Here is a 55,999-nt window from a genome sequence, read left to right on the forward strand (position 1 = left end):
GTCATTCCCTCAGGCGCCGGCGGGGCATCCGCCCCTTGGCTATCCTCAGTTTCCAGTCCGCTACGCTCCCCGGAAACTTCCGGCGGACGCGGTCGCGTCCTATGGCGAAAAGGTCACTTTCGGCCGCTGAGCGCATTCACTCGGCCGGGGCCAGCGTCGCGGTGTTACGGCGACGGTTGATGAACAGCACCATGATGGCGGTCAGCACGCAGGCTAGGCCCGCGACCTGGAACGCCGGGAAGTAGCTGCCCCATTCGGTGCGGATGATGCCGGTGCCATAGGCCGCCAGGGCCGCGCCCATCTGATGGCCCGCCCCCACCCAGCCGAAGACCACGGGCGCGTCGCGCCGGCCGAAACGGTCGGTGACCAGGCGCACCGTGGGTGGCACCGTGGCGATCCAGTCCAGGCCATAGAAGGCCGCGAAGACCGACAGGCCATACAAGCTGAAACCCGACAGGGGCAGGTAGAATAGGGACAGGCCGCGCAGGCCGTAATACCAGAACAGCAGCTTGCGGCTATCCACCCGGTCGGACAGCCAGCCGGATCCGGTGGTGCCCACCAGGTCGAACAGGCCCATGAGCGCCAGCAGGCTGGCGGCCATCACCTCGGGAATGCCCTGGTCGAAACAGGCGGAGATGAGGTGGGTGCCGATCAGGCCGTTGGTCGACAGGCCGCAGACGAAGAAACTGCCGAACAGCAGCCAGAAATCCACCGATTTCGACGCCCGGCCCAGCGTGGTGAAGGCGATGACGATGGGGTTGCCGCTGCCTTGCGGCAATTCATCCTCCGGCGTTCCGCCCAGGGGCGCCAGGCCCACGGCGCGGGGGCTGTCGGGCAGCAGCAGGCCCACCAGGGGCGCCAGCACAAGGGCGGCGGCGCCCACGGTCAGGCCCACCGCCTGCCAGCCGAAATGGGTGGCCAGGGCGGCCATGCCCGGCAGGAACACCAGCTGGCCGGTGGCCGAGCTGGCGGTCAGCAGACCCATGACCAGGCCGCGCTGCTTGATGAACCAGCGGTTCACCACTGTGGCCGCCAGGGTCATGGAGGTAAGGCCGGTGCCCAGGCCCACCAGCAGGCCCCAGGACAGCATCATCTGCCAGGGTTGGGTCATCAGGGTACTGGTGATGGTCGTCACCGCCAGCAGGCCCAGGCCTGTCAGGATCGTGCGCCGGACGCCGACCGCCTGCATCAGGGCGGCCGCGAATGGGCCCATGAAGCCATAGAGGAAGATGTTCAGCGACACCGCCGCCGCGATGGTGGCGCGGTCCCAGCCCAGCGCCTGTTCCAGGGGCACGAACAACACGCCCGGGGCCGCCCGCACCCCCGCCCCCACCAGCAGGGTGGTGAAGGCGAGGGCCGCCGCCACCCACCCATAATGCATGCGCCCGTCCACCTGCCGGGCCAAGCGCCGGGCCAAAGGTGGCGCGGAGCCAAAGGAATTCTTGGGGGCGGTCACATCGGTCATGGCGGCGCTTATCCGATCGGGGTACAGGGCGGCCCTTATAATACGGGCAATTACCCATATTTCAAGAAGCCTTGAAACCCAGAGCTTTCCGGGTGTCATATGGCTGTCACGACGCTGTCATAGGCGGCTGGACAAAGGCTTAACGCGCCCCTGCCCTTCGTCTAGCACTATCCTATTTTGTTGAAGACTTCGGCCTATGAGGGGCGTAAGCTTTTGAAACGCGGCATGACCGCATCAAGGCACCGATTGTCGCCCGATGACGGATGCGTCAATAAAAGAAAATATACGCTGGCGCCAGTCTTGTTGCGCTGGCGGTCAACGGGATGGAACTACTACCAGAACCGGACCATCGTCTAAGGCACTCAAGGCGATCTCGCCTTTATCCCTTGAACAGATAGCTGGAGGGAACTATGGCCACTGACAATTTCGTCGAAAGCCTGCGCCAGAAGCATGCCAGTCTGGAAGACCGTATCCACAGCGAACTGGCACGCCCCTATCATGACAGCGCCCTCGTGCAGCGCATGAAATTCGAAAAGCTCAGGCTGAAAGAGAAGATCGACGAACACACGCGGCACTGATCCGCCGCGGGCCACTGGCCATGTGGGGCCGCCGTCCACCCGAACCGGGTGCCGGGGGCCTGAAAAAATCAAAGACCGGGTGGGCCTCCCCATCCGGTCTTTTTTCATGCCGATTTCAACGCGCGGCGGACGAGGGGCTATTTCCTGTAAAGCCCCTGGTATTCCTGGCGCAGCAGGTTCTTCTGCACCTTGCCCATGGTGTTGCGCGGCAGGTCGTCCACGAACAGCACGCGCTTGGGCTGCTTGAACTTGGCCAGGCGGCCATCCAGAGCGGCCAGCACGGCGGCCTCATCCACAGCCGCGCCCTTCTGGCGCACCACCACGGCCGTCACCCCTTCACCGAAATCCGGATGCGGAACGCCGATGACGGCGCTTTCCACCACGCCGGGCAGGCCGTCGATCTCCGTCTCGATCTCCTTGGGGTAGACGTTGTAGCCGCCGGAGATGACCAGGTCCTTGCCCCGGCCGACGATGTGGACATAGCCCCGGGCGTCGATCTTGCCCAGGTCGCCGGTGATGAAGAAGCCGTCGGGGCGGAATTCGGCCGCTGTCTTCTCCGGCATCTGCCAATAGCCTTTGAAGACGTTGGGGCCGCGCACCTCGATCATGCCGATCTCCCCCTGCGGAACGGCAGCGCCCGTCTCCGGATCCACCACGCGCAGCGCCACGCCCGGCAGGGGAAAGCCCACGGTGCCAGCCACCCGGTCGCCGTCATAGGGGTTGGAGGTGTTCATATTGGTCTCGGTCATGCCGTACCGTTCCAGGATCGCCAGGCCGGTACGGGCCCGCCAGCTGTCATGGGTTTCGGCCAGCAGCGGGGCGGAGCCGGAGATGAACAGCCGCATGTGGGCCGTCGCCTCCTTGGTCAGACCGGGATGCTGCAGCAGGCGGACGTAGAAGGTCGGCACACCCATCATGGTGGTGGCGCGCGGCAACTGGCGCATGACCTCGTCGGCATCGAACTTGGCGAGGAAGATCATGGTGCCGCCGGCCAGCAGCAGGGTGTTGGTGGCCACGAACAGGCCATGGGTGTGGAAGATGGGCAAGGCATGCAGCAGCACGTCGCGGCCCGTGAACCGCCAATAGTCCACCAGGGTCAGGGCGTTGGAGGCCAGGTTGTCATGGCTGAGCATGGCGCCCTTGGACCGGCCGGTGGTGCCTGAGGTGTAGAGGATGGCGGCCAGGTCGTCGGCGCCACGGTCGATGTCCGCAAAGGTGCTGGACTGCTCCAGCGCCGCCGCCAGCAGGGTGCCGGCATCGGCCGCCCCCTGGCCTCCCAGCGTTTCCACGGCGGCCACGCCCTTGGCCTGGGCCAGTTCCGTCATCGGGCCCGCCTTGGCGGGATCGCACACCACCAGGTGGGGGGTGGCGTCGCCGATGAAATAGTCCAGTTCCGCCAGGGTGTAGCCGGTGTTCAGCGGCAGGTAGATGGCGCCCGCCCGCACGCAGGCGAGATAGAGCATGATGGCTTCGGCGCTTTTCTCCACCTGCACCGCCACACGGTCGCCCGGCTTCACCCCCCGGGCCACCAGCAGGTTGGCCATGCGGGCCGACAGCGCCGTCATCTCGCCATAGGTCAGTGTCCGCTCGGGCTGGCCCTTGGTTTCCGGAATGATGATGAACGGCGTCTCCGGTGCCGGCATGCGGCTTAGGATCAGGGAAAAAAGATGGTTGGCCATGGCGGTCACACTCCGGCGTCTTCTTGGGGCGTTGTTATTATTGAGGCTCAAACAACGGGGGGCGGGGCGGTATCGGTGGCGGGGCGGGCGCGTTTGGACACCCCGGTCTTGTCAGGCTTGGGCGGTTTGGGTTCGTCCGTGCCGCTCTCGGCCTTCAAGTGACGGCGGACGGCCGCTGCGGCCACCACCTCGCCCTTGTCGGCGTAGCGCTCGTGGTTGGTTTCGATGTCGTCCAACTTATAGAGGTAATTGACCATCAGGCCATGCGATTGGGTCAGGCCCTTGGGCGACAAATCGCCCAGGAAGTTCAGGCGTTCCAGCCGGGCGCCATTGCCCAGGTGGAAGCGGGCGACCGGGTCCACCGGCTTGTTGCCACGGGACTTGGCCTTCAGGAAATAATGCGCCGCCGCCTGCAGCAGCACGGGCGACACGGTGGCGGCGGTGCCCGGATCGCGCTGCCAATCCGGCTGATCCAGCGCCGCCAGGATGGCCTTGTCCGCCGCCGCCAGCACGGCGGACGCCTCGTCCCCACGTTCCCGCGCCAGCCATTTGGCGAAAGCCGGCACGGGCGACAGGGTGACGAAGGTGCGCAGGTTGGGCAGCTCTGCCCGCAAATCCTCCACCACCTGCTTGATCAGGAAGTTGCCGAAGGAAACACCGCGCAGCCCCTCCTGGCAGTTGGAGATGGAATAGAACACGGCCGTGGTCGCGTCTTCCTCTGCCATGGGCGCGCGGCCCTCCGCCAGCAGGGCGTCGATGCTGGCCGGGATGTCCGGCGCCAGCGCGACCTCCACGAAGATCAGCGGGTCGTCGGGCAGCTGGGGATGAAAGAAGGCGAAGCAGCGGCGGTCGGCCGGCGCCAGGCGGCGGCGCAGATCGTCCCAATCGCGGATGGTGTGCACCGCCTCATACTGGATGATCTTTTCCAGGATATTGGCCGGGGTCGTCCAGTCGATGTGGCGCAGCACCAGGAAACCGCGGTTGAACCAGCTGGCCAGCAGGTGGCTGAAGTCCGCGTCCACCGCCTCCAGCGCCTGCTTTTCCACCCCCTGCGCGTCGGCCATAACCCGGAACAGGGCCTCGCGCATGCGCACCACCGCCTCGGTCCCGCCGGGGGCCAGGTTCAGGCGGCGGAACAGTTCCTGCCGCCGCGCCTCGGCCGCGTTGTGCAGGGCCAGCGCCGTCCCGGCGCCCGGCGCCGCGCGATAGGCGTTAATGGCTTTGTCCAGCTTGATCGGGTCGGGACCGAAACGATAGGCCAGGTCCAGCAGGAAGGCCCGCTGGCCTGCGGTGTCGAGCCGCGCCCACTGGTCCAGGATCTGCCCGGCCAGCGCCACGCCGGAGGCCTCGCCCCGGCCGGATAGCAGGGTGTCGCACAGGGTGGGCAGGTCGCGCTTGGGCTGCCCCTTGGCGGACAGCGGCATCAGCTTGGCCGCATCCTCCAGCAAATCCTCCACCATGGGACCGTGACGGCGCACCAGGGCGCGGCCGCGGTCGGCGATGGTCGTCAACATGGACCGGAAGAAGGTGCTGCTGCTCATGGGCTGGACCTCATGGCCTTGCAAACTTGAATGGGCGAACCTGGGTGGCGAACCATGGATAGCGGCGAACGTCACCGCACAATGGTAGGCCGGCCGAGCGTACCCGCCAAGGCCGGCGGAGGACTGGACACGGCCTGGGGTGTCGACATGTTGGACACGAAGTCGGACAGGCCGTCGCCCTGGATGCCGATGTGGCGACGCATCAGGTTTTCCGCCCGATCGGGGTCGCCCTCAAGCAGGGCGCGCACCACGTCGTCATGCTCCTGTACCGACTTCGCGACACGCCCCAGTTGGTGCAACTGGTTGCGGCGGTAAGGGGATAACCGGTTGCGCACCCGCCGCGTCTCTTCCTCCAGCTGGCGGTTGTGGCTGCCGGCGTAGATCACCTCATGAAAGCGGGTGTTCATGGCGTAGTAGACGTCGGGGTCGCCGGCCGCCGCCAAGCGCTGACATTCGCCATGGACGGCCATCAGATCCGCCCGTTCCGCCGGCGTCATGCGACGGGCCGCCAGGCGCGCGCACAGGCCTTCCAGCACGGCCATGATCTCGAACAGTTCAAGCACCTGGCGCACGTCCAGGCCGACCACCACAGCACCTTGCCGCGGGCGTATTTCCACGAAGCCCTGGGCGGCCAGCATCTTCAACGCCTCCCGCACCGGGGTGCGCGAGGTGCCGAAACGCTGGGCCAACACCTGTTCGTCCAGGCGCATGCCGGGCAGGGCGCGGCCGGCGCAGATGTCGTCTTCCAGCGCACGGGCCAGTTGCTCGGAACGGGTTTCGGGAAGGGCCATGGGTCACCTCATCCGGGTGGGGCAGGCGTTATTGGCGGCCGCCGGGCCCACACTTCACTGCCTGGTTTTACGCATACACCAGTCGTCTTCATGCATGCAAGATAGACGATCTTGCGTTTCAGCGATTGACGGCCCCGAGCCGCTCTGACATGCTTCGATCACCCAAGCATCTGCAAATAAAGACATATTTCGCGATTGCAGCATTTACTGAGCAATTGCGGAAGCCGGGAGGATCAGCGCGCCGGAGTTGGCGCCCAAGTGCTTGAGCGGGCCGCCACATCCAGCCCCGCCTTTCTCTATTTCCTTGTCAGAACCGACGCTTCAGGCCCAACCCCAACGCCGGACCAGAAGAAGACCGGCGCCTGCCCACGGTGAGGAACACGCCCCCATGTCGACCGATCAGACGCCCAACACCGCCTTGTCGCGCCGCGCCCTGCTGGGGGGCATGGCGGCCAGCCCCATCGCCCTGACCCTGGGTGGCACGGTGCTGAGCGCCGGCGGCCTGCTCCCCACCCGGGCCCAGGCCCAGACCACCCTCAAAATCTCCCACCAGTTCCCCGGCGGCACGCTGACCGAGGGCGACTTCCGCGACCGGCTGTGCCGCAAGTTCGCGGCGCAGGTGGAGGCGGAGACCAAGGGTGCGTTGAAGTTCGAGGTCTACCCCGCCTCCTCCCTCATGAAGACGGTGGCGCAGCTGCAGGCCCTGCGGAAGGGCGCCTTGGACTTCACCCTCTATCCCATGCCCTACGGCGGTGGTGAGATACCGGAGATGAACCTGGGCCTGATGCCCTGCCTGGTGACCAGCTATGAGCAGGGCCTGGCCTGGAAGAAGAAGCCCATCGGTGAGGCGCTGACCAAGGCGCTGGAGGCCAAGGGCGTGAAGATCCTGACCTGGGTGTGGCAGGCGGGCGGCGTCGCCGCGCGCGGCACCCCGGTGCTGCATCCCGCCGACGTGAAGGGCATCAAGATCCGGGGCGGGTCGCGCGAGATGGACATGATGTTCAAGGCGGCCGGCGCCGCCGTCTCCTCCATTCCATCCAACGAGATTTATGCCGGCATGCAGACCGGCAACCTGGACGCCGCCGTGACCAGTTCCACCAGCCTGATCTCCTTCAAGCTGGAAGAGCAGAGCAAGAGCCTGACCGCCGCCCGGCAGAAAAGCTTCTGGTACATGCTCGAACCCTTGATGATGTCCAAGACCGTGTTCGACGGCCTGCCCGCCGCCCAGCAGAAGGCCTTGCTGACGGTGGGTGAGTCGCTGGAGCCCTTCGGCATGGAAGAGGCCAGGAAGGACGACCAGCGCGTGGCCGAAATCTATGCCAAGGCGGGCGTGAAGGTCGTCGACATGGACGACAAGGTGATGGACGAATGGCGCGCCATCGCCCGCGACACCGCCTGGAAGGATTTCGCCGATCGTTCCGCCGAGGCCGCGGCCCTGCTGAAGCTGGCCGAGGATGTGGCATGAGGGCTGCCGAGCTCGATAAGGGGCCAGGGGCTGCGCGTCTGCCCCGGGGAACGGCGGCTCCCATCCGCTGGGCGGGCATGGCCTTGGCCTGGACCAACCGCGTCATCGCCACGGTGGCGGCGGTGGCGGTGGTGGCCGCTGGCATCGTCATGACCGAAGAGGCCTTGGCCCGGTACTTCCTGCACCAATCGTCCGACTGGCAGGATGAGACCGCCATTTTCCTGCTGGTTGGCGCCACCTTCCTGTCCGCGGCCTACGTCCAATCCCGCCGGGGTCATGTCGCCATCGAGGCGGTGGGCGGGCTGCTGCCCACAGGCGTGGAGCGCGTGCGCCGCTGGGTGGCGGACCTCATCTCCTTCCTGTTCTGCGGCTTTTTCTCCTGGAAGTCCTGGGTGCTGTGCCATGAGGCCTGGGTGGAGGGCTACGCCACCTTCTCATCCTGGGCGCCGCCCTTGTGGATCCCCTACCTCGCCATGTCGGCGGGCATGACCCTGCTGACCCTGCAGATCGCCCTGCAACTGCTAGCACCCCAGGCGGTGGATGCCCCTATGGAAGGACGCGCCCATGGGCACGGTTGAGATCGGCCTGCTCTACGGCGGCGCCACCCTGGTGGCCCTGTTCGCCGGCCTGCCCATCGCCTTCGCGCTGGGCGCCGTCGCCGTGGTCTTCATGTACTTCTTCATGCCGGCGGCCTCGCTGGATACCGTCACCCAGAATGTGTACGAGGAGATGGCCAGCATCACCATGCTGACCATCCCCCTGTTCATCCTGAAGGGTGCAGCCATCGGCCGGTCACGCGCCGGGTCCGACCTCTATTCCGCGCTGCATGTATGGATGGGCCGGGTGCCGGGCGGCTTGGGCGTGGCCAACGTCTTCGCCTGCGCCCTGTTCGCCGCCATGGCCGGCAGCAGCCCCGCCACCTGTTCCGCCATCGGCAGCGCCGGCATTCCCGAGATGCGCCGCCGCGGCTATTCCCCCGGCTTCGCCGCCGGCATCATCGCCGCCGGCGGCACCCTGGGCATCCTGCTGCCGCCCTCGATCACCCTGATCCTCTATGCCGTCGCGGCGGAACAGTCGCTGGGCCGCCTGTTCCTGGCCGGCATCGGGCCGGGCGTGCTGATGGTCGTGCTGTTCGCGATCTACGCCGTGGCGCGCTATCGCCAGGAGAAGGCGGCGGCCACGGCGGCTTACGCCCAGGGCGGGACATGGTCGGAGCTTCTGCGCACCGACACCTTCACGGCGCGCGAGCGCTTCGCCGCTATTCCCCGCGTGCTGCCCTTCGTCATCCTGCTGATCGGCGTCATGTTCGCGCTGTACGGCGGCATCGCCACCCCGTCGGAAACGGCGGGCTTGGGTGCTGTCCTCGCGTTGGTCATGGTGGCCGGCATCTACCGTATCTGGCGACCGGGGCAGATGGGTCCCATCCTGATGTCCACCCTGCGGGAGTCCACCATGCTGATGATGATCATCGGCATGTCGCTGCTGTATTCCTACGTGATGAGCTACCTGCACATCAGCCAGGGCGCGGCGGAGTGGATCGTGGGCATGCACCTGTCGAAATGGGTGCTGCTGGCCGCCATCCTGGCTCTGGTGGTGGTGCTGGGCTTTTTCCTGCCGCCCGTCAGCATCATCCTGATGACCGCACCCGTCATCCTGCCGCCACTGAAGGCCGCCGGCTTCGACCTGATCTGGTTCGGCATCATCATGTCCATCGTCATGGAGATGGGCCTGATCCACCCGCCGGTGGGCCTGAACATCTTCGTCATCAAGAACATTGCGCCGGACATCCCCCTGCGCGACGTGGTGATGGGGGTGCTGCCCTTCGTGGGCCTGATGCTGGCGTCCATCCTGGCGCTGTGCCTGGTGCCGGGCCTCGCCACCTGGCTGCCCGGCGCCGTTTACGCCGGGTGAACCAGCCGCCAAGAGGAAGGGGCGGTCCCGCCGGGGGCCGCCCCTTTCTTTTTTTCGGATTTGGCCCTCGCGTCAGGCCGCGTCGGTACGAATCTCGGCGACCACGCCATCGACCACGGTCTGCAACTTCTCCACGCGGCCGGACAGCAGCTTGGACAGGTCGGCGATGCCGTCGGCGGAGCCGTTGGTGTCGGTCCACGCCGACAACGTCTCCTCACACCCCCGGGCGGCGGCACCGGCGCTCTGCACCGCCTCCGCGGCGCTGCGGGCGATCTCCTTCGTGGCGGCATCCTGTTCCTCCACCGCCGCCGCGATGGCGGAGGTGGCGGCGTCCACGTCGAAGATGACGGTGGCGATGGATTCGATAGCGTCGGCCGCCTCTTGCGTGCTGTCGCGGATGGCGGCCACCTTCTGGGCCACCTCCGACGTCGCCAGGCCCGTCTGGCCGGCCAGGTTCTTCACCTCCGACGCCACGACGGCGAAGCCCTTGCCCGCCACGCCGGCGCGCGCCGCCTCGATGGTGGCGTTCAGCGCCAGCAGGTTGGTGCGTTCCGCGATCTCGCTGATGGTGGCCAGCACGCTGCCGATGCTGGAGGCCGCTTCCGACAAGCCGTTGATGATGGCCTGGGCGGAGCGCGCCCGCTCCGCCGCCTCGCGCGTCACGCCGGAGGAGCGGGCGACCTGGCTGCTGATCTCGGCGATGGCCTCGGACAGTTGCGAGGCCGCGTCCGCCACCTGCGACGCGCTGTCCAGCGCGTCCCCGCCCGAAGCGGCGATGGCGCCGGCGTTGTCCGACCCGCGCCGCACCAGGGCGCGCAGATCGTCGGCACAGCCGCGGGCGTCGGTGGCCGCCCCCGCCACCTCGCCCGCCAGGCCGCCGACGTCGCTTTCCAGGCGCCGCGCCAGGGCCAGCATCAGGCGATTGCGTTCGTCCCGCGCCTGGGCGGCCATGGCCTCGCGCGCGGATGTCGCCTGGGCCAGTTCCTCATGCGCCTGGCGGGCGTCGGCCAGGGCCTCGTCCGACCGCTGGAAGGACCGGGCCATGGTCTGGGCCAGCCAGGCCAGCAGGGCGCCTTCGAACACCACCAGCCAGACGTACATCAGGATGCGCAGGTATTCCCCACCGCGGACGCCCGCCGACTCCGGAACCGCCAGCCCGCCGACGATGAAGAACATCGCCACGGCCGCCGCGGACGCCGCCAGCGTGCGCCCGTCGCAAAAGCCGGCGGACACGGCGACCAGGATGTAGACATAGACCTGCATGCCCGTCTGCCACGGGTTGCCGGCGAAGGCCCAAATGGACAGGGCGCCGGCCAGGGGCAGGCAGGCGGCCAGCACCAGGCGGCTGGCCGGGGGCGGCAGGGTCGCCCAGGCGCCCGCCGCCGCCAGCACGACCAGCAGCGTCGCCGCCGGCTGGCGCCAGTCGAACCCGCCCAGAACCACCAGTTGGGCAGCCAGAAGAACGAAGATCTGCGCCACCAGCAGCGTCAGCACCAACAGCGTGGTGGTGCGGCGGACACGGTCCAAGGGCGACAGATTTGCAGCAGAGGCAAGCGATGCGGCAGGCATGGGGCCAATCTCCCGGAAAAGGTTTTCCCAGATAACCGTTCCCGGTACGCCTCGCCTTGACTTGGATCACTAATGTGCAATGAAGCCGGGCCCCAGTGGGAGCCCCATTTGGGTCCCGAGAATGGCGCGGGAAGCGGCGATCAAAAGAACGCCTGGCTCAGGTTCTGCTGCGGCGCCTGCACGGGGGTCGCCAAGGTCTCCACCGACGCCAGCCACTGGAAATAGCTGACCACGACCACGCGTACGGCGCTGGACAGGCTGGTCTCGTCATCACGCGAGCGGTCGATCACGTCCAGCAACTCGGCGATCTGGCAGCCTTCCTGGCGGGCCAGCAGGTCCAGGCCGGTCCAGAACTGTGGCTCCAGCCGCATGGAGGTGCGGCGGGTGCCCACGCGGACGCTACGCGGCACCAGGGACCGCGGCGCCGTGGCCTGATGCACGGCGGCCAGAACCGGAAACGGAAGGCGATGGCTGGTCAGTACGGTCATATCCGTGCTCCGAGACAAGGATCCGGACGCGCTACCGGAGCGCATTATCCGGGGGTGTGATGGCGGTCCTTATCAAAGCGGGGGAAATGTAGTTACATAACTGTAGACTCATACAGGGTTAGGCGCTTTTGACGCGAAAGAGGTGCCCCAACCCGTCAATCGCGCGCCCCTCCCCGGGCCTCTCGGACGCTTTCCCATGATCCTGGACGAAGCCCTAAGCCGGTTGGGCCAGCCTGACAATCCCGAAGATTTATTCAATACATTCAGCGAGTTGGCGCGGGACCTCGGCTACGCCGCCGTCAGTTACATCGACAGCCGCCCAGGCCCGGCGCCGGGCGAACCGGACCTTTTCGTGCGCACGACGGTGCGGGAGGATTTTCTCCACACCTACCTGTCCGAAGGGTATATGAGCCATGACCCGCTGATGGTGATGGCGAAACGGCAGGCCGCCCCCCTGACCTGGGCCGACGTGCCGGAGTTCCATGCCAGCCTGCAGGCGCCCTCCAAGCTGGATCTGCCGGCGCGCGGCCGGGCCAAGCAGGATGCCCAGCGCGCCATCGCCGTCATGACCTCGGCCGCCGATCACGGCTACACCCAGGGCTACGTCATTCCCACCCACACGGTGGACCCGCAGGGCCGCCTGGCCTCGGCGGTGGTCAGCCTGTTCTGGACGCAAAAGCCGGAGGGGCTGATCAGCCCGGATTCGGCGCCGGCGTGGCTGCGCCTCAGTGCCCTTTATTTCCATGAACGGGTGGTCAGCATGCGCCTGACACCCGTTACCCCGCCGCCGGCACTGACCCAGCGTGAGCAGGAGGCCCTGGTATGGGCCAGCCGGGGCAAGACGGTGGAGGAAACGGGCGAGATCATCGGCGTCTCCGGCCGCACCGTGACCTTCCACCTGCAGAATGCGCTGGAAAAGCTGGGCTGCTACTCCAAGATCCACGCCGTGGCCAAGGCCATCCAGATGGGCCTGATTTATCCTTAAGTGTGCTTCAGGCGCCAGCGGCCGCATCCGCGGCCTCGGCTATCCTCGCTCCGCCCTACGGTGCTCGCTGCGGGGCTCGCGGTCGCGAGCCTGGAAGAGGGACGCAGAAAAGGGGCGCCGGGGGTCAGCCGGCACCCTGCTCATCGAGGGAGCCTTAATACTGCGACGCGCGGCGGCGGCTGACCAGGCGCTGCAGGTACTGGCCGTAGGGGCTGTTCTTGTAGGCCCGGGCCTGGGACAGTACCGCCTCTTCATCCACGAAGCCCAGTTCGAGGGCGATTTCCTCGGGGCAGCCGATCTTCAGTCCCTGGCGATGCTCGATGGTGCGCACGAACTCCGCCGCCTCCAGCAATGAATCGTGGGTGCCGGTGTCCAGCCAGGCGGTGCCGCGGCCCAGGCGCTCCACCAGCAGGTTGCCTTGCTGCAGATAGACGTTGTTGACGTCAGTGATTTCCAGCTCGCCACGGGGCGAGGGCTTGATCTCGCGGGCAACGTCCACCACCCGGTTGTCATAGAAGTACAGGCCGGTCACCGCCCAGTTGGACCTGGGCTCCTTGGGCTTTTCCACGATGCTGATGGCGCGGCCCTGCTCGTCGAATTCCACGACGCCATAGCGGTGCGGATCCTCAACCCAATAGGCGAAGACTGTGGCGCCATCCTTCACCGAGGCGGCCTTCTGGGCCTGGGCGCTCAAGCCCTGGCCGTAGAAGATGTTGTCGCCTAGCACCAGGGCGCAGGGGTCGTTGCCAATGAAGTCCCGGCCGATGATGAAGGCCTCGGCCAGGCCGTTGGGCGCCGCCTGCTCGGCGTAGGACAGGTTGATGCCCCACGGCGCGCCATCGCCCAGCAGGTCCTGGAACAGGGGCAGGTGGTGCGGCGTGCTGATCAGCAGGATGTCGCGGATGCCGGCCAGCATCAGGACCGACAGCGGGTAATAGACCATCGGCTTGTCATAGATGGGCAGCAGCTGCTTGCTGACACTCTTGGTCAGGGGATGCAAACGGGTGCCGGAACCGCCCGCGAGGATAATGCCCTTCATTTGAACAAGCCTTGTATTTTATAAGGTTAAAGGAAAATCTCAAATTGCTGCGTCAGGATTGGGCCGGCAGCAGGACATCCAGGCTGCGGGCCAAGCTGTCGGGCCAGGCCGGCGCCCGCCAGCCGAAGACTTGCTCCAACAGCGCGCAGTCCAACACCGAATTGGCCGGTCGCTTGGCCGGGGTGGGATAGTCCGCCGTGCCGATCGCCACCAGGCGCGGCACCTTGGCGCCCCGCGCCTGGGCTTGGGCGAATATCTCCGCCGCGAAGCCGTGCCACGTTGTGGCGCCGGTGCCGCACAGGTGATAGGTGCCGAAGCCGTCGCGCTGCCCGTCCAGGATGCGGTTGCCCACCGCCACCAGGGCGTCGGCGATATCCGCCGCCGCCGTAGGACAGCCGTGCTGATCCGCCACCACGCGCAGTTCTTCCCGCTCCGCGCCCAGGCGCAACATGGTCCTCAGGAAATTGGCGCGGTCGGGGCCATAAACCCAGGCCGTGCGCAGGATGACGTGCGCCGGCAGCGCCGCGCGCACCGCCTGCTCGCCTGCCTCTTTCGAGGCGCCGTAGACGCTGACGGGGCCGACGGGGTCGGTTTCCACGTACGGGCCTACCTTGGTGCCGTCGAAGACATAATCAGTCGACAGATGCAGAAGGGGCGTATTGCGCACGGCACAGGCGTGAGCCAGCGCCGCCGGGCCGTCACGGTTGGCGGCATAGGCCGCGTCGGGCTCGCCCTCGGCCTTGTCCACGGCCGTGTAGGCGGCGCAGTTCACCACCAGATCGGCGGCCGACACTGCCCCCAGGACGGCATCGGCGTTGGCGATGTCCAACGCCTCGCGGCCCGGGGCCGAGACTTGCCAGTTGGCCGGCGCCACCCGCTGGAAGGCCAAGCCCACCTGCCCGGCCCCGCCCAGCAGCAATACCCGAACGCTCCCCACGCTCTCCCCCGTCATAAGCGGCCCCCTCAGCCGACGGCGGCGGCGGTGGGGGCGGTCACGCCCAGGCGCTGGCCGGAATACTTGGCCTCACGGATGGGCTCCCACCACCAGCGATTCGCCAGGTACCAATCGACCGTGCGGCGGATGCCTTCCTCGAATGTCACCGACGGCTCCCACCCCAGCTCGCGCCTAATCTTGGAGGCATCAATGGCATAGCGCTGGTCGTGTCCCGGACGATCAGTCACGAAGGTGATCAGATCGCGGCGCTTGGTGCTGCTGGGCAGGCGCTCGTCCAGCAGGTCGCAGATGGTTTCCACCACGTACAGGTTGCGCTGCTCGGCGTTGCCGCCGACGTTGTAGCGCTCACCCGGCACGCCCTTGCGCACGATCAGCACCAGGGCACGGGCATGGTCTTCCACGAACAGCCAGTCGCGGACGTTGTCGCCCCTGCCATAGACCGGCAGCTTCTTGCCCTCCATCCCGTTCAGGATCATCAGCGGGATGAGCTTTTCCGGAAAGTGGAACGGGCCGTAGTTGTTGGAGCAGTTGCTGAGCAGCGTCGGCAGGCCGTAGGTGTGGTACCAGGCGTTGACCAGATGGTCCGACGCCGCCTTGCTGGCGGAATAGGGCGAGTTGGGCGAATAGGCGGTGTCCTCACGGAACAGCCCCTCCTCACCCAGCGAGCCATAGACCTCGTCGGTGGAGATGTGGTGGAAGCGGAAGGCGGCCTTGCGCTCCTCCGGCAGGGCCTGCCAGTACTCACGCGCCGTTTCCAGCATCACGTGGGTGCCGTTGATGTTGGTGCGGATGAAGATGCCCGACCCCTCGATCGAGCGGTCGACATGGCTTTCCGCCGCCAGGTGCATCACGGCGTCCGGTTGGTGGCGCTTGAAGATGTCGCGCATGGCCTCGACATCGGCGACATCGGCCTTTTCCAGGACGGCACGGCCGCCGGCCAGAACCTCACCGATGGCTTCCAGGCTGGCCGCGTAGGTCAGCTTGTCCACGCACACCAGGTCGTCCTGCCCTTCGGACGCCAACAGGCGGCACACCGCGGACCCAATAAAACCGGCCGCACCCGTCACCATTATCTTCACGCGCCAAACTCCTTGAAGACCCTCGTCCTGCCATCCCGGGCGGCAGGTCTGACAATGCGCCCGAAAATACAACTCCGCCCCGGCCAAAAGCAAACCCGGTGATGTACGTCCTTATCGTTCCGACACGGCGAGCCGACAGAGCATCCGCAATGTCCCGCCAAAAGTAGGGTTGCCCGGCCGCTGGTGGTACACCCTGTCGCCATCAACCTAGGGCAACGCGAATAAACAACTGCTCGCGAGCCTACGCTATAGGTCTGCGTCATAAATCACGGAGGACCGCGGCCGGGATATTGACGTACGACCAAAGCAACCGTGACGAATGCGCCGAATACGATACTGTTGAAGACGAAAAAACGCCCGTCAATACAGGGCACCATATGATCAAGCGGACCTGAGAACGGAGAGAGAAATGGCTGGCAAGAGCGGACTATTGATCACCGGCGCCGTTATCGTGGTTCTGGGTGTGCTGGCCCTGGCCGTACCCATGTTTACCACCAAGGACACCAAGGAACTGGCCAAGATCGGCGACCTGAAGGTCACCGCGAAGGAAGAGAACACCCACGTCGTCCCCCCCTTCGTCGGTCCCGCCGCCCTGATCCTGGGCGTCGTGTTGATGGGTGCGGCCCTGGTGCGCCGCTAGGCCAATGCGCTGTCAGGCGGACTGGCGCAACGCGTCGGCGAACTGACCCACGTGGCTTTTCAGATCGCTGGAGCGGGCGGCGATTCCGCCGGCCACGTCGCGCACGGTATCCGCTGCCCGCCCAGTGTCGCGGGCGGTGCGCGCAAGGCCGACGACGTCGGCGGTGATGGCATCGGTGCCGTTGGCCGCCTCCTGAACGTTGCGGGTGATTTCCGCCGTGGCGGAGGCCTGTTCCTCCACCGCGGACGCAATGGATCCAACCATGGCGCTGATGGCGGTGATCATCTCCACGATGTGCCCAATGGAGGTCACCGCAGCCCCGGTCGCCCCCTGAACGGCAGCCACCTGGGTGCGGATCTCGTCCGTGGCTTTGGCCGTCTGCATCGCCAGCGCCTTGACCTCGTGCGCCACGACGGCGAAGCCTTTGCCGGCCTCTCCCGCCCGCGCCGCCTCAATGGTGGCATTTAGGGCCAGCAGGTTGGTTTGCCCGGCAATGCCGTTGATCAAGTCCACGACATGGCCAATCTGGCCCGTCGCCTCCTGCAGGGTAGACACTTGGCTGGCGGCGCGGCGCGCCTCGTCGGCACCGGTGCTGGAGGTGCCGGCCGTCTCCGCCGCGCGAGCGCTGATTTCCCGGATGGAGGCGGACAATTCCTCGGTCGCGGCCGCCACCGTCTGCACGTTGGCCGCCGTCCGGTTGGTGGCCGTGGAGGCCTGGTCGGTGCGCACACTGGTCTCCTGCGCCGCCTGTGACAGGTGCTGGGAACTGGTGCGGAGGTGGCCGGCTTCTTCGTTCAAATCCCCCGACATGCCATTCATCCGCGCGACGAAGGACTCCACCAGGGCCAGCCGTTGGGCCTGCTTGGCCTCCCGCTCCGCGCGGTCGCGCGCCTGCTGCGCTTCCAATTCGTCGGCCCGCCGCATTTCATCCCGGCAGACGGTGATGGCCCGCACCATATCCCCAACCTCATCCGCGCGGTTGGCCCCGGCGAGGTCGAAGGCGAAGTCCTTGCTAGCCAGACGAGCCATTGCGTGCGTGACCCGGATGATGGGCTCTGTCACGGCACGCCGGGCGATCAACAGCGACAGCGCGACACCCACCACGATCCCCAGCAACGCCGTTGCGACCATGATTCCAAGGGTCGTCGACTGCGTGGCCGACAGGTCGGTCACCTCCTCGGCGATGCGGGCGATCCCGCGCTCGATCAAGGGGTCGGTCAGCGCGGACGCCGCCCTCTCCGCCGTTCGCACCTGGGTCCGGAAGGTGGCCTGCGCCTCCCCCGCCTTGCCCGCCGCGACCTGGGCGCGTACCAGTTCCAGCGCCGTCATAACGTCGCGTTCCAGGGGCCCCAGGCGGCCTGCCTCCGGCGCCTTGGCCGCCACCAGCAGGGGCTCCAGCCTATCGTTCAGGTCCGCCATTTCTTTCAAACGGCTGTTGAAGCGCTGCAGGATTTCGCCGCGGCCGGCCGCTTCCTCGGCGATGAGGTTCAAGGCGTCGCGTTGCAGGGCCCGACTGGTGGCCCGAAGCTCGGCGGCGGTCAGAATCCGGGTGTTGGACTGGACCACGGCGTTGGCACCCTGATTGACCCTGGACAATCCTACCACACCCGACAAGAAGACCAGGAAAGCAACAACGGCAAGAATGATGACCGGTAACAGAATCTTCGTGCCCAGCTTCATCGTCTTCTCCCATGAAACACGGCAATGATGACTTGTGACCTGCTTTCCCCCGGCTCCACCGGCGCGACAGGATATTCAATCCTCCCGTCAACGGGCTTAACAAACTATGAATATGCTAACCATAGACTTATGGGCGCGCGGCTTTTCCCCTCACCTCCACACGCTGGCCGGTGAACGGGTTCCAGCCCGTCTCCGCCAGGGCGGCCCAGGCCGTGGCCCCCAGATGGGGCTGGTGGTAATAGCGGAAGTCGTCCGTGGTTGAGCTTGGGCCCACCGCCAGGCCGGTGCTGACCGTGCCGGCGGCGGTGGCGTAGAGCAGGCCGCCCGGTTCCCTGGCCGCCTGGACGGTGGCCAGAGCCGCCGCCGCCTTCTCAGCCTGCCCCAGCATCTTATAGGTGAGGGCCGCCTGCGCCGTGCCTTCGATCCAGACGCCGTCGCGGTCGTCGTTAAAGTCGAAGCCGCCGGCGGTGGCATGGTGCGTCTCGACCCAGGCCAGCGACCGGCGCCAATCGGCCGGCGCGTCCCCGATGCCGAGATGCGCCCACAACTGAATGTCCAGCGCCGCCCCGGGCGCCCAGTTGCGGCCATCCGGCTTGGTACCGATGCGGAAACGCCCCTCCGTCCCGTCCCAGGCCGCCGCCACGAAGCCGCGCGCCAAGGCGGCGTGGCGGGTCCAGGCGGCGTCACCCGTCAAGCGCGCCAGCCAGGTGAAGGCCGCCACGGCATCGATGTTGTGTTCCGTCGCCTTGTAATTCAGGCGCTGTTGGGCGGGATCGAAACCGTCCAGCCCGCCGATGAAACCGCCCGGCTGGGCCGGGTCCGCCATCAAGTCCGCCACCCAGAGCATCAGGCCGGCGGCGCGGTCACGATAGGCCGCCTCGCCCGTCGCCTCGTGCAATGTCAGCAGGGCCAACGCCGCCCAAATCACGTTTCCCGTGGCGCTGCCGTCCTGATAGCCGTCCTCCGCCCACTGGCCGGCCTTGTCATCCCACCAGCCCGGCGGCAGGGGCGGGCTGGCGGCGGCACCGGCGCGGTAGGCGTTACGCACCCGCCCGTCCTTGAAGGTCCGGTCCGTCGTGGCCGCCCGCGCCAAGGCGTCGCCGACAAGGCGGGCATCCTCGACATGGCCGCATGCCACCAAGGCGATGATGGTCAGGGCGTTGTCATAGGTGAACGCGCTGTGCGCCAGGGCCGGATGGGTGTCGCCGGGGTAGCTGGCCACGAAACGGGGGCCCGATCCGGGTGCAGCGCCCCGTACCGCATGCTGCAATGCAACACAGGTCTGCGCCGCTGCCGGCCCCAAGGGGCTTGCCAGGCAAAAATAGATCATCGCCAAGGCAACTTTGCTAAAATGCATGGTAATTTCCCAAAACAAACGACAAATGTATTCTCATAATTTGTCGGAATGATGGTGGCGGGGCAGTAGCCGGCCCAAATATACACCTCAACGGTTCCACCACCCCGCGTGCAACGCAGCCCAACGATGCATGCGGGACTTGTTTTCATCTTGGTAAGGTTTTGCTAATAAACCGCCCGTAAACAATTGGCCGCCGTCGCAGGTGCAGCATAAGGCTTTGGGTCCAACACCCCCTTGTGCTGCGCGGCAAAGAATGGCGGACCACCGGGGCAGCAGAGAAGAGAGATCAGCGATGAACACGAAGTTCCTGGGCATTTTGGCCACCGTTTCCCTTTTTGTCGCCGGCCCCGCGCTGGCCGAGTGCAGCACGCACGCCAACCCGCCGTCCATCCCCGATGGCGCCGGCGCCACCACCGAGCAGATGACCAGCGCCAGCGCCTCGGTGAAGGGCTACATGGCGGACATGCAGGACTTCCTGAAGTGCCTGGAGAACGACAAGGCCGCCGGTTCCGCCAAGTACAACGCCGCCGTCGACCAGATGCAGAGCATCGCCAACGAGTTCAACAAGCAGCTGCGCGCTTTCAAGGCCAAGGGCTGATTGCACGCGCGCTGAGCGCTCGATTTTAAAAAGGAAGGAAGGGCCCGCCGCCCGACCTTCCTTTTTTATTGGCTTTTTTGATAAGCCCTCCGTCAGGTGGCGGCGGACCAGTCCAGCTTGTCCGCCCGCCGCAGGGCCGGGAACAGCAGGCACCACAGCGCCACCACGGCCACCGTGCCGATGCCGCCCACCACCACCGCCAATTCCGTTCCCAGCCAGGACGCCGTCAGGCCGGACTCGAATTCGCCCAGCTGGTTGGACGCGCCGATGAACAGGCCACTGACGGCACTGACCCGGCCGCGCATCTCATCGGGCGTTCCCAGCTGCACCAGGGTCTGGCGCACGAAGACGCTGACCATGTCGACCGCCCCCATGACCAGCAGGCTGAGCAAGGCGATGGCGGGGGAATGGGTCAGGCCGAAGACGATGGTGGCCAGGCCGAACACGCCCACGCAGGCCAGCATGATGGGCCCCACCCGGCGCTTCAGCGGCCAGGCGGCCAAGGTCAGGCCCACCAGGATGGCGCCCGCTCCCGGCGCGCCGCGCATGACGCCCAGCAGCATGGGCCCGGTAAGGCCCAGAAGACCGGCATCGGCGGAGAACTGGTCGCGCGCCAGGGCCGGCAGCAGGGCGGTGGCGCCGCCCAGCAGCACCGCGAACAGGTCCAGCGAGATGGCGCCCAGCACGATGGGCTGCTGGCGGATATAGCGGATGCCGCCCAGGATCCCGTCCCAGCTGACCGGGGCACGGGTCACGGCGCGCGAGGGCGCGGATATCCCGATCACGATCAGGCCGGCCAGCGCAAGGAAGCCGGCGCCCACGCCGAAAACCCAGTCGTGCAGGCCGGCGTAGAGCACGCCGCCCAGCGCCGGCCCCAGCACGCCCGCCACCTGCATGGCGGATGAGCTGATGGCCACCGCGTTGGGGAAGTCGGCCTTGGGCACCAGGTTGGGCAGCAGGGCGGAGGACGCCGGCGCCTCGAACGCGCGGGCGGCGCCGAACAGCATGACGGCGGCATAGACCAGCCACACCGGCAGGTCGGGCGATGCCAGCACCACCCCGGTCAGGGCCATGGCTGCGGCCTCCACGCCCACGCAGACGGTGATGATCAGGCGGCGGTCCAGCCGGTCGGCGGCATGGCCGGTGACCAGTACCAGGCCTACGGAGGGCAGGAACTGCGCCAGGCCGATCAGGCCCAGGTTCATGGTGCTGCCGGTGCGGTCGTAGATGGCCCAGCCGGCGGCCACCGCCTGCACCTGCAGGGCCCCCATGGACAGGATGCGCGCCAGCCAATAGCGCAGGAAGGCCGGGTGGCGCAACGCCCCGCCCCAGCGCTTGCGGGCCGGCCCGTCATGGGGCGCGGGGTCGGGGGCGGCGTTGGAAGGGGCGCTGCTCATCACGTCTCTGCTGCTCACGGGCCAGCGGGATCGGGCACGGCGACAAAGGATCCGGCGGGGCCCGGATAGACCACCGGGCTGGCATAGCCGTCCTTGGAAACGGCCGCGACGCCAAAGAACCAGTCGTCAATGACGACATTGGGCAGGGTCACGGTGGTGGCGTCGCCGGCCCAGCGGTCGTGCTGCCAGGTGGGCGCCAGGGTGTCGCGCCACCAGGCGCGGTAGCCCACGGCGCCCGGCACCTTGGCCCAGCTCAGCGTGGTGTCATGCTTCAAGGCACCCTCGACCTTCACGTCGGCGGGCGGGGCCGGAGCCCAGGCCAGGCTGGCCATGGTCAGGGCGTTCAGGCGGGTCACCTGGGCCAGGTAGGGGAAGTCGACACCGTCAATGGTGTCGCCATACCGCACCCCGCCCTCGGTGCGCAGGTCCTGGTGCTGGCGGGTGTAGTTCTCATGCGCCTCGGTCACCCGCACGGCGGGGAAGCCCGCCTCCAGGAAGGGGACCTGGTCGCCACCGCGACCGAAGCGGTCGGTGCGATAGACCATGCGCACACTGAAATTATCCAGGTAGCGGGTGGCGATGCCGTCCATGTAACGGGCTAGGTTGCGCGAGGGACTGTCGACCTCGCCCCCGGAATAGCGGCGCTGGTTGGCCTGCTTCACCGTCTCCACCGCCTTGGTGCCTTCGGAGAAGACGCGGATGTGGGTGTTGTCCACCACGCCGTCCTCGCCCTGGGTGTTGCCGACGATGTCGTTGTTGAGGTCGGCCTCCACCTGCCAGCCCTGTTCCTTGGCATAGTCGGCCAGCACCTTGCCGCCCAGCAGGCCCTGCTCCTCTCCCGATAGGGCCGCGAACACCAGGGTGGCACGGAACTTGTGGTGGGACAGCACCCGCGCCGCCTCGATGGCCGCCGCGACGCCGGAGGCGTCGTCATTGGCGCCGGGCGCGTCGGCCGTGGCGTTCATCACGTCCGTCACGCGACTGTCCAGGTGGCCGGCGATGACGATCACCCGCTGCGGCTCCTCCGTGCCCTTCAGCACGGCCACCACGTCCATGACCTCCGTCGGGGTGGGCACGCGCTTGCCCGACACGGTCTGCGCCGGCGTCACCACGGTCAGGCAACCGCCGCAGTCCTTGGAGATGGCCTCGAACCGGCTTTTGACCCAGGCGCGGGCGGCGCCGATGCCCCGGTCGGGGGAGGTGGTGTCGGACAGGGTGTGGCGGGTGCCGAAGGATACCAGCTTTTCGATCGTGGCATGCAGCTGCGCCGGGTCCACCTGGGCGGCGATGTCACGCAGCACCGGATGGTCGTCGACGGGCCCTACGGCGGACGCCTCGGCCACGGGAGCCTCGGGTTTGGCGGGCTTGGCCCAAGCGTTCACGCCATGGAGCATGGCTCCACTCAGCAGGAGGACGGACAGCGTACGCACAGACCGATGGCGCTGAGGCATGGGGTTTCCCTGTGGTTTGGTGACTGAACTGCCGGATTATTATGGCGCCACGATGCGTTAGCGCTGACATGCAGGCAAGTGCCACCGCGCGGGGCGCATGGTCGCAATCCACAGCCCTGCCATGCCCCGCGCGACACAATTGTGTTAGGATCACGAAGGGCAATTCTCGCCCGAGGGGGTTCCGTGGGAGCGAAAATACGCAGGACCGTCCTGTTCGTCGTCATGGCGTTGATGATCGGCGGCGGCGGTTACATCATTGAGCGGCAACTTCTGTCCCACCATGCCATTTTCTGGCGCGGCCTGTTCATGGGTGGCTTCCTGCTGGCCTTCGGCATCTATTTGCTGATCGACGACTTCATCAATCCGGCGCTACGTCGCCTGCGAGCCAACCCTTAATAGTCCCCAGCCAAATGGGCCGCCGCCGCCCGCGCTATGGCTAGCAAGTGGGCATCGGCGCCGCGCGGGGCCAGCAACTGCAGGCCCACGGGACAACCGGCAGCGTCCCTGCCCACCGGCAGGGTGACCGCCGCCATGTCCCCCAGATTGGCGACGCAGCAGTTGCGCAGCGCCATCAGGTTGGCGCGGCCATAGGCCGACGGCTCCGCCAGATCGGCCAGCAGCGGCGGGGTGATGGCCACCGTGGGCAGCGCGACAACGTCGACATCGTGGAACAGGGCCTGCACGCCGTTGGCGAAGCGGTCGAGGAAGGCGACGCGCGCGTCATAGTCCAGCACATCGGCCGAGGCGCGGATACGGGGGCCGACATAGGCGTCCAAACTGGGCAGCCAGGCCGGCAGTTCCTGGCTGAGGAAGCCATAAATCTCCGCCCCCGCCAGGCCGCCCCGGCGGAACAGGGCCAAGGCCTCGTCCAATTCCGGAATGGTCACGCTGTCCACCGGGCGGAACAGACCGGTCAGGCGGTCCAGCGCGGTGTCCACTGCCGCGACCACGCCGGGGCTGCAGTCCTGCCACAACGCCTCCGGCGCGCGACCGATACGGATGACGCCGGGGTCCGTCAGCGGATCGATGACGGTGCCGGTCAGCAGGCGATAGCCTTGGGCCAGGTCATCCGCCGTCAGCGCCAGGATACCCACGGTGTCCAGGCGGGGCGACAGCGGCACGATGCCGTCGGTCGCCAGGTGCCCCCGCGCGCTTTTGTAGCCATAAAGACCATTCCAGGCCGCCGGGATGCGCACCGACCCCGCCGTGTCGGTGCCCAGCGCCAGCAGGGCGGACCCCTCATGCAGGCTGAGCGGCGCACCGGTGCTGGACCCGCCGGGCACACGGTGGTGATCACGGTCCCAGGGGTTGCGCGGCGTGCCCCAATGGCCGTTGGCTCCCAGGCCGCCGAAGGCGAATTCCACCATGCGGGTCTTGCCGGTCACGACCGCGCCCTGGGCCAGCAGGCGGCTGACCACGCCGCCCGGCTGGTTCCACAGGGGCGGCAGGCGACGGGGGGAACCGGCGAATACCGGCCATGTGCCGCCACAAACCGTTCCGGTTCCGTAATTGTCCTTAAGCGACAGGGGGATGCCGTCGAAATCGCTGAGCGGCCGGCCTGCTGCACGCCGGATATCGGCGGCGTCTGCCTGGGCGCGCAGCAGGCCGGCGCTGAAGGCGACATAGGGATTGTCGCGGGCGTCGGGCCGCTCCGCCCGGGCGGCGATGCAGGCCTCGGCCAGGTCACGGGCGGTCAGGGTGCCGTCCTTCAGGGCGGCGAGGGCGGTGGTGAGATCCATGGGACGGCGCCTTCGGATGGGGCGTTTTGCGGGGCCGGTGGAACCCTGGCATGGGGACCGTCCCGCCCGCAACCCGGCAAGAGGTGCGACAACCGGACGCCATATCCGGCCGCTATCGAATTCATATCCCCCCTGCATTTCACAGACCGGGGGGTACGGGGTTAGCGTCAGCCCATCGCAACCACCCACCAAACCTGAGGGGATTTCAAAATGCAGACCACCACTGTTTCCCGCCGCCTGGGCCTGGGCCTGATCGTCGCCACCGCCGTCGCCGGCGCCACCCTGGCCGCCGCCCCGGCCAAGGCCGCGGACATGGAGAAGTGCTACGGCGTCGTGAAGGCCGGCCACAACGACTGCAAGACCGACAGCAACTCCTGCGCCGGCCATGCCACGAAGGACCGCGACCCCGGCGCCTTCATCGCCGTGCCGGCCGGCACCTGCGCCAAGATCTCGGGCGGCAGCACCGAACCCGCCAAGAAGTAAGCCGTCGCGGCAGCGGCATGGGCCTCTGGCCCATGCCGCTGTGGGCCGCAAGCGCGGCCGCCGGACCTTTTCGGGAAGCGTCAGCGGGCTGAAAAGGGAGGAAGCCAAGCCAGCGGATGCTGGCGCCCGGCACTTGAGGGCACACTTGAAACAAGGGACGCCGTCATGGGCATCACCGGTATCGGCCTGAAGGCCCGCCATACGGCCGAGCTGTTGGCCCACCGCCCCTCCCTACGCTTTCTGGAAGTACACGCCGAGAACTACATGGGGGCCGGTGGCCCGTCACACCGCTGGCTGACCGCGCTGCGTGAGTCGTATCCCCTGTCCATCCACGGCGTCGGCCTGTCCCTGGGCGGGGCGGAGCCGCTGGATGCCGATCACCTGGCCGATTTGGCGGCCCTGGTGGATCGCTACCAACCGGAATTGGTATCGGAGCATCTCGCCTGGTGCCGCATCGACGGCACCTACCTCAACGACCTGCTGCCCATTCCCTATACCGATGCCAGCCTGTCCCTGGTGGCCGATCACATCGACCAGACGCAGACGGCCCTGCGCCGCCGCATCCTGGTCGAGAACCCGTCCAGCTACATGGCTTTCCCGGAAAGCGATTGGGACGAGGCCGCCTTCCTGGCGGAACTGGCCCGCCGTACCGGCTGCGGCATCCTGCTGGATGTGAACAACATCCATGTCAGCGCCCACAATGTCGGGCTGGACGCCAGGGCCTACCTGGCCGCGCTGCCGACCGGCGCCGTGGGCGAAATCCATGTGGCGGGGCACGAGCCCGTCGAGCATGACGGCCGCGCCGTGCTGCTGGATACCCATGGCGCCCCCGTCACGGCCGCCGTGTGGGACCTGTACCGCCAGGCGCTGACCCGCTTCGGCCCCGTCCCCACCCTGGTGGAGCGGGACGCCAACATCCCGCCCTTGGCCGAATTGCTGGCCGAGGCCGCCACCGCGGACGGCATCGCCGAGGTCCTGCCCGGAAAGGACGCGGCCCATGCCCACGCTGCTTGAGCGCCAGCGCGACATGCGCGACTGGGTGCTGGCCACCGCCGGCCCGCCACCCCTGCCCAATGCCGGCCTGCACCGTGACAACACCCTGGGCGGCCTGGCGGCTGTCCTGGCCACCGGCTTCCCCGTCACCCACCGCCTGGTGGGCGAGGCCTGCTTCACCGGCCTGGCCCAGGCCTACGTCCGCCACGAACCGCCCCACGAGGCGCCGTTGCTGCGGTACGGCACAGGCTTCCCCGCGTGGCTGATCGGGCAGGAGGTGGCGCGGCAGCTGCCCTATCTGGCCGACGTAGCCCGGCTGGAAGCGGCATGGACCCATGCCTACCACGCGATGGAGGCAGCCACCCTGGACGCGAGCGTCCTGGCCACCCTGGGCGACGCGGTGGAGGATGCCGTCTGGCGCCTGCACCCCAGCCATCGCTTCGTTACCAGCCCCTGGCCAGTGGACAGCATCTGGCAAGCCAACCAGCCGGACGCCGGCGACGCGACGGTGGACCTGGACACCGACGGCGACACCCATCTGCTGGTGGTGCGACCAGCAGCCGAGGTGCTGCTGATCCGCCTCTGTCCCGGTGCCTTCGCCCTGTTGATGGCCCTGGGCGCCGGTTTGCCCCTGGGCAGCGCCTGGGACAACGCACTAGCCCTGGACGCGGGCTTCAATCTGGAACACGAATTAACCGGCCTGCTGGCGGCGCAGGTCTTCACCGGAGTGGAATTGCCATGACCCTGCCCCTGACGCCCACCACCGCGACGGCCAAGCCCGCGCCCATCGCCCTGGCGCTGGCCATCATCCACCGGCTGGAGCGGTTTCCCCGGGGGCTGGACGCCTTGCTGTGGCGCCTGGCGGCCGCCACCGTCTTCTGGCGGTCCGGCCAGACCAAGGTGACGGGCTTCCACATCAACGACACCACGTTCGACCTGTTCCGGGACGAGTACAAGGTGCCCCTGGTTCCGCCGGAGGTGGCGGCCGTGCTGGCCAGCATCACGGAAAACCTGTGCGCCGTGCTGCTGGTCGTCGGCCTGGCGTCCCGCCTGTCGGCCGGCGCCCTGTTCGGCATGACCCTGGTGATCGAGATCTTCGTCTATCCCGAAAGCTGGCCCGACCATCTGCTGTGGTCGGCGGTGCTGGTCCCCATCATCCTGCGCGGCCCCGGCGTCCTGTCGCTGGACCATCTGGTCCGCCGGCGGCTGGATCCGGTGGTGGGTCACAACTTGTAAGATCATAACGGTTGGAACAAACCCGCCGCGCGGACATTCTCAGGCCGGCCCCATCCTGCCTGAGGAGCGACACCATGAGCATCCAGTACGGCACCCGCACCATCACCTTCCAGCCCACCATCGACATGGCGGGCGACCTGCCCGGCCTGTTCTCCACCACCCTGTTCTTCCCCAATCAGGCCAGCCACGGCGTCAACATCGACACCGGCTCGGTCGGCATCGTCGTGCCCATCGCCACGCTGCAGGACGGCGAGGGCAACTTCCAACCCTGGGCCCAGCCCACGGGGGAAACGCTGACCTTCACCTATGAGCCCAGCGGCAATACCCGCACGGGCCCCATCGTGGTCGTCACCGGCCTGCAGGTGGGCGACGGCACACCCCAGGGCACCGCCGTCCTGGGCCCGGTGCGCGTCATGGCCTGCACCAATGACGACACGGTCTACATGCTGGGCGTGGGCATCGGGCTGGAGGCCAAGGCCACCCTCAGTCCTTCGGGCAACGCGGCCACGGCGCTGGACAACCCCTTCCTGAGCCTGCGCGATATGCTGGAGCCCAACCCCGCCGTGCTGCCGGCCTATGCCCTGACGGCGGCCTTGCAGGCGGACGGCCGGCACGGCCTGGTGACCCTGGGACAGACCATCGACAGCCTGCAGGGCTATCGCTTCCTGCCCCTGGTGGCCGATTCCAGCAGCCCCAGCGGCCTGCAACTGCCCTGGGTGCAGCTGACAGTGACGCCGCAGGGCGGAACGCCCATCCAAACCCAGGCGCAGATGCTGATGGATGCGGGCATCACCAACATGTTCATCGGGGTCATACCCGAGCCCCAGCCCCCCATCCCCTGGCTGAACACCGCCGTCACCATACAGGCGGAGGATGAGTCCGGCGCCACCGCGCTGAACTACAGCTTCGTCAATTCCCAACCGGCCGACGGCCCAGGCCCCAACGTCAATTGCGACCCCAGCCAGCCGGCGTCGCCCAGCCGCATCCTGAACGGCGGCCCCAGCCCGCAGGATGGCAGCTTCCTCAACACCGGCGTCCACCTGCTGGCCGCCTATGACTATGTGGTCGATGCCGTCAACACCCGGCTGGGCCTGCGCCCGCGTTCGTGAGCCCCCGTGCGGCGACGTTTCCCCGCGACAGGCGGCGTCCGGCATGGTTCAACAAGGCCGGACGCCGCCGCTTCTAGGGAAATGCCCCTCATGGAAATGAATCCGCCATGGAAATGAACCAGGTGCGCTACTTCGTGGCGCTGTGCGAAACCCTGAACTTCACCAAGGCGGCGGAGGCCTGCGGCGTGGCCCAGCCCTCGCTGACCAAGGCCATCCAGAAGCTGGAGGAGGAACTGGGCGGGCCGCTGTTCGTGCGCGAACGCACCCTGACCCATCTGTCCGACCTGGGCCGCCTGATGCGCCCGCACCTGGAGGCGGTGTTCCATGCCAGCGAGTCCGCCAAGCTGGAGGCGCGCAGCTTCAACACGCTGGAAAAGGGCCGGGTGCGCCTGGGCGTCATGTGCACCATCGGCCCCACCCGCCTGGTGGGCTTCCTGAAGCGTTTCCGCACGGCCCTGCCCTCGGTGGAGGTCGCCTTGCGTGACGCGCCGGGACGCGAGGTGCTGGCCCTGCTGATGGAGGGAGAGCTGGACTGCGCCCTGCTGGGCCTGCCCGACCTGCCGGAACGGGTGGAGGCGCGGCCCCTGTACCAGGAGCGTTATACCGTCGCCTTCGCCCCCGGCCACCGCTTCGAAGCCATGGACGTGGTGCCCCTGGCCGAACTGGACCAGGAAGACTACCTGAACCGGGTGAACTGCGAATATCCGCAGCATTTCGACGCCCTGGGCATCCCCGACCCCGCCGATGTCCGCGTCTGTTACGAGAGCGAGCGGGAGGACTGGATCCAGGCCATGATCCTGGCCGGCCTGGGCTGCGCCGTGATGCCGGAATTCCTGCCCATGCTGCCCGGCATCGCCACCCGCCCCCTGATCGAGCCGGAACTGTCGCGCACCGTCAGCCTGGCCAGCGTCGCCGGCCGCCGCCATTCCCCCGCCCTGCGCGAATTCATGGCCCTGGCCCGCCGTTACGATTGGGGTGGCACAGCACAGACGGCCGCCGCTTAAGCCCCTTCCCGGCCCCGATCAATCTGTATATTGTATCCAAAATTGGCCCCACCAAAGAGGGCTGAAGGAACGGATTGGCAAGGGGTCCTGCGATCATGAAGCGTGAGAACAAGCCGGCCGGGGGGCCGCGCCGCCGTGATGTCATGCTGGCCGCCGGTGGCGTTGCGGCCGGGGCCGTGCTGGCGAGCCGTGCCCCGGCGATGGCCGGTGCGGCCAAGCCGGCCATGCACGCCTTCGCCCTCACCTTCGACGGTCCCGGCCTGACAAGCCTGCGGGCATCCGGCGACGCCTTCGACACCGATTACCTGGAGCCTGGGCAGGCGCTGGGCCACGTGGCCCTGGCCTATCGCCGTGACGGCAGCGCCCCCTGGCACGCGGTCGACACGGCCAGCCTGACGCCCGCCCGCTTGGACCAGCAAAACGCCCAAAGCCGCTTGGCCGAGTACGAGATCAATGATGAGTCCGGGCCCGCCCTGGGCCTGACCCTACGGCTGGGCGTGGCCGACGGCGATCTCGCCTGGCGGATCAGCCTGGTCAATCGTACCGGCGCGGCGCTGGAGGTCGGCGACCTAGCCCTGCCCCTGCCCTTCCATACCGAGTTCAAGGCCAAGCAGCCGGCGACATCCGCGGTGCTGAAGCACAGCTTCGTCTCCGGCCATGGCTCCTTCCTGTTCTGGATGCGGTCCAACAGCGTCGGCCCCTATCTGGTCATGACGCCGGAACGGGAAACGCATTTCGAATATTGGCAGCCGCGCCAGGGCGCCCGGCAGGACAGCGACAGCCCCATCCGGCCCTACCGTCCCTATCAGGTCTTCATCTACGCCGCCGCCACTGGCGAAGCCATGCGGGCGGAAGGCGGCCGCTGGCGCCAGCCGCTGACCAGCCTGACCCTCGGGGCCGGCGAAACCCGCCGCTTCGGCGCCCGCTTCACCTGGGCGCAAGACTATACCGGCGTGCGCGACACCCTGGTGACCCACGGCGGCATCGATGTGGAGGTGGCGCAGGGCATGACCCTGCCCACCGACCTGCCTGGCCGCATCGCGCTGCGCAGCCTGGACACCATCGAGGCCATCGAGGCGGAACATCCCGACCAGACCACCCTCCTGGACCTGGGCATCCGCAACGGCCGACGCATCTATGAACTGCGCTTCCGCCGCCTGGGCGAGAATTTGGTCACCATCCGCCACGGGAACGGGCGCGCCACGCATCTGGAGTTCTTCGCCACCGAGCCGGTGGAAACCCTGATTGCCAAGCGCGCCGCCTTCATCGCCGCCCATCAGCACCGCGACCCGACCAAGTGGTACAATGGCCTGCTGGCGGAATGGAACCAGGAGACCCAGACCCTGCTGGGCCCCGACAATTACGACCGCATCAAAGGCTGGCGCATCTATGAAGTGACCTGCGACGACCCAGGCCTGAGCAAACCCGCCTACCTCGCCAGCAAGAACGCCGAGCACCCGGTGCAGGCGGAGGTGGCGGCGCTTGATGACTATGTGGAGCACTTCGTCTGGGGCGGGCTGCAGCGCACGACGGAGGAGGAGGACAGCTACGCCCTCTACGGCATTCCCGACTGGAAGAAGAACCGGGAAAGCGCCGACCCCGGTCCCAAGGGGCGCCAGCATTACTGGCGGCCCTACGACTACCCGCACATCATCGCGATGTACCTGGGCCTCTACCGCGTCGCCACCCGTTATCCCGCCATCACCACCCGGCTTGATGCCGCGGCCTACCTGGAACGGGCCTACGGCACCACCCGCGCCCTGTTCACCATCCCGATGAAGATCGAGCAGTGGAGCGCCTACGAGACCGGCTTCTACAATGAGGTGGTGATCCCCGAGCTGATCGACGCCCTGGACGCGGCGGGGGAGACCGCCCAGGCGGCGGAGCTGCGCGGCCATTGGGTGCGCAAGGTCGACTTCTTCGTGAACGGCAAGCCCGACCTCTTCGGTTCGGAATATCCCTTCGATTCCACCGGCTTCGAGTCCACCCAGGCCCTGGCCCGCTACGCCCTGGACCATGCCGGCCAGCCGGGCTTCCCCGTCACCCGCGCCGCCGCCCGGCGCTTCGCCGACGCCCAGATCGCCGCCAACCTGTTCTGCCGCGGCACCATTGAGCCCGCCTATTATTATCTGGGCAGCGACTACCGCGCCGCCGGCGGCGACGCCTTCACCCTGACCTATATGGCGCAGATGGGCGGCTGGGCCCTGGCGGACCACGCCTTGAACGACGCCGAAGACGGGCGGCCCCATCTGCGCCTGGCCTGGACCTCGTTCATGAGCGCCTGGGCCCTGGTGAACAGCGGCACGGCGGAAAGCGGCTATGGCTATTGGTATCCGGGCCAGGCCAACGACGGCGCCTCCGGCGGAGGGTTCGAGCCCGCATCCCACGGCACCACCTGGCTGGGCCAGCCCCACCACCGGGGCAGCTGGTACTATTCCAGCGAGAGCGACCTGGGCTTCTGCGGCGCCCTGCGCATGGCCGCGACCCTGGTCAGCGACGACCCCGTGTTCGGCCGCTTCTGCTTCGGCGGCACCCTGGTGGAGGCCGCCGGCTGGCTGAAGATCACGCCGCGCGACGGCGTCCGCCGCCGCCTGCACGCCCGCCTGCAACACGCCCGCTTGGCCCGCCAGCGCCTGGATCTGGAGGTGCAGGGCGCGCGCCTCGCGCCCACCGAGAGCATCGCCTGGCACCCCGCCGACGCCCGCCTGCGCCTGACCCTGGACGGCGAAGCCCAGCGCCAACCGCCCAGCCTGGGCCTGCGCGGCCTGCCCAAGGGGCGCTACCGGGTAACGGGGGGCGGCGTGCTGACGATGACGGGTGAGGCGCCATGGGTGACGGTGGCGCTGCCGGCGGGAACGCGGGAGGTGGCGGTGGAGCGGATGTGAACCCCACCCCTTCCCCTACGGGAGCGTTCGATGCCATAGAAGACGGCCGCTTCCCCCACTAACCGGCCCACCCCATGACCCGTCTCGACCGAATCTGCAAAGTCGCCCTGTGGGTGCTGGGCTTCCTGCTGATCGTAGGCGGCTGCATGGCCATCTTCCCCGCCCTGTTCCTGACGGTGGTGGCGGCCAATGATGGCGCCCAGGGCGGGGCGGCGCCGGGGATGGTGTGGCTGCTGATGCCGCTGGTGGTGGCGGGCGTGCCGGTGCTGATCCTGCTGTCGGCGCGCAAATTCCCGGCCTACGTCAGGCATCACGCCCTGGCCATGGCGCTGGCCTGGGCGGGGGCGCTGTACCTGTTCGATCGCTTCTGGCTGCACCGCTGAATGCAATTGACGGTCAGCTGCAGCATCACGAGGGGCGGCACTGGCGTGTAATGGGAATTGGGGATCACACGCGCGGCATTTGATCGTAACCGCTCCAGTGCTCAAGCCCCAGGCAGCGCCATCCGGCGACTTGGCCACCTCGATCTGTTTTTGCGGTACGCGCTCCAGCGATGGTGGCGCTGCCGGCAAACGCACAAGAAGATGAGAGGAGGCGACTCTAGAACTATTCTCGACTTGAGGACAAAGCGGCGTGCAGAGATGATATGGTAAATAGATCAGGATTTGCCGAAATGCCTTTTCCCATGACCTGCGGCTTCGTCGGTTATATCGCCGACATTATGTTCCCGGCCAATTCCCGCCCCGGATCAGATTATTTCAAATCAATCGCATTCACCCACCTGATTGGAATGGCGCTCCTTACTTGTTGGTTAGGCATCGCCGCCGCCTTCTCCAGCACAGCATCAGCCGCACCAGCGAGCTATGATGAGGCCTGTGCAATAATGGAAAAGCGCTACGAGCTGACATGCCCGGAGGGTTACGATCTTCCGCAGCACAAACGCTTGCCGTTTCTGGATAAGACAACCGATAAGGGCGGCGAAGGTTTCACCGTCGTTGTGGACTACGGCATATTTACCTTAGGTCAATCAAGTGCCCCTAATAGGGTACCGGTCATGATCCTACCCGATGAAGTTGCTATGCCGTGGCTTCTATTTAGATTTCAAGGATCTTATAGACCTCATACTGATCTTGATGATTATAATGTCAACTCTCCGATATGGAAAAAGTACAATGGCATTCTGATAAGGTCGGGCGATAATACTTGTTATCTCAATATGAATGTAGGAGAAAATAATTCAGTTGGAGAATATTGTTTTTCAACAGCGATTTTCCAACGCTGGCGTACTATGATTGCTGGTTCCACGCATCCAATGGACGCTTTCGATGACGTAGCGCTGAATGGACTGAATATCTCGGAGCTTCTGAATGGTGACGTTACCAACGTCGGACTGCACCATGGGGAATTTAATCGCCTGTCCCTTCATCTTTCCACCGATGGCAATAAGCGTATCGCCAGTATTGATAGGTCTGGGTCAATCAGACCGCTACTCAGCTTCAGCCTCAATATCAAAGATAGCGGCACCTACGAACTTGATCTAAAGATCAACGATCATGTCGAGAAATATCATTTATACGTAACAAAAAATGGAGTTAATATTACTCCATTCAATAATGAAGAGAATCGTTTTAGCGCCACAAATTGGAAAAGAATACCACCATATCCAACAAACACTCTATGGATATACTGCTTTGGAGAGGGCGCTGCAGCATTAGGTCAGTGCGGTACCTTAGCTCCGATCGCCGGCAAGTTCGGTACCCTTAAATCGACAGACCCCAAAGGCTATTTTTCACATCAAAATTTGATCGGAATTCCTAGTGTGGTTTTGACATATGCTGTTCCGCCGGACCGGGATATCGGCGCTATGAAAGCGATCCTGCGAGATGCGTTGCCGGATGCGGAAAGCAATGGAACGCCACAATTTTATGTTGAATGGCAAGGCCCTGAAAGCGCGGGCTACTGTAATCACCGGTCGTGTTACCCCTTCCCTGGGTTCAGAGTCGACATTCCGATAAAACATCCATGACTTGCTTCGACAAATCTCGTGAAGTCACTCTCTGTATCTTGGGGCCGTTGTTGCTCACGCGTAATTTTTAGGCGATATTTTGCGCCCATTGGGCTCAGTCGCCGTTGGGATAGTCGCCGCGCTTCACCAGCATTTGGCACAGCTGTTTGCCAAATGTGCTCATGAACTCGTTGATCAGCGCCTCGTCGCGCCGATAGAAGGTCCACTGGCCCACGCGGTGGGAGGTCAGCAGGCCGGCGCGCTGCAGCATGGCCAGGTAGGTGGAGACGGTGGACTGCGACAGGTCCGTCTTTTCCAGGATGCGGGTGACGCACACCCCCTTTTCAACGGGGTAGCCTTCGGGCTGGGGGCCGAAGTGGGTGGCGGGGTCCTTCAGCCACAGCAGGATGTCGCGCCGGACCGGGTTGGCCAGGGCCTTCAGGATCGCTTCCACATCCATCGCGTCGACATCCACACCCGTGAAACCGGGGAGGGCTGATCACCCTCCCCGGTCGGAAAATCAAACCACCAGCCGGTCCAGCGCGGCGCGGTCGAAGGGGATCACTTCGCCCACGCGGCCGTCGCGGACCTTGATGGCCCAATCGGGATCGCTGAGCAAGACCCGGCCCACGCCCAGCAGGTCGAAATCACCCCGCGCCAGGGCCTGGGCCGCCTGGTCCACGTCGGTGGGCTTGACCTCGAAGGCGTCGCGGTTGGCGAACATGCCGACCTTGAAGGCGCCGTCCAGGCCCACGCTGCCCACGGCGATGACGGGCTTGCCCGTCAGGCGCTTGGTCCAGGCGGCCAGCGTGTCGGGGGACCCGTCAAAGGCGGGTTCCCAATAGCGCCGGGTGCTGACGTGGAAGACGTCCACGCCGGCCTCGGCCAGGGGCGTCAAGATGCGGCCCAGCTCTTCCGGCGTCTGGGCGATCCGGGCGTTGTAGTCGATACCCTTCCACTGCGAGAAGCGGAAGACGATGGGGAAGTCGGGGCTGACGGCGGCGCGCACGGCCCGCACGATCTCCACCGCGAAGCGCGTGCGATTCTCCAGGCTGCCGCCATAGGCGTCGGTGCGCTGGTTGGTCTGTTCCCAGAAGAAGTCGTCGATGATGTAGCCGTGGGCGCCGTGCAGCTCCGCCCCATCGAAGCCCAGGCGCTCCGCATCCGCGGCGGCCTGGGCGAAGGCGGCGACCACGGCGTCGATGTCGGCCTGGGTCATGGCGCGCACCACCTCGACCCCATCGGTGACGATGGCGGAGGGGCCGTAGCCCGGGACGCTGGGGTCCGGCTCCACCCCCGGGCGGCGGGCGATGCCCACGTGCCACAGCTGGGGAATGATGCGCCCGCCCTCGGCGTGGATGGCGTCCACCACCCGCTTCCAGCCGGCCAAGGCCGCCTCACCATGGAAGGCCGGGACCTGGGGATAGCCGTTGGCGGCCGAATGGTTGATGGTCGTGCCCTCGGTGATCAGCAGGCCCACACCGCCCTGCACACGGCGGCGGTAATAGGCCACCACATCATCCGTAGGCACCCCACCGGGTGACTTGTTCCGGGTCATAGGCGCCATCACCAGACGGTTGGCCAGGGTGTGCCGGCCAAAGGCGAAGGGCTGGAACAAGGGCGCCACCGCCGCGTTGACGGAATGGGTGCCGATGCCGGCATCAGAGGCGGCCGGAGTCGCGCCGGGATTGGCGGTCGGGGCGGGGGTCGCGGTGTCCATGGAGGGCCCTTGGCTGGTTGGCGGAGAAGAGAGGTTTCGGTATATCGCGTTTTCTCGATATATCAAGTGCCTGGTTTGGCGACATTTTCGCGCGGATGAAATGTTGCGCCGCAAACCAACCAATCATTAAGATTTGATCGGCTATGGTAAGCGCTGGGAAATGCGCTACGCTTTGATGACAGGCTTTGAAGAGGCCAGCAAAACAGCAGACGCAGATTGGGTTTATGCGCGCCAGCCGGCGCCGTGACAGCAGGAGGACAGCAGGATGGCGGCACCCGTGTCAGCCCGTGCAAGCCTATTGGAAACCGGGCGTAATGATGCGCTGCAGCGGAGCCTGATCCCCTGTTTCGATGCCTTCTACGGCGCGGCGCTGACCTTGATCGACGACTGGAGCGCCCCCACCCGGCCCCGGGTGCTGGACCTGGGCGCCAATGGCGGCCTGTTCGCCTCGCTGGTGCGCACCCGCCTGCCCCACGCCCACCTGCACCTGGTGGAAGAGACGCCCCAGGCCATGGAGCAGAGCCGCCGCCGCTTCGCCGGCGACGCCCGCGTCAGCTTCGCCCTGGCGGAGTTGGAGGAGGCGGAGCTTGGCGGGCCCTGGGATCTCGTCATCTCCTCCCTCGCCATCCACCACCTGGACCACAGCGCCAAGCGCGACCTGTACGGCCGCGTCAACCAGGTACTGGCCCCCGGCGGCCTGTTCATCAGCGCCGAACAGGTGCTGGGCCCCACCGCCGAGGTGGAAAGCCAATACGACCGTCTGTGGCAATCGGAAGCCAGCGACCTGGGCGTGCCGGCGGTGGAGCTGTCGCGCGCCCGCGACCGCCTACGCCAGGACCATTGCGCCACCCTGGGCGAACAGCTGATGTGGATGGCGGAGGCCGGGCTGCGCGACGTGGACTGCGCCTTCAAATCCTGGCGCTTCGCCGTGATGAGCGCGCGCCACCACTGATCTTTATCGCCCGGCCAATCTTTATGGCCGACCAGTGCGGCTTTGGGTAGCAATCGGCGGCCCCGTCCGTAAAGTGGGACGGGTACCCGCCCTTGAGCCGCAGGCCTGCCCCCATGATCCAGTCCCTGGTCCGCCACATCCATTACCGTGTGGAGCGCTTCCTGGCGCTGGATAACTGGGGCGAGATCCTGCTGCTGGCCCTGTCGTTGGCGGGATTGGCCGTGGCCAACTCCAGCCTGGCGCCAAGCTATTTCCATGCGCTGCATGCGCCGCTGGGCGTCGGCCCCGCCACCCTGTCGGTGGAGCAATGGGTCAATGATCTGCTGATGGCGCTGTTCTTCCTGCTGGTGGGGCTGGAGATCAAGCGGGAGATGGTGGGCGGCGACCTGTCCAGCCCGTCGCAGATCGCCCTACCCGGCATCGCCGCCCTGGGCGGCGTGCTGTTCCCGGTGCTGATCTACATCGCCCTGAACTGGGGTCACGCCGATGCACTGACCGGCTGGGCAACGCCGGCCGCCACCGACATCGCCTTCGCCCTGGCGGCATTGTCGGCCTTCGGGCGCGGCCTGCCTCGCTCCGCTTTCCTGTTCCTGTCGTCGCTGGCCATCTTCGACGACCTGGCGGCCATCCTGATCATCGCCCTGTTCTACAGCGGCGGCTTGTCCTGGCCGGACCTGGGCCTGGCCACCCTGGCTCTGGCGGTGCTGGTCGGCATGAACCGGATGGGCGTGCGCCGGCTGGCGCCCTACCTGGTGGTGGGCCTGGCGCTGTGGGTGGCGGTGCTGCGCTCCGGCATCCACGCCACCATGGCCGGCGTGCTGCTGGCCCTGACCATCCCCCTGGGCAGCGAGGAGGACGAGGCCGCCGGCCGGTCCCCGCTGCACCGGCTGGAGTCGGCCCTGCACCCTCTCGTCTATTTCGGCGTGCTGCCCCTGTTCGGTTTCGCCAACGCCGGCGTCAGCTTCCAGGGCCTGGACTGGTCCAGCCTGCTGGACCCCGTGCCATTGGGCATCGCGCTGGGCCTGTTCCTGGGCAAACAGCTGGGCGTCTTCGCGTTTACGCTGGGGGCCGTGCGCCTGGGCCTGGCCCAGCTGCCGGCGCAGGTGGACTGGGGCACCCTCTACGGCATCGCCATGCTGTGCGGCATCGGCTTCACCATGAGCCTGTTCATCGCCGGCCTGGCCTTCCCCGACGCGGCGTTGGCGGGGGAGGCCAAGCTGGGCGTGTTCAGCGGCTCGCTGATCTCAGCCCTGGGCGGCGGGCTGTGGCTGGCCGTGGCACGGCGGAAAGCCTAAAGGCGGGCGCCGGCCAGCGCCCCCTGGGCCAGCAGCGTGTGCAGCATGGCCTGCAAATCCAGCTCCGGTTCCACCAGCAGGCCGGCCTCGGCCGCTTGCGTCAGCATGTCGCCATTCAGCAGCGACTGGATGGCGGCGGCGGCCCCGGGCGGCAGCGAGACGCAAACGATGCCATCCGCCGGGCGCAGCACCAGCACCTCGCCATCCGCAGCGGCCGGCGCCGGCGGCACCCAGGTTTCATCCTCCTGCGCCTGGCGCCACAGGGGCAGCACGTCATGCCCCAGCCACAGCACCCGGGCGGCGGGGTGGGGGATGAAGCGCAGCCGGGCATAGTCGCCGGGGGGGAAGGCCGCCAGTTGCTCCACCGTCAGCACGGGGGCGTCGGCGGCGAAGTAGGCCTCCATCACCGCCCATTCCAGGCGCGCCATGTCGGCCGCCCCGGCGTCCAGCCCTGCCAGCGCCGCGGGGAAGCCGCCGCCGTAGGCCGCCAGTTGCGGTCGCGCGGGCGGGTGGGCGCGCACGAAGTCCAGGGCCGCCGCGCGGAAGGCCGGCACGCCCATCAGCCGCAAGGTGACGGGGAAGGCGGCGGCCAGCGCCTCCGCCAAGGATTGCTGGACGTTGGCGCGATAAATCTTCAGCCGCGCCCCGGCCACCGCGCCGGGAGCGAGGTCCAATCCGGCCCCGCCCTCACCGCCGCCGGCGGCCAGCAGTGCCCGCTGCATCTGTTGCTGGAAGGCCTCAAGCATGCGGCGCCACACCGTCCAGCAACGACTGGGCGTGGGCCGCCTCCTCCAGCAGCACCTCCAGCGGCGGCACGTCCATGTCCCATTCCACCAACACCGGCAGCGGCCCGGTGCGGGCCAGCACGCCGGCCAGCAAATCCCAGACGGAGTCCGACACCCGGCTGCCATGGTCGTCGATCAGCACCACGCCGCCGGCCACCGCATCCGGGCCCACCCAGGGGGCGAAAGCCTCGCGCCGATGGCCGGCCACATGGATCTCGCCCACCGCCTCCAACGGGAAATCCGCCAGATAGGCGGCAGCGTCGAAGCCCAGGTTGTGGGCGCAGACCACCACGTTGTTCACATCCAGCAGCAGGCCGCAGCCGGTGCGGGCCACCAGTTCCGCCAGGAACCGCGGTTCGGGAATGGCCTCCACCCCCGGCGGCAGGGTCAGCGGCATGTAGAGGGAGGGATTTTCCACCAGCAGGCGGCGGCCCAGGACGTCCTGGGCATGGGCGATGTTGACCGTCACCACGTCCAGCGTCTCCGCCGTCAGCGGCAGGGGCAGCAAATCGTTGAGGTAGGCGCCGCCGGTACCGGTCCAGGCCAGATGGTCGGAGATCTGGTCGGGCCGCAGCCGGTCGTACAGCTGGCGCAGATTGGCCAGGTGATCGGCATCCAGCCCGGCAGCACTGCCCAGGGACAGCCCCACCCCATGGCAGGACAGGGCGTAGTCGCGGCGGATGGTTTCCAACGCCGCCAGGCGCGGCCCGCCCGCGACCAGATAGGTTTCGCTGTGCACCTCCACCCAGGCCACGTCCGGCCGATCCCTGCTCAGGAAAGCCGGAACGTGCGGGTGGCGCAGGCCGATGCCGGCGCGGCGCGGCAGGGTAACGGCCGGGGTGGCGCCCGGGGCCGGGGCGGCGGTGTCCATGGGCGCCCTTCTGTCCACGGGGGGGCCGGCCGTTCAGTCTTGCGCCGGCTTCGGCACGGCCGCCTTGGGGGGCTTGCCCACACCTTTGAACGGCTTCAGCTTGCCGCCCATGGTCTTGCACTCGCCCTTGGCCACGTCCAGGTATTCCTGGCCGTCGTAGTCCACCTTGGACATGGCGCCGCAATCGTGGGTGCCGGCCGCCGACGCGCAGGAATTCTCCCCCGCCTTGGCGACGCCGTAGCACTTTTCCCGGCCGGGGGCCAAGGGGGCGTCATGCGCCGCGGCGCTGAGCGCCGTCAGGGCGCCGGCCAGGGCCAAGGCTGCGGTCAGGGCGGTGGTTCGGTCGGTCATCAGGCCATCCTTCGGCAAAGACGGGCGCCATCGCGCGCCCAGGGCCGCGCCCCGCTGGGGACGGGCCCGCAGACCCTACGCCCTTTGGCGCCGCGACAAAACCCCTGCCTTGCGTGTGAAATCGACGCGGTGGGGGCACGATTGGTGCGGCGAATGGAACAATGAATTCCAGGTGACCTTGATTGTGGGCAAGGGCGGCGCGACTTAGATTAGGCCCGTACCGCCGCTCACCACCCGTCCACCGGGTGGCGGCCGGCGCTCCCTCCCTCTCCGGCCGTCCGGCCTGCTTCCACAAGGACCATCCCATGAAGCGCATTCCCGCCCTGATGCTGGCCGCCGCCCTGCTGGCCGCCCCCGCCACGGCCCTGGCCCAGGCGACCACCGACCTCAGCAAGGTCGAGGGTGGCCACTTCACCCTGGACAAGAGCCACGCCAAGGTGGTGTTCGCCATCACCCACTTCGGCTTCTCCACCTATTACGGCGCCTTCCCGGACCTGGAAGGCACGCTGGACTTCGACCCCAAGGCGCCGGCCAAGAGCAAGCTGGACGTGACCATCAACGTGAAGGGCCTGGCCACCGCCAACCCGAAGCTGGATGAGCACCTGAACAGCCCGGACTTCTTCGACACCGCCAAGTTCCCGACCGCCACCTTCAAGACCACCAAGATCGAGGTGACCGGCGCCACCACCGGCAAGATCACCGGCGACCTGACCCTGCACGGCGTGACCAAGCCCGTGACCCTGGACGCCAGCTTCCACGGCGGCGGCAGCAACCCGATGACCAAGGCCTATGTCGTCGGCTTCGACGCCAAGGCGCAGGTGAAGCGGTCCGAATTCGGCGTCGACAAGTACGTGCCCTACGTCGGTGACGAGGTCGAGCTGCTGATCAGCGGCGAATTCGACCGCGCCCAGTAATAGCGTTACTATCCATCGCCTTGTCGGACTGAAGGGGGAGCCGGACCATGACCGTCGCGGCGCGTTACAACAGCGTGGCCATCCTGGTTCATTGGCTGACCGTCATCGCCATCCTTGCCCTGTTGATCATGGGCTGGACGATGACGTCGCTGCCGCCCGGCTCCCCCGACCAGTTCAAGCTGTTCCAGTTGCACAAGTCGGTGGGCATCACCGTGCTGGTCCTGACCCTGTTCCGGGCGGCCTGGCGTCTGGCCCATCGGCCCCCACCCTTGCCGGCCCACATGCCGGCGTGGGAGAAGTGGGCCGCCCACCTGGGCCATGCCGGCCTGTACGCCCTGCTGCTGGGCATGCCGCTGACCGGCTGGGCGGTCGTCTCCACCTCGAAATTCAACATCCCGACCGTGCTGTACGGCCTCATCCCCTTCCCCCACATGCCCGTCCTGGCCGACCTGGAGAACAAGGCGCCGATCAACGACGTGGTGTCGGAGGCGCATGAGCTGGCCGCCTGGATCCTGGTGGCCCTGGTGGTGGTCCACGCCCTGGCGGCGCTGCGTCACCATTTCCTGGTCAAGGATGACGTGCTGCTGCGCATGGTTCCCCGTTTCGGCCGCCGGGCGCCCGCGCCGGCCGCCCTGCAAGATTGAGGGTATCCATCATGAAGTTCCTCACCCCGCGCGTTGCCACCACCTGGGCCACCGCCACCCTCCTGGGCGCCCTGTTGCTGGCCGGCCCGGCCTCGGCCGCCGGCTGGACCGTGGACACCGCCCATAGCAAGCTGGGCTTCACCGGCAGCCAGAGCGGCACCGCCTTCAGCGGTCAGTTCACCCGCTGGGACGCCACCATCGATTTCGACCCGGCCAACCCGGCCATCGGCCACGCCACCGTCACCATCGACATGGCCAGCGCCAAGACCGGCGACGTGCAGAAGGACCAGTCCCTGCCCGAAGCCGACTGGTTCAGCACCAAGGCCTTCCCCAAGGCGGTGTTCGAGGCCACCAGCTTCAAGGCCAAGGGCGGCAACCAGTATGACGCGGTGGGCACCCTGACCATCCGCGGCATCAAAAAGGACGTGACCCTGCCCTTCACCCTGGCCGTGGCCGGCGGCAAGGCCCATGCCGTGGGCAAGCTGGACCTGGTGCGCACCGACTATGGCGTGGGCCAGGGCGCCTGGGGCGACGGCAAGATGGTGGCTTTGGCCGTCAGCGTCACCGTCGACCTGACCGCCACGGCCAAATAAGCCGTATCACGGCAAGCGCGTGAACGAGGCGGCCCCGGCGCGATGGCGTCCGGGGCCGTTCGTTTTACAGCGTATGCTACGCGGGGTCGCAGGCCCCACCGCCGGCCCGTCGATTACCATGGGGGACCGCCGCACCGCATTCCTGGAGGCCGTTCCCGTGACCCCGCGCCCGTCCATCCTGACCCCCGTCCTGTCCATCCTGATGCTGGCCGCCCTGCTGTTGCCCGCGCCCGCCGGGGCCGCGACCTGGACGGTGGACAAGGGCGAAAGTGTGCTGGGGTTCATCGGCAAGCAGAGCGACAAGGAATTCACCGGCCGCTTCGGCCGCTGGGATGCCGCCATCGACTTCGACCCCGCAGACCCCGCCGCCGGCCATGCCAAGGTGACCATCGCCATGGGCAGCGCCATGATCGGCGACGCGGAGAAGGACCAGGCCTTGCCCGGCGAGGACTGGTTCAACATCCAGGCCTTCCCCGACGCGGTGTTCGAGGCCACGACCTTCCGCGCCAAGGGCGGCAACCAATATGACGCGGTGGGCACCCTGACCATCCGCGGCATCAGGAAGGATGTCGTCCTGCCCTTCACCCTGGATATCGCCGATGGCAAGGCCCACGCCGTGGGCCGGCTGGACCTGGTGCGCACCGACTATGACGTCGGCGGCCACGGCCTGTTCAGCAAGGGCCGGACGGTGGACCTGAACGTGGCGGTGGTCGTCGATCTCATGGCCACGCCCCAGCCCTGACCACCGCCCATTACCAAAGGGTAGCGTCGGCGGCGCATTGGGGGAAGGCCGCCGCGACCATGATGCAGCGCAAAGACTGCGCCATTTCATTGGGTTATCTTTTCCCGGAACGGCCCCCGACGGATCCATTGAGAAGAGAGCCCCGCCCCATGCGCGCCCATGACGTGATGACCGAGGATGTCCTGACCCTGGCGCCCGACACGCCGGTCAGCCGCATCGCCACCCTGCTGCTGGACCGGGGCGTCAGCGCCGCGCCGGTGGTGGACGGCCATGGCGGCGTCATCGGCATGGTCAGCGAAGGCGACCTGATCAACCGGGAAGAGGCGGGCGCCGACCATGAAGCGCGGCGCGACTGGTGGCTGGCCCTGGTGGCGGAAGGCGAGCAGTTGCCCGCCTATTGGGCCGACGCCCAGAATCGCGAGCGCACCGCCCGCGACGTCATGGCCGCCCCAGTCATCACCGTCGACATCAACACCGATACTGCCGACATCGCGCGCCTGCTGATGACCCATGGCATCAAGCGCGTGCCCGTGGTGCTGGACGGATCGCTGGTGGGCATCGTGTCACGCGCCGACCTGTTGAAGGTGCTGGCGGCCGAGCCCGCCGAGAAGACCGAGGCGGCGCACCGCCCCGGCCTGTTCCAGCGGTGGGAGAGGAAGGCGCCGCCCGCGCAGGCACCGGTGCGTGAGCCGGCGCATGAACCCCTGTTCCGCGCCGCCGACTTCCGCCACCTGGTGGGCAATTTCCACGACGAGAACGCCCGCCAGCTGGCCAACCAGCGCAAGGAGGCGCTGGCCCGCCGGCAGGAGAAGGTGCAGGAACTGATCGACCATCATGTGGCCGACCATGGCTGGCACAAGCTGCTGGAGGGCGCGCACGACGCCGCCGCGCGGGGCGAGAAGGAATTCCTGCTGCTGCGGTTCCCGGCGGAATTGTGCAGCGACGGCGCCCGCGCCATCAACGCCCCGGAACCGGACTGGCCCCGCACCCTGCGGGGCGAGGCGGCCGAGATCTACCAGCGCTGGCACCATGAGCTGCAGCCGGCGGGCTTCAGCCTGACCGCCCGCGTCCTGGACTTCCCCAACGGCTTCCCCGGCGACGTCGGCCTGTTCCTGGTCTGGGGCGACGCGGAGGGGTAAGCGCGCCCCGACTGCGGCGGCATGGGGAAATCTCATGCCGCCAACAGGACCCCGATCAAATCCCCGACGTATCCCGCACAGCGCCCCGCGAGGCGGAGGTGGCGAAGTAGGCGTAGGCCTTGAGCGCGCCGGAGACCTGGCGGTCACGGGTGGCGGGCTTCCAGGCCTTCGCCCCTTTGGCCTTCATGGCGTCGCGGCGGCGTTCCAGCTCGCCGTCCTCCACATCCAGGTGGATGCTGCGGTTGGGGATGTCGATGACGATGCGGTCGCCTTCCTCCACCAGGCCGATGGTGCCGCCCTCGGCCGCCTCGGGCGAGATGTGGCCGATGGACAGGCCGGAGCTGCCGCCGGAGAAGCGGCCGTCCGTCACCAGGGCGCAGACCTTACCCAGGCCCTTGGACTTAAGGTAGCTGGTCGGGTACAGCATTTCCTGCATGCCGGGGCCGCCGCGCGGCCCCTCATAGCGGATCAGCACCACGTCACCCGCCTGCACCCGGTTGCCCAGGATGGCGGAGACGGCGTCGTCCTGGCTTTCGAACACGCGGGCCTTGCCGGCGAAGGTCAGGGCCGCCGGGTCCACGCCCGCCGTCTTCACGATGCAGCCGTCGACCGCCAGGTTGCCGTACAGAACGGCCAGTCCGCCGTCCTGACTGAAGGCGTTTTCCTTGCTGCGGATGATGCCATTCACCCGGTCACGGTCCAGGCTGGTGTAGCGTGACGCCTGGCTGAAGGCCTGGGTGGTGCGCACGCCACCGGGCGCTGCCGCGTAGAACTCAGCGATGTCGGCATCGTTGGCGCGGGTGATGTCCCAGCGGTCCACGGCGGCGCCGATGGTGGGGGCGTGCACGGTGGGCACGTCGCGGTGCAGCAGGCCGGCGCGGTCCAGTTCCCCCAGGATGCCCATGATGCCGCCGGCGCGGTGCACGTCCTCGATATGCACCGTGGCGGAGGACGGCGCCACCTTGCACAGGTGGGGCACGCGGCGCGACATGCGGTCGATGTCGGCCATGGTGAAGTCCACCCCGCCCTCATACGCCGCCGCCAGCAGGTGCAGCACGGTGTTGGTGGACCCGCCCATGGCAATGTCCAGGGCGATGGCGTTCTCAAACCCCTCGAACGTGGCGATGGAACGGGGCAGGACGCTGGCGTCGTCATTCTCGTACCAGCGCTTGGCGATCTCCACCGCCGTGCGACCGGCCCGCAGGAACAGGGCCTTGCGGTCGGCGTGGGTGGCCAGCACGGTGCCGTTGCCGGGCAAGCCCAGGCCCAGCGCCTCCACCAGGCAGTTCATGGAATTGGCGGTGAACATGCCGGAGCAGGAGCCGCAGGTGGGGCAGGCGTTCTGCTCCAGCGCCTGCACCTCGGCATCGCTGACGCTGTCGTCCGCCGCCGCCACCATGGCGTCGATCAGGTCGACCGAGCGGATCTCGCCATGTACGGGGGCCTTGCCGGCCTCCATGGGGCCACCGGAGACGAACACGGTGGGGATGTTGAGGCGCAGGGCGGCCATCAGCATGCCGGGCGTGATCTTGTCGCAGTTGGAAATGCAGACCAGGGCGTCGGCGCAGTGCGCGTTGACCATGTATTCCACGGCGTCGGCGATGACCTCACGCGAAGGCAGGCTGTACAGCATGCCGGCGTGGCCCATGGCGATGCCGTCATCCACCGCGATGGTGTTGAATTCCTTGGCCACGCCGCCGGCCGCCACCACCTCGCCCGCCACCAGCTGGCCCAAATCCTTCAGGTGCACGTGGCCAGGCACGAACTGGGTGAAGGAATTGGCGATGGCCACGATGGGCTTGCCGAAATCGGCATCCGTCATACCGGTGGCGCGCCACAGGCCGCGGGCGCCGGCCATGTTGCGGCCATGGGTGGTGGTGCGGGAACGAAGCTGGGGCACGGAACCAGATCCTGAAAGATTGTTACCTGACTGGGGCCAATTTCTAAAACTATCTGGCCACAGAGGCAACCTTTCCGGCGTTGGCCTGGGCGATCCCCCGGCATGCCCGGCGCGCGGGTCAGCCCCGGGCCCCAGCACCTCACCCCCGCCGCCAGCCCCGGATGCGGCCGACATTGATGGCGGCGCGGTAGGGGCGGCCGTCGGCGCCCAGGCGGGCGCCAGGCGCCAGGCGCAGAATGTCGCGGTGGTAGAAGTCGATGCCGGCGTAGGGGTCGCCCAGAAAGACCTTACGACCCTTGTCCAGCACCAGCAGGCTGTCGCACGATTCTTCCAGCAGGGCGCTGGTGTGGCTGATGATCAGCACGGTGCGGCCCTCGCCGCACAGCTGCTTGATGCGGCGGCGGCACTTGTCCTGGAACCGCTCGTCGCCCACCGCCAGGATCTCATCCAGCAGCAGCACCTCGTTGCGGATGTGGGATGAGACGGCGAAGGCCAGGCGCATGTACATGCCGATGGAGTAGTGCTTCACCGGGGTGTTCAGGAAGTCGGCGATCTCCGCGAAGTCGATGATGGCGTCCACCGCCTCGCGCGCCTCGGCTTGGGTCATGCCCAGGATGGCGCCGCTGAAGTCGATATTCTCCCGCCCCGTCAGTTCGGGGTGGAAGCCGGACCCGATCTCCAGCAGGGCGCCCACCCGGCCGCGCACCAGGGCCTCACCCTTCGTGGGCGCGGTGATGCGCGACAGGATGCGCATCAGCGTGGTCTTGCCCGAGCCATTGCGGCCAATGATGCCCAGCACGCCGCCCTGGGGCACGGTGAAACTGAGGTCGTCCAGCGCCCAAAAGCCGGCGGGTTCCGCGCGCCCGCGGCGCCCGGCCAGCAGGTCGTAGATCATGCCGCCCCGCTCGGCGCCGCCATAGCGTTTGGACAGGTGCCGCACCTCCACCGCCGGAGGCGGCAGGGCATTGGCCAGGCGGTGGGATTCGCGGGTGTTGGCGCCGACCGCCCCATCGAACGTGCACAAGGTCATGAGCGGACCCCTTCAGATCAGATCGGCCATGGCCGGTTCCGTGCGCCGCACGGTGCGCAGGCCCAGCAGCAACAGGCCGGCGGCAAAGGCCACCGACAGCAGGGCCGGCACCGGTTCCGGCGCGGGGGTGCCCAGCAGGGCGGCCCGCGCGCCCTCGATCACCGTCACCATGGGATTCAGGCGATAGAGCGTGCCCATCACCCCGTGAACCAGATGGGCAGGATAAATCACCGGGGCCGCCACCATCAGCACCTGGGTCGTCAAGGGCAGCAGGTGACCCACGTCGCGAAAGCGCAGCACCAGGGCGGACAGCACCAACGCCGCGCCAGCACCGGTGACGAGCAGCAGGGCCAGCGGCCCCAGCAGCAGCAACCAGCGCGCCTCCGGCCAGATGCGGAAGGCGGCCAGCAGCAGCGCCAGGCACACCAGGCCCGCCGCCATGTCCACCGCCGCCACCATCAATGAGGCCAGCGGCATGTGCAGGCGGGGAAAGTAGACCTTCGTGACGAAGTGGGCCTGGTGCAGAATGCTGGCGCTGGCGTCCATCAGCGCGCGCGAGAAGAACTGCCACAGCACCAGGCCGGTGAAGGCGAACACGGGATAGGGGGCCTCGCCGCCCGTGGGCACGCCCAGCAAATGGCCGAAAATCCCCCAATAGACCAGCATGAGCAGCAAGGGCTGCAGGATGGCCCAGCCCGCCCCCAACCATGTCTGGCGGTACCGGGCCTTTAGGCTACGCCGCGCCAGCATCAGCGCGATGCGCCGCGTGCGCCAAGCCTCCGCCAACCAGGGCAGCAGGCCCGGCCCCCGGGGGGTGATCAGCGTCGCGTCGGGCGACAGGGGGGCGGGCGACAGGGGGGCGGGCGACGGGGGCATGAAGGAAGCCAGGCTCATGCCCCCGCTCCCGACCGCGCGCGATCCGTGACAGTTATGCCTTTCGACATGGGTGATCCTGGACTTTAGGCGAAGGTGCGGACGTGAGGCTATCACTGCGCAACGGGCCCGCGCCTGTCGCGGCAGCCCCTTGCGAATTGACGCAGCGCCACGGGGCCCACGCCGTCCTTAGGTCCATCGGGATAGGTCGTCCGCCCTAGAAGACGAATTAACTCATTCCACAGGTTTGGGCGCCATCGTGACGCCATTGGTTAAGGGCGGAGCACACAAGGTTCCAGTCATGGCGGGCATGGGGGCGAAGGTCACGGGCAAGGGGCTGGCGTGGGCGGTGATCGCCACCATCGCGTCGTTGCTTCCGGCTTTGGCCGGGGCCGCCTTCCCGCACCGCACCGCCGGCTTCGCGCTGGCGCTGTTCCCACCCTGGACCGACCAGGCCGACCAGTTGCAGGCGCTGGCCCGGGCGGATGTCCTGCTGGTCGACGGGGGGCCGGGACGGTGGGTGGTCAAGGTGGGGAACGGCCCTTTTCCCGGTCCCCTCCTGGACGGAGGCTTGCTGGTGCCGCTCAACGGTTTCCAGGCGTGCGGTATCGCCGCCAAGGCGGCCGCGCCCTTCCGCGGCTGACATGTTTCGCAAGGTCGAGGCGATAAGATGATCAAGATGTCCTTCATCCGGGCCATGGCCCTTCGGGTCTTCGTCGTGTTCCTCTGGGTATGCGCGCCCGTGGCGGCGCTGACCGGCGGCCTGTCCGGCAACGGCTGGATGGGGCCGGGCCTGGCCGCTGCAGCCCTGGCCGCCGTGCTGACGGGCGGCCTGCTGCTGCGCCTGCCGCGGCAGACGCTGGAATATATGACGGCCCTGCTGGCGGTGGCGCAGACCTCCGTCCTGGTCATGGCGGCCTCGGGCGCGTGGCAGCTGGACTACCACATGGTCTACTTCGCCGTGCTGGCCATGCTGACGGCCTTCTGCGACTGGCGCATCATCATCCTGGCCGCCGGCGCCACCGCCGTGCATCACCTGACCCTCAGCTTCCTGGTCCCGGCCTGGGTATTCCCCGACAGCGAGGGCGACGTGCGCCGGGTGTTGTTCCATGCCGCCGTCGTCATCATGGAGACCGGCATCCTGGTGTGGCTGGCCTGGAGCCTGGAGCGCCTGTTCGCCGCCATGGACAAGGCCCTGGCCAAGGCCGAAACCGCCGCCGCCGAAACCGAGGCCCTGCGCCAGCAGCAGGAGCAGCAGGCCCAGCAGGCCCGTCAGCAGCGGGTCGCCCTGCGCCTGGCCCTGGCCGACCAGTTCGCCAGTGAAATCGCCGGCCAGACGGACCGCCTGGTCGGGGCCATGACCAACCTGTCCGACAACGCCGGCGCGCTGGACCAGTTGGCCGATAGCGCCCGCAGCTCCGCCACCGGCGCCACCGCCGAGGCGGAAGACGCCATGAGCCACGCCGGCACCGTGGCGGCGGCGGTGGAGGAGATGGCCGTGACCATCGCGGAGATCGTGCGTTCCGTCGAGGACGCCGCCAGCCGCGCCCGTTCGGCCGCCACGCAGGTGGAGGCGGTGGACCGCCAGGTCACGACCTTGGGCGAGGTCGCCACCCGCATCGGCAGCGTGGTGCAGATGATCAGCGACATCGCCGGGCAGACCAACCTGCTGGCGCTGAACGCCACCATTGAGGCGGCCCGGGCGGGTGAGGCGGGCAAGGGCTTCGCCGTCGTGGCCAGCGAGGTGAAAAGCCTGGCCAACCAGACGGCCAAGGCCACCGAGGACATCACCCAGCAAATCCAGGAAATCCAGGCCGCCGCCCAGGGTACGGCCAGCGCGGTGGCGGAGATCGCCCAGTCGGTCGCCGCCCTGGACGCCAGCTCTGGTGAGGTCGCCAATGTCATCGGCCAGCAAAGCGCGGCGGTGGATGAGATCTCGCGCAGCATTCAGTTGGTGTCGGACCGCACCCGCCGCCTGGGGGAGGCGGTGGGCGGCATGAGTGACCTGGCGACCCAGGTGGCCAGCCAGGTGACCGCCACCCGCAGCACCGCTGTCCACGCCGACGGTACGGCCAGCGCCATGCGCAGCGGCATCCAGGGCTTCCTGACCCGCCTGCGGGAGAACGCCTGACGCCTCTGGACACAGCCCGGTCATCCATGGCCGCAGCCGGTCACTCCGTCACGACCGGCCACGGTCCCGCCGCGTTTTCAGTGCGCGCCGCCGGCGTCCGCTCCGGAAGCGGCCTTCTTCAGGAACAGGATGGCGACGGCCGACAGGGCCATGGCACTGCCCAGGAAGAAGAAGGCGTCGCTGTAGGCCATCAGCCAGGCCTGGGTGCGGACCCCGGCGTCCACCTCCGCCACCGCCTGGCGCCAGGCGGTGAGGGTGTCGGGCACGCCGTGTTCCATGAACTTCCGCTGCAGCATGGCCAGGTGCTGTCGCGTGCCTTCGCCGAACAGGCTGACCTGGCCCGTCATGACGTTGGAATGGAACTGTTCGCGCTTGGTCAGCCAGGTCTGGGTCAGCGCGATGCCGACGGCGCCGCCCAGGTTGCGCATCATGTTGAACAGCCCGGAGGCGGAGCCCGCGTTCTCCTTCTCGATGCCGCCGGTGGCCAGCACCGACAGGGGGGTCATGACCAGGGCCTGGCCGAAGGCGCGCACGATGTTGGGCCAGAACAGCTGGTCCGACGCGCTGCCCAGCCACAGGTGGATGTTCATGAAGTTGCTGCCGGCGAACACGGCGGCCCCCACCAGGGCCAGCCAGCGGGCGTCGAAGCGCTTCATCAGCAGGGGCACCAGCGGGATCAGCACCAGCTGCGGCAGGCCCACCCAGGCCATGACGGACCCAATCTGCTGGGCGTTGTAGCCCTGGATTTGACCCAGGTAGCGCGGCAGCAGGTAGGAAGAGGCGTAGAGCACCACCCCCAGCAGCACGTTGGCGACGATGCCCAGGCCGAAATTGCGCCGCGCCAGCAGGCGCAGGTTCAGCAGGGGCCTGGCCACCTTGAGCTCGATGACCAGGAACGCGCCCAGCGCCACGGCGGCGATGACCGCCAGCCGCACGATGTAGGCGGAACCGAACCAGTCGTCCTTGTTGCCTTCCTCCAGCACCGTCTGCAGGCAGGCCAGGCCCACGGCCATGGTGGCGATGCCCCACCAATCACCCTGGCGCAGCAGGCTCAGGCGCACGGGCGCCCGCTCCAGCGAGGCCCAAAGCGCCCCGACCATGAACACGCCCGGCACCAGATTGATGTAAAAGATGTATTTCCAGCCGTAGGTCTCGGTCAGGTAGCCACCGATGGTGGGACCGATGGCGGGCGCGAAGGTGGCGGTCAGGGCGAACAGGGCCAGGCCCAGCGGATGCCGCGACTTGGGCAGCAGGGTGATGATGAGGGTGAAGGCCATGGGGATCAGCACGCCGCCGCAGAAACCCTGGATGGCACGCAGCACAATCATCTGCTGCAGGTTCTGCGCGAAGGCGCAGGCCACGGAAAAGACCAGGAACAGCACCGTGTTGGTGATCAGGTAGCGGCGCACGCTGAACACCTGGCTCATGAAGCCGGACAGCGGGATGACGATGATCTCGCCGATCAGGTAGGCGGTGGCGACCCAGCCGCCATCGTCCACGCCGGCACCGATGCCGCCCTGGATGTCGGCCAGTGAGGCGTTGACGATCTGGATGTTCAGCACCGCCATGAAGGCGCCCAGCACTGAGCCCAGCACGGCCAGCCAGGTCTTGAACGGCACGTGGTCGGCGGCCGGGATGGAGGGCGCGGCCCGGCCCCCGCCGTGAGGGGCCGGGCCGCTGGCCGGCGGCAGGGTGCGGGGGAGGGTGCCGCCGGCGGTCAGGATGGTGCTGCTGTCGAAGGGAGCCATGGCTTGGAGCCTTCAGCGATCCGATGCGGCCCTCAGCGGGCCATGGGGTAGAGGCCTGACGTGGATGTCGCCAGCTGCGGCGCCTGGGCCGCGTGGGCGGGCTGCACCCGGGTATCGATCACCGGCTCGGCCGACATGCCGGGGCGCAGCAGTCCCGCCAGGGGCTGGCCTTCATCCAGCACGATCTTGATGGGGATGCGCTGCACGATCTTGGTGAAGTTGCCGGTGGCGTTGTCCGGCGGCAGCAGGGCGAAACTGGTGCCGCTGGCGGGCGACAGGCTGTCCACCCGGCCCTTCAGCGTGGTGCCGGGGAAGCTGTCCACCGTCACCTGCACCGGCTGGCCGGGACGCACCTCGGTCAGCTGGGTCTCCTTGAAATTGGCCAGCACGTAGACCTGGGACAGGGGCACCACGGCCATCAGCTGCGTGCCGGCCTGGACCAGCTGGCCCACGCGCAGGGTGCGGGCACCCACCGTGCCGTCGATGGGCGCGGCGATGGTCGTGTAGGACAGGTTCAGCTCCGCCTGGCGGGCGATGGCCTGGGCGCGATCCAGCACGGTCGCGGCCTTGGCCTCGGCCGTGGCCAGCACGTCCACCTGCTTCTGCGCCGCCACCAGGGCCGCCTGGTCGCGCTGCAGGGTCGATGCCTTGTCCGTCACCGCCGCCTCGGTCTGCTGGGCGCGCTGCACCGTGCCGAATCCGGTCTTCATGAGGTCGCGATAGCGGTCGCGGTCCTGGCGGGCGAAGGTCAGGTTGGCCTGGTCGGCGGCCAGCGCCGCCTGGGCCTGGGCCACCACCGCCTGCTGCTGCGTGCGCTGGGCCTGGATGTTGCGGATGTCGGCCTCGGCCGTGGCCACGTCGGCCGTGGCCTGGTCCAGCGCCGTGCGGAAGTCGCGGTCGTCGATGCGGGCCAGCACCTGGCCGGCCTTCACCGGCTGGTTGTCCTCCACCAGCACTTCCGCGATATAGCCCGACACCTTGGGCGCCACCGTCGTGTAATCGGCCTGGACGTAGGCGTCGTCGGTCGATTCGAGGAAGCGCCCCGTCTTCCAATAGTAATTCCCGCCGACGGCGGCCCCACCCAAAAGCGCTATGGCCGCGACGGCGCCGGCCAATACTTTAACGGAAGACTTCTTTACAACCCCGCTCACCGCTACTCTCCTTGCATCTGATACCCGCAGGGACGACCGGGGGCGTTCCGGCCCAAGGAAGGATGGGCCGGGAATGGAACCGGAGGTCGGCGGGAAGGACCATTTCGCTATGGTCCGTTTCGTAACGGTAAGGTAGTGTGAAACCGGTGTGAGGAGCACTGCGACAAACGAAACGCTGTGTAGCGTTTCATATCCGTGACCGTGCGACGCGCATCACAGACCGGCCCCGGTCAACCAGGGGCCGGCTTAATAACCGGGGCTTCATTTTGAGCGAGGAGAGAGGGTGACGGATAAAGCCATGCGGGGGCCTGGACGGCCCCGGTCAGACCAGGCCCGGGACGCCATCCTGGATGCCGCCTTCCAGTTGCTGGAGGAAAACGGCCTGGAACGCTTCACCATCGAGGGAGTGGCCGCCCGTTCGGGCACGGCGAAGACAACCATTTACCGCTGGTGGCCGGGCAAGGGGGCCCTGGCCATGGAAGCACTGTTGGCGCATGCGGAACTGACGGTGCCGATTCCCCACACGGCGTCGGCCGTGTCCGACCTGCGCACCGTGCTGGACGGCATCGCCCGCAGCTTCGCCGGCGCCACCGGCCGGGTGGTGGCCAGCATCGTGCTGGCGGGACAGAACGACCCGCCGACGCTGAAGGTCTATCATGAAAAGGTGGTGGAACCCCGGCGGCAGCGCCTGCGCGACATCATTGAGCGGGGCAAGCGCAATGGCGAGTTCCGCCCCGACCTGCACGTGGAAACCCTGGTGGAGGCGATGTACGGCGCCCTCTACACCCGCCTGCTGATCCGTTTCAGCCCGCTGGACGAGCCAGGGTGGATGGACCGGCACATCAACCAGTTGCTGGAAGGCGCCCTGCCCCGGCCACTGTGTGGCCAGGGGGCCAAATAGGAAAAGGGCCCGGAAGTCGGGGGACTCCCGGGCCCTATCTCTTTCGGAACCGGTCTGGCGTCAGGCGGCCAGCACCGCGGGACTGACCTTGGCCCGGGCGGCCCGAACCGGGCGGCCGCCCCGCTGCTTCGCTTGGTCGCGCAAAGCCACCAGGGCGCGGGCCCAGTCGCCCAGTTCATCCCCCCGGGCGGCGGCGGCCATGACGGCGCGCAGATCGTCGTTGCCGGCCCCGGCCCAGCGGGCCAAGGGGCGGCGCAGCAGCGCCAGCAGGAACAGGGCGCTCATCATCATGGCCGCGGCCGTGCCCAGCACGCCGCCCCAGGCCGCCAGGCGACTGGTCTGCGCCTGCAGGTGGCCGGCGTCGGCCGCCAGGCCGTCCAGAACCTGGCCCTGGGTGTCGATGAAGGCCTGGGCCAGGCCGGCGGCCTGGGCGTCCAGGGGGCCCACGGTGGTGCGCAAGCGGGTCAGGGCGCCGGCCTCGTCACCGCCGCGCACGGCTGTCACCATGGCCGTCATTTCCGTCAGGGCCTGGGCCTGCGGCGCCAGGAAGGCCGCGTCGGCGGCCCGGTCGCGCAGGCCGGCGACCAGCAGCCCCATCTCCGTCAGCCGCACGGACGCGCGCTCGACAAAGGTGCCGCGATCGGCGGCCGGTTCCAGCAGGGTGTTCAGCGCGTCGCGCTGCACGGCGCGGCTGATGGCCCGCACATCCGTGGCCTGCACCAGCGTGGTCCGTGCCTGGTCCAGCGACTGGGCAACCCGCGCCGCCCGGTCCTGGCCCACCTGGCCAGCGGCCACCAGCACGCCGCCCAGGGCGGCAACACCAATGACAGGCAACAAAAACTGGACCTTCACGCGCATCTCTCAAATCCCCCGGATCGTTTCAAGGTCCCGCAGGCGCGACGCCTCGGGACAACCCACCTCGCTTGCTGGAAATCCGACTGATGGCATCCCCAAGATCCCGCCAGCCCCTCCTACACCCATGATGCTGAATGCATCCTGACCACTTGGTCAATCAGTATTGAACGCACATAACCGAATGGTCAGACAATCTTGTATATGACACAGGATGGCGAGTACGGGTGGCCGCGCGTTTGCGCTGCAACATTTACAGGAAATCCCGTATCATCAGCGTGGCCGACAGTAGTTAACATACCGTTAAATACTTGGCCGTCCGGCGGCGGTCGGCAGCCATGGCGGCGACGGTGCACCTGTGGCATCGGCGCCGCAGCAGGCCAGCCATCCGCCGGGCGCCGGTGCCCAACCCTTTCCCCTCCGCACCAGGGAAGTGATATGGTCCGCGCCGATCGATGGGTGCCGACCAAAGTATTGATGGGGACCGTAAGGCCGATGGCCGATAAGCAGCGACTGTTCATCACCGGGGCGACGGGATTCGTCGGCGCGGCCGTGGCCCGTGTGGCCTTGGCGCGGGGCCACGACGTCACCGTGCTGAAGCGCGCGGCGACGCCACCGACCAACCTGGCCGGCCTGGACGTGCGGGTGGTGGAAGGCGACCTGAACGACCCGGACAGCCTGGCACGCGGCATGGACGGGGCGGACGCCCTGCTGCATGTGGCGGCCGACTACCGCCTGTGGGCGCCCAACCCGGAAGAGATCGTCCAGAACAACCTGCGCGGCACCCGCGCCATCATGGAACTGGCGGTGCGCCACCGCCTGAAGCGGGTGGTCTACACCAGCAGCGTGGCCGTGCTGGCCCCCCGCACCGACGGGGTAGCCGTGGACGAACGCGCGGTGATGACGCCGGACGCCGCCATCGGCGCCTACAAGCGCAGCAAGATCCTGGCGGAACAGGCGGTGCTGGACATGGTGGCCAAGGATGGCCTGCCGGCTGTTATCGTCAACCCGTCAACCCCCATCGGCCCCCGTGACCTGCGCCCCACCCCCACCGGCCGCATCATCGTCGAGGCCGCGACCGGCAAGATGCCGGCCTTCGTCGACACCGGCCTGAACCTGGTGCATGTGGACGATGTGGCCGAGGGCCATCTGCTGGCCTTCGAGAAGGGCCGGGTGGGCGAACGCTACATCCTGGGCGGCCAGGACGTCTCCTTGCAGCAAATGCTGGCTGACATCGCCCGGCTGGTGGGCCGCAAGCCACCCACGGTGGCGGTGCCGCGCGGCC

53 protein-coding genes (1 of these 53 running past the window's edge) are annotated in these 55,999 nt (G+C 67.6%); 28 read left to right on the top strand and 25 right to left on the bottom strand.

The genetic code is table 11. The annotated features are described in order from the left end of the window. Positions 1-136 precede the first annotated feature (136 nt). Positions 137-1,465 carry an MFS transporter gene (locus tag FBZ88_RS09460; protein WP_186464300.1) on the bottom strand — a complete coding sequence of 443 codons (1,329 nt, stop codon included), beginning with the start codon at positions 1,463-1,465 and terminating at the stop codon, positions 137-139. Between the two features lie 410 nt (positions 1,466-1,875). Here FBZ88_RS09460 and FBZ88_RS09465 point away from each other — a divergent pair, with 410 nt between their 5' ends. Further along, positions 1,876-2,043: a YdcH family protein gene (locus tag FBZ88_RS09465; RefSeq protein WP_081486311.1), complete on the top strand. Its 168-nt coding sequence runs from the start codon at positions 1,876-1,878 to the stop codon at positions 2,041-2,043. Positions 2,044-2,180: 137 nt separating this feature from the next. Here FBZ88_RS09465 and FBZ88_RS09470 read toward each other — a convergent pair whose 3' ends face one another. From FBZ88_RS09470 to FBZ88_RS09480, 3 genes are all read right to left on the bottom strand, one after another. Then, on the bottom strand, positions 2,181-3,722 hold the full coding sequence (locus FBZ88_RS09470) for a malonate--CoA ligase (protein ID WP_145616577.1): 1,542 nt from the start codon (positions 3,720-3,722) through the stop codon (positions 2,181-2,183). Between the two features lie 47 nt (positions 3,723-3,769). After that, positions 3,770-5,263 (bottom strand): malonyl-CoA decarboxylase, encoded by a 1,494-nt coding sequence (locus tag FBZ88_RS09475; RefSeq protein ID WP_145616578.1) that lies wholly within the window; start codon positions 5,261-5,263, stop codon positions 3,770-3,772. A gap of 71 nt (positions 5,264-5,334) precedes the next feature. After that, positions 5,335-6,054, bottom strand: a complete 720-nt coding sequence (locus FBZ88_RS09480; RefSeq protein ID WP_145616579.1) for a GntR family transcriptional regulator — start codon at positions 6,052-6,054, stop codon at positions 5,335-5,337. 388 nt (positions 6,055-6,442) lie between these two features. Between FBZ88_RS09480 and dctP the strand changes: the two genes are divergently transcribed. From dctP to FBZ88_RS09495, 3 genes are read left to right on the top strand one after another with little or no spacing between them, the layout of a single operon-like run. Continuing rightward, positions 6,443-7,519 (top strand): TRAP transporter substrate-binding protein DctP, encoded by a 1,077-nt coding sequence (gene dctP, locus FBZ88_RS09485; protein ID WP_145616580.1) that lies wholly within the window; start codon positions 6,443-6,445, stop codon positions 7,517-7,519. Beyond that, a complete protein-coding gene (locus FBZ88_RS09490) occupies positions 7,516-8,097 on the top strand; it encodes a TRAP transporter small permease (protein WP_145616581.1) in 582 nt (193 codons plus the stop codon). Before dctP ends, FBZ88_RS09490 begins: the two co-directional genes overlap by 4 nt. Beyond that, positions 8,084-9,430, top strand: coding sequence for a TRAP transporter large permease (locus FBZ88_RS09495; RefSeq protein ID WP_145616582.1), 1,347 nt, complete (start codon positions 8,084-8,086; stop codon positions 9,428-9,430). Before FBZ88_RS09490 ends, FBZ88_RS09495 begins: the two co-directional genes overlap by 14 nt. Positions 9,431-9,502: 72 nt before the next feature. On the opposite strand, the gene FBZ88_RS30775 is transcribed toward FBZ88_RS09495, so the two are convergent. After that, complete coding sequence (locus FBZ88_RS30775; RefSeq protein WP_246138587.1) at positions 9,503-10,999, bottom strand: methyl-accepting chemotaxis protein; 1,497 nt, start codon at positions 10,997-10,999, stop codon at positions 9,503-9,505. 140 nt (positions 11,000-11,139) lie between these two features. Beyond that, entirely contained in the window at positions 11,140-11,487 is a 348-nt protein-coding gene (locus FBZ88_RS09505; RefSeq protein ID WP_186454861.1) for a ribbon-helix-helix domain-containing protein, read from the bottom strand. Positions 11,488-11,683: 196 nt separating this feature from the next. Here FBZ88_RS09505 and FBZ88_RS09510 point away from each other — a divergent pair, with 196 nt between their 5' ends. Next, the gene (locus FBZ88_RS09510) at positions 11,684-12,472 is read left to right on the top strand and encodes a helix-turn-helix transcriptional regulator (protein ID WP_145616584.1); all 789 of its coding nucleotides are present in this window, start codon (positions 11,684-11,686) and stop codon (positions 12,470-12,472) included. 154 nt (positions 12,473-12,626) lie between these two features. Here the strand turns inward: FBZ88_RS09510 and rfbA are convergent, their stop codons facing one another. Genes rfbA through rfbB form a run of 3 tightly spaced genes read right to left on the bottom strand, consistent with a single transcriptional unit; the run spans position 12,627 to position 15,545 of the window. Then, the gene (gene rfbA, locus FBZ88_RS09515; RefSeq protein ID WP_145612378.1) at positions 12,627-13,511 is read right to left on the bottom strand and encodes a glucose-1-phosphate thymidylyltransferase RfbA; all 885 of its coding nucleotides are present in this window, start codon (positions 13,509-13,511) and stop codon (positions 12,627-12,629) included. A gap of 52 nt (positions 13,512-13,563) precedes the next feature. Then, positions 13,564-14,463 (bottom strand): dTDP-4-dehydrorhamnose reductase, encoded by a 900-nt coding sequence (gene rfbD, locus FBZ88_RS09520; protein WP_145616585.1) that lies wholly within the window; start codon positions 14,461-14,463, stop codon positions 13,564-13,566. A gap of 11 nt (positions 14,464-14,474) precedes the next feature. Then, complete coding sequence (rfbB, locus tag FBZ88_RS09525; RefSeq protein WP_145616586.1) at positions 14,475-15,545, bottom strand: dTDP-glucose 4,6-dehydratase; 1,071 nt, start codon at positions 15,543-15,545, stop codon at positions 14,475-14,477. Positions 15,546-15,954: 409 nt separating this feature from the next. Here rfbB and FBZ88_RS09530 point away from each other — a divergent pair, with 409 nt between their 5' ends. Next, positions 15,955-16,185, top strand: a complete 231-nt coding sequence (locus tag FBZ88_RS09530; RefSeq protein WP_145612381.1) for a hypothetical protein — start codon at positions 15,955-15,957, stop codon at positions 16,183-16,185. A gap of 12 nt (positions 16,186-16,197) precedes the next feature. Here the strand turns inward: FBZ88_RS09530 and FBZ88_RS09535 are convergent, their stop codons facing one another. Then, positions 16,198-17,790, bottom strand: coding sequence for a methyl-accepting chemotaxis protein (locus FBZ88_RS09535; RefSeq protein WP_425465781.1), 1,593 nt, complete (start codon positions 17,788-17,790; stop codon positions 16,198-16,200). Between the two features lie 202 nt (positions 17,791-17,992). Next, complete coding sequence (locus FBZ88_RS09540; RefSeq protein WP_145616588.1) at positions 17,993-19,087, bottom strand: YyaL domain-containing protein; 1,095 nt, start codon at positions 19,085-19,087, stop codon at positions 17,993-17,995. Between the two features lie 427 nt (positions 19,088-19,514). On the opposite strand from FBZ88_RS09540, the gene FBZ88_RS09545 reads away from it, so the two are divergent. Further along, a complete protein-coding gene (locus FBZ88_RS09545) occupies positions 19,515-19,820 on the top strand; it encodes a hypothetical protein (protein WP_145612383.1) in 306 nt (101 codons plus the stop codon). Between the two features lie 92 nt (positions 19,821-19,912). On the opposite strand, the gene FBZ88_RS09550 is transcribed toward FBZ88_RS09545, so the two are convergent. Further along, entirely contained in the window at positions 19,913-21,217 is a 1,305-nt protein-coding gene (locus tag FBZ88_RS09550; RefSeq protein WP_145616589.1) for an MFS transporter, read from the bottom strand. Between the two features lie 14 nt (positions 21,218-21,231). After that, positions 21,232-22,668, bottom strand: a complete 1,437-nt coding sequence (locus tag FBZ88_RS09555) for a M20/M25/M40 family metallo-hydrolase (protein WP_211102588.1) — start codon at positions 22,666-22,668, stop codon at positions 21,232-21,234. Between the two features lie 222 nt (positions 22,669-22,890). Here FBZ88_RS09555 and FBZ88_RS09560 point away from each other — a divergent pair, with 222 nt between their 5' ends. Then, complete coding sequence (locus FBZ88_RS09560) at positions 22,891-23,064, top strand: hypothetical protein (protein ID WP_186464301.1); 174 nt, start codon at positions 22,891-22,893, stop codon at positions 23,062-23,064. On the opposite strand, the gene FBZ88_RS09565 is transcribed toward FBZ88_RS09560, so the two are convergent. Then, entirely contained in the window at positions 23,061-24,407 is a 1,347-nt protein-coding gene (locus FBZ88_RS09565; RefSeq protein WP_186464302.1) for an amidase, read from the bottom strand. The genes FBZ88_RS09560 and FBZ88_RS09565 overlap by 4 nt on opposite strands. A 210-nt stretch (positions 24,408-24,617) precedes the next feature. Here FBZ88_RS09565 and FBZ88_RS09570 point away from each other — a divergent pair, with 210 nt between their 5' ends. The 9 genes from FBZ88_RS09570 (at position 24,618) to FBZ88_RS09610 (ending at position 34,143) form a co-directional block, all read left to right on the top strand. Beyond that, the gene (locus tag FBZ88_RS09570) at positions 24,618-24,890 is read left to right on the top strand and encodes a BufA1 family periplasmic bufferin-type metallophore (protein WP_088874274.1); all 273 of its coding nucleotides are present in this window, start codon (positions 24,618-24,620) and stop codon (positions 24,888-24,890) included. A 165-nt stretch (positions 24,891-25,055) separates the two neighbouring features. Next, positions 25,056-25,904, top strand: a complete 849-nt coding sequence (gene bufB / locus FBZ88_RS09575) for an MNIO family bufferin maturase (RefSeq protein ID WP_145616592.1) — start codon at positions 25,056-25,058, stop codon at positions 25,902-25,904. Then, the gene (locus FBZ88_RS09580) at positions 25,888-26,625 is read left to right on the top strand and encodes an HvfC/BufC N-terminal domain-containing protein (RefSeq protein ID WP_145616593.1); all 738 of its coding nucleotides are present in this window, start codon (positions 25,888-25,890) and stop codon (positions 26,623-26,625) included. Before bufB (FBZ88_RS09575) ends, FBZ88_RS09580 begins: the two co-directional genes overlap by 17 nt. Further along, positions 26,622-27,119 carry a DoxX family protein gene (locus FBZ88_RS09585; RefSeq protein WP_145616594.1) on the top strand — a complete coding sequence of 166 codons (498 nt, stop codon included), beginning with the start codon at positions 26,622-26,624 and terminating at the stop codon, positions 27,117-27,119. Before FBZ88_RS09580 ends, FBZ88_RS09585 begins: the two co-directional genes overlap by 4 nt. A 74-nt stretch (positions 27,120-27,193) precedes the next feature. After that, a complete protein-coding gene (locus FBZ88_RS09590) occupies positions 27,194-28,228 on the top strand; it encodes a hypothetical protein (RefSeq protein ID WP_145616595.1) in 1,035 nt (344 codons plus the stop codon). Positions 28,229-28,335: 107 nt separating this feature from the next. Next, entirely contained in the window at positions 28,336-29,232 is an 897-nt protein-coding gene (locus FBZ88_RS09595; protein WP_145616596.1) for a LysR family transcriptional regulator, read from the top strand. Between the two features lie 95 nt (positions 29,233-29,327). After that, positions 29,328-32,117 carry a DUF5695 domain-containing protein gene (locus FBZ88_RS09600; RefSeq protein WP_186464303.1) on the top strand — a complete coding sequence of 930 codons (2,790 nt, stop codon included), beginning with the start codon at positions 29,328-29,330 and terminating at the stop codon, positions 32,115-32,117. A gap of 74 nt (positions 32,118-32,191) precedes the next feature. Continuing rightward, complete coding sequence (locus FBZ88_RS09605) at positions 32,192-32,500, top strand: hypothetical protein (protein WP_145616597.1); 309 nt, start codon at positions 32,192-32,194, stop codon at positions 32,498-32,500. Between the two features lie 290 nt (positions 32,501-32,790). Continuing rightward, on the top strand, positions 32,791-34,143 hold the full coding sequence (locus FBZ88_RS09610; protein ID WP_145616598.1) for a hypothetical protein: 1,353 nt from the start codon (positions 32,791-32,793) through the stop codon (positions 34,141-34,143). Between the two features lie 94 nt (positions 34,144-34,237). Here the strand turns inward: FBZ88_RS09610 and FBZ88_RS09615 are convergent, their stop codons facing one another. Together FBZ88_RS09615 and FBZ88_RS09620 are read right to left on the bottom strand one after the other, a co-directional pair. Next, on the bottom strand, positions 34,238-34,582 hold the full coding sequence (locus FBZ88_RS09615) for an ArsR/SmtB family transcription factor (protein ID WP_145616599.1): 345 nt from the start codon (positions 34,580-34,582) through the stop codon (positions 34,238-34,240). Positions 34,583-34,642: 60 nt separating this feature from the next. After that, positions 34,643-35,842, bottom strand: a complete 1,200-nt coding sequence (locus tag FBZ88_RS09620; protein WP_145616600.1) for an NADH:flavin oxidoreductase — start codon at positions 35,840-35,842, stop codon at positions 34,643-34,645. Positions 35,843-36,119: 277 nt separating this feature from the next. Between FBZ88_RS09620 and FBZ88_RS09625 the strand changes: the two genes are divergently transcribed. Next, entirely contained in the window at positions 36,120-36,794 is a 675-nt protein-coding gene (locus FBZ88_RS09625) for a class I SAM-dependent methyltransferase (protein WP_211102589.1), read from the top strand. A 113-nt stretch (positions 36,795-36,907) separates the two neighbouring features. Then, positions 36,908-38,089, top strand: coding sequence for a Na+/H+ antiporter NhaA (nhaA, locus tag FBZ88_RS09630; protein ID WP_145616602.1), 1,182 nt, complete (start codon positions 36,908-36,910; stop codon positions 38,087-38,089). On the opposite strand, the gene FBZ88_RS09635 is transcribed toward nhaA, so the two are convergent. From FBZ88_RS09635 to FBZ88_RS09645, 3 genes are read right to left on the bottom strand one after another with little or no spacing between them, the layout of a single operon-like run. Continuing rightward, a complete protein-coding gene (locus FBZ88_RS09635; protein ID WP_145616603.1) occupies positions 38,086-38,835 on the bottom strand; it encodes an HvfC/BufC N-terminal domain-containing protein in 750 nt (249 codons plus the stop codon). The genes nhaA and FBZ88_RS09635 overlap by 4 nt on opposite strands. Further along, entirely contained in the window at positions 38,828-39,745 is a 918-nt protein-coding gene (gene bufB / locus FBZ88_RS09640; protein WP_145616604.1) for an MNIO family bufferin maturase, read from the bottom strand. The genes FBZ88_RS09635 and bufB (FBZ88_RS09640) overlap by 8 nt, the downstream gene beginning before the upstream one ends. Positions 39,746-39,778: 33 nt before the next feature. Next, positions 39,779-40,096, bottom strand: a complete 318-nt coding sequence (locus FBZ88_RS09645) for a BufA1 family periplasmic bufferin-type metallophore (protein ID WP_186454868.1) — start codon at positions 40,094-40,096, stop codon at positions 39,779-39,781. A gap of 305 nt (positions 40,097-40,401) precedes the next feature. Here FBZ88_RS09645 and FBZ88_RS09650 point away from each other — a divergent pair, with 305 nt between their 5' ends. The 5 genes from FBZ88_RS09650 (at position 40,402) to FBZ88_RS09670 (ending at position 44,128) form a co-directional block, all read left to right on the top strand. Then, positions 40,402-41,010, top strand: a complete 609-nt coding sequence (locus FBZ88_RS09650; protein WP_040843798.1) for a YceI family protein — start codon at positions 40,402-40,404, stop codon at positions 41,008-41,010. Between the two features lie 47 nt (positions 41,011-41,057). Next, the gene (locus FBZ88_RS09655) at positions 41,058-41,654 is read left to right on the top strand and encodes a cytochrome b (protein WP_145616605.1); all 597 of its coding nucleotides are present in this window, start codon (positions 41,058-41,060) and stop codon (positions 41,652-41,654) included. Between the two features lie 11 nt (positions 41,655-41,665). Then, entirely contained in the window at positions 41,666-42,247 is a 582-nt protein-coding gene (locus tag FBZ88_RS09660) for a YceI family protein (protein WP_145616606.1), read from the top strand. A gap of 157 nt (positions 42,248-42,404) precedes the next feature. After that, a complete protein-coding gene (locus FBZ88_RS09665) occupies positions 42,405-42,989 on the top strand; it encodes a YceI family protein (RefSeq protein ID WP_145616607.1) in 585 nt (194 codons plus the stop codon). A gap of 149 nt (positions 42,990-43,138) precedes the next feature. After that, positions 43,139-44,128: a CBS domain-containing protein gene (locus FBZ88_RS09670; RefSeq protein ID WP_145616608.1), complete on the top strand. Its 990-nt coding sequence runs from the start codon at positions 43,139-43,141 to the stop codon at positions 44,126-44,128. Positions 44,129-44,183: 55 nt separating this feature from the next. On the opposite strand, the gene ilvD is transcribed toward FBZ88_RS09670, so the two are convergent. From ilvD to FBZ88_RS09685, 3 genes are all read right to left on the bottom strand, one after another. Then, positions 44,184-46,028, bottom strand: coding sequence for a dihydroxy-acid dehydratase (ilvD, locus tag FBZ88_RS09675; RefSeq protein ID WP_145616609.1), 1,845 nt, complete (start codon positions 46,026-46,028; stop codon positions 44,184-44,186). A gap of 139 nt (positions 46,029-46,167) precedes the next feature. Beyond that, positions 46,168-47,058: an ABC transporter ATP-binding protein gene (locus FBZ88_RS09680; RefSeq protein ID WP_211102590.1), complete on the bottom strand. Its 891-nt coding sequence runs from the start codon at positions 47,056-47,058 to the stop codon at positions 46,168-46,170. Between the two features lie 12 nt (positions 47,059-47,070). Next, the gene (locus FBZ88_RS09685; RefSeq protein ID WP_145616610.1) at positions 47,071-47,952 is read right to left on the bottom strand and encodes an ABC transporter permease; all 882 of its coding nucleotides are present in this window, start codon (positions 47,950-47,952) and stop codon (positions 47,071-47,073) included. A gap of 289 nt (positions 47,953-48,241) precedes the next feature. Here FBZ88_RS09685 and FBZ88_RS09690 point away from each other — a divergent pair, with 289 nt between their 5' ends. Both FBZ88_RS09690 and FBZ88_RS09695 read left to right on the top strand, forming a co-directional pair. Continuing rightward, the gene (locus FBZ88_RS09690; RefSeq protein WP_145616611.1) at positions 48,242-48,574 is read left to right on the top strand and encodes a hypothetical protein; all 333 of its coding nucleotides are present in this window, start codon (positions 48,242-48,244) and stop codon (positions 48,572-48,574) included. Positions 48,575-48,601: 27 nt separating this feature from the next. After that, entirely contained in the window at positions 48,602-50,062 is a 1,461-nt protein-coding gene (locus tag FBZ88_RS09695) for a methyl-accepting chemotaxis protein (protein ID WP_186464304.1), read from the top strand. Between the two features lie 77 nt (positions 50,063-50,139). Here FBZ88_RS09695 and FBZ88_RS09700 read toward each other — a convergent pair whose 3' ends face one another. Both FBZ88_RS09700 and FBZ88_RS09705 read right to left on the bottom strand, forming a co-directional pair. Then, complete coding sequence (locus FBZ88_RS09700) at positions 50,140-51,810, bottom strand: MDR family MFS transporter (protein WP_246138589.1); 1,671 nt, start codon at positions 51,808-51,810, stop codon at positions 50,140-50,142. 32 nt (positions 51,811-51,842) lie between these two features. Continuing rightward, positions 51,843-52,961 (bottom strand): HlyD family secretion protein, encoded by a 1,119-nt coding sequence (locus FBZ88_RS09705; protein ID WP_246138590.1) that lies wholly within the window; start codon positions 52,959-52,961, stop codon positions 51,843-51,845. Between the two features lie 283 nt (positions 52,962-53,244). Here FBZ88_RS09705 and FBZ88_RS09710 point away from each other — a divergent pair, with 283 nt between their 5' ends. Next, positions 53,245-53,862 (top strand): TetR/AcrR family transcriptional regulator, encoded by a 618-nt coding sequence (locus tag FBZ88_RS09710; protein ID WP_145616612.1) that lies wholly within the window; start codon positions 53,245-53,247, stop codon positions 53,860-53,862. A 60-nt stretch (positions 53,863-53,922) separates the two neighbouring features. Here the strand turns inward: FBZ88_RS09710 and FBZ88_RS09715 are convergent, their stop codons facing one another. Continuing rightward, positions 53,923-54,720: a hypothetical protein gene (locus FBZ88_RS09715; RefSeq protein WP_145616613.1), complete on the bottom strand. Its 798-nt coding sequence runs from the start codon at positions 54,718-54,720 to the stop codon at positions 53,923-53,925. A gap of 489 nt (positions 54,721-55,209) precedes the next feature. On the opposite strand from FBZ88_RS09715, the gene hpnA reads away from it, so the two are divergent. Next, positions 55,210-55,999 carry the 5' portion of a hopanoid-associated sugar epimerase gene (gene hpnA, locus FBZ88_RS09720; protein ID WP_145616614.1) on the top strand. 212 nt of this gene lie beyond the right edge of the window, so 790 of the gene's 1,002 nt are visible here — the first part of the coding sequence; the start codon lies at positions 55,210-55,212; its stop codon lies beyond the right edge, outside the window.

Source organism: Nitrospirillum bahiense, from assembly GCF_007828025.1.
Taxonomy (GTDB): Bacteria; Pseudomonadota; Alphaproteobacteria; order Azospirillales; family Azospirillaceae; genus Nitrospirillum; species Nitrospirillum amazonense.

Coding starts and splice junctions, on each gene's coding strand:
- FBZ88_RS09600 (WP_186464303.1), top strand. CDS start 29,328: ATGAAGCGTGAGAACAAGCCGGCCGGGGGGCCGCGCCGCCGTGATGTC.
- FBZ88_RS09680 (WP_211102590.1), bottom strand. CDS start 47,058: ATGACCTTGTGCACGTTCGATGGGGCGGTCGGCGCCAACACCCGCGAA.
- FBZ88_RS09510 (WP_145616584.1), top strand. CDS start 11,684: ATGATCCTGGACGAAGCCCTAAGCCGGTTGGGCCAGCCTGACAATCCC.
- rfbA (WP_145612378.1), bottom strand. CDS start 13,511: ATGAAGGGCATTATCCTCGCGGGCGGTTCCGGCACCCGTTTGCATCCC.
- FBZ88_RS09565 (WP_186464302.1), bottom strand. CDS start 24,407: ATGGATCTCACCACCGCCCTCGCCGCCCTGAAGGACGGCACCCTGACC.
- FBZ88_RS09570 (WP_088874274.1), top strand. CDS start 24,618: ATGCAGACCACCACTGTTTCCCGCCGCCTGGGCCTGGGCCTGATCGTC.
- FBZ88_RS09670 (WP_145616608.1), top strand. CDS start 43,139: ATGCGCGCCCATGACGTGATGACCGAGGATGTCCTGACCCTGGCGCCC.
- FBZ88_RS09695 (WP_186464304.1), top strand. CDS start 48,602: ATGATCAAGATGTCCTTCATCCGGGCCATGGCCCTTCGGGTCTTCGTC.
- FBZ88_RS09480 (WP_145616579.1), bottom strand. CDS start 6,054: ATGGCCCTTCCCGAAACCCGTTCCGAGCAACTGGCCCGTGCGCTGGAA.
- FBZ88_RS09690 (WP_145616611.1), top strand. CDS start 48,242: ATGGGGGCGAAGGTCACGGGCAAGGGGCTGGCGTGGGCGGTGATCGCC.
- FBZ88_RS09685 (WP_145616610.1), bottom strand. CDS start 47,952: ATGAGCCTGGCTTCCTTCATGCCCCCGTCGCCCGCCCCCCTGTCGCCC.
- FBZ88_RS09550 (WP_145616589.1), bottom strand. CDS start 21,217: ATGAGCAGCGCCCCTTCCAACGCCGCCCCCGACCCCGCGCCCCATGAC.
- bufB (WP_145616604.1), bottom strand. CDS start 39,745: ATGGACACCGCCGCCCCGGCCCCGGGCGCCACCCCGGCCGTTACCCTG.
- nhaA (WP_145616602.1), top strand. CDS start 36,908: ATGATCCAGTCCCTGGTCCGCCACATCCATTACCGTGTGGAGCGCTTC.
- FBZ88_RS09475 (WP_145616578.1), bottom strand. CDS start 5,263: ATGAGCAGCAGCACCTTCTTCCGGTCCATGTTGACGACCATCGCCGAC.
- FBZ88_RS09620 (WP_145616600.1), bottom strand. CDS start 35,842: ATGGACACCGCGACCCCCGCCCCGACCGCCAATCCCGGCGCGACTCCG.
- FBZ88_RS09595 (WP_145616596.1), top strand. CDS start 28,336: ATGGAAATGAACCAGGTGCGCTACTTCGTGGCGCTGTGCGAAACCCTG.
- FBZ88_RS09660 (WP_145616606.1), top strand. CDS start 41,666: ATGAAGTTCCTCACCCCGCGCGTTGCCACCACCTGGGCCACCGCCACC.
- FBZ88_RS09470 (WP_145616577.1), bottom strand. CDS start 3,722: ATGGCCAACCATCTTTTTTCCCTGATCCTAAGCCGCATGCCGGCACCG.
- FBZ88_RS09490 (WP_145616581.1), top strand. CDS start 7,516: ATGAGGGCTGCCGAGCTCGATAAGGGGCCAGGGGCTGCGCGTCTGCCC.
- FBZ88_RS09460 (WP_186464300.1), bottom strand. CDS start 1,465: ATGACCGATGTGACCGCCCCCAAGAATTCCTTTGGCTCCGCGCCACCT.
- FBZ88_RS09545 (WP_145612383.1), top strand. CDS start 19,515: ATGAACACGAAGTTCCTGGGCATTTTGGCCACCGTTTCCCTTTTTGTC.
- FBZ88_RS09635 (WP_145616603.1), bottom strand. CDS start 38,835: ATGCTTGAGGCCTTCCAGCAACAGATGCAGCGGGCACTGCTGGCCGCC.
- FBZ88_RS09700 (WP_246138589.1), bottom strand. CDS start 51,810: ATGGCTCCCTTCGACAGCAGCACCATCCTGACCGCCGGCGGCACCCTC.
- FBZ88_RS09605 (WP_145616597.1), top strand. CDS start 32,192: ATGACCCGTCTCGACCGAATCTGCAAAGTCGCCCTGTGGGTGCTGGGC.
- FBZ88_RS09555 (WP_211102588.1), bottom strand. CDS start 22,668: ATGCCTCAGCGCCATCGGTCTGTGCGTACGCTGTCCGTCCTCCTGCTG.
- FBZ88_RS09715 (WP_145616613.1), bottom strand. CDS start 54,720: ATGCGCGTGAAGGTCCAGTTTTTGTTGCCTGTCATTGGTGTTGCCGCC.
- FBZ88_RS09505 (WP_186454861.1), bottom strand. CDS start 11,487: ATGACCGTACTGACCAGCCATCGCCTTCCGTTTCCGGTTCTGGCCGCC.
- FBZ88_RS09585 (WP_145616594.1), top strand. CDS start 26,622: ATGACCCTGCCCCTGACGCCCACCACCGCGACGGCCAAGCCCGCGCCC.
- FBZ88_RS09530 (WP_145612381.1), top strand. CDS start 15,955: ATGGCTGGCAAGAGCGGACTATTGATCACCGGCGCCGTTATCGTGGTT.
- FBZ88_RS09645 (WP_186454868.1), bottom strand. CDS start 40,096: ATGACCGACCGAACCACCGCCCTGACCGCAGCCTTGGCCCTGGCCGGC.
- FBZ88_RS09655 (WP_145616605.1), top strand. CDS start 41,058: ATGACCGTCGCGGCGCGTTACAACAGCGTGGCCATCCTGGTTCATTGG.
- FBZ88_RS09495 (WP_145616582.1), top strand. CDS start 8,084: ATGGGCACGGTTGAGATCGGCCTGCTCTACGGCGGCGCCACCCTGGTG.
- FBZ88_RS09590 (WP_145616595.1), top strand. CDS start 27,194: ATGAGCATCCAGTACGGCACCCGCACCATCACCTTCCAGCCCACCATC.
- FBZ88_RS09650 (WP_040843798.1), top strand. CDS start 40,402: ATGAAGCGCATTCCCGCCCTGATGCTGGCCGCCGCCCTGCTGGCCGCC.
- FBZ88_RS09560 (WP_186464301.1), top strand. CDS start 22,891: ATGGCGTTGATGATCGGCGGCGGCGGTTACATCATTGAGCGGCAACTT.
- dctP (WP_145616580.1), top strand. CDS start 6,443: ATGTCGACCGATCAGACGCCCAACACCGCCTTGTCGCGCCGCGCCCTG.
- rfbD (WP_145616585.1), bottom strand. CDS start 14,463: ATGACGGGGGAGAGCGTGGGGAGCGTTCGGGTATTGCTGCTGGGCGGG.
- FBZ88_RS09465 (WP_081486311.1), top strand. CDS start 1,876: ATGGCCACTGACAATTTCGTCGAAAGCCTGCGCCAGAAGCATGCCAGT.
- FBZ88_RS09580 (WP_145616593.1), top strand. CDS start 25,888: ATGCCCACGCTGCTTGAGCGCCAGCGCGACATGCGCGACTGGGTGCTG.
- FBZ88_RS09610 (WP_145616598.1), top strand. CDS start 32,791: ATGCCTTTTCCCATGACCTGCGGCTTCGTCGGTTATATCGCCGACATT.
- FBZ88_RS09615 (WP_145616599.1), bottom strand. CDS start 34,582: ATGGATGTGGAAGCGATCCTGAAGGCCCTGGCCAACCCGGTCCGGCGC.
- bufB (WP_145616592.1), top strand. CDS start 25,056: ATGGGCATCACCGGTATCGGCCTGAAGGCCCGCCATACGGCCGAGCTG.
- FBZ88_RS30775 (WP_246138587.1), bottom strand. CDS start 10,999: ATGCCTGCCGCATCGCTTGCCTCTGCTGCAAATCTGTCGCCCTTGGAC.